The organism is Acinetobacter lactucae (assembly GCF_001605885.1).
Taxonomy (GTDB): Bacteria; Pseudomonadota; Gammaproteobacteria; order Pseudomonadales; family Moraxellaceae; genus Acinetobacter; species Acinetobacter lactucae.
Genome location: NZ_LRPE01000035.1, coordinates 1 through 57671 on the forward strand (window position 1 = coordinate 1; position 57671 = coordinate 57671).

The window sequence follows — 57671 nt, forward strand, 5'->3', positions numbered from 1 at the left end:
TCCCATAGAACGACGTGTACCACGTGGAGGCATCCAAGTTCTATCTGCGTATTGCTCTGGCTTTGGACGCACTTGGTTGTGTACCGCATCGTCGGCTTGATTGCTTTCATTCGGCATTGGGAATGGCAATTTCACCAAAGCCTTTTTCTGTTTTGGCTGTTGCTCAGTCATGATTCATTCTCGAAATTTCGATTGCCAGTTATTATAAATGATTTTTCTCACTTCTTTCCAAAAAAGCTTCAATTGTATAAATCTTGCTTAAGAATATTACTAAACTAAACTTTTTTACATCTGAGCAGGATCACATCCGCAAATTGCTTAATTTTTGCGATAAGATAGGATGCTTTTTATTTTTAATCCCATAAGAGGAATATTGCCGTGGACGTACGTCTTTCTGATCGTGTCAATGCTATCAAACCGTCCCCTACACTTGCTGTAACGAATAAAGCTGCTGAGCTTAAAGCTGCAGGCAAGAACGTGATTGGTTTAGGCGCTGGCGAGCCAGATTTTGATACCCCTCAACACATCAAAGATGCTGCAATTGAAGCGATTAATAATGGTTTCACCAAATATACGGCTGTAGATGGTACTCCTGGGTTAAAAAAAGCAATTATTGCTAAATTTAAGCGTGATAATAATCTTGATTATCAAGCGAATCAGATTTTGGTTTCATGTGGTGGTAAGCAAAGCTTCTTTAACTTGGCGCTTGCTCTATTAAACAAAGGCGATGAAGTGATCATTCCAGCACCTTTCTGGGTAAGCTATCCAGATATGGTCATTATTGCTGAAGGTACTCCAGTCATTGTGAAATGTGGCGAAGACCAACGTTTCAAAATCACTCCTGAACAATTAGAAGCTGCGATTACACCTAATACTCGTTTAGTGGTATTAAACAGCCCATCTAACCCAACAGGCATGATTTATAGCAAAGCTGAATTAGAAGCTTTAGCTGAAGTTTTACGTCGTCACCCACAAGTATTTGTTGCATCTGACGATATGTATGAACCGATTCGTTGGGAAGATGAGTTCTATAACATCGCAACTGTTGCTCCAGATTTATATGACCGCACAATTGTTTTAAACGGTGTGTCTAAAGCATATGCAATGACAGGTTGGCGTATTGGCTATGCGGCCGGTCCAGCAAAAATCATTGGCGCAATGAAAAAGATCCAATCACAGTCAACTTCTAACCCGACTTCTATTTCGCAAGTTGCTGCTGAAGCTGCATTGAATGGTCCACAAGACGTTTTACAACCTATGATTGAAGCGTTTAAACGCCGTCATGACTTAGTTGTAAATGGCTTAAATGATATTAAAGGGATCTCTTGCTTACCTGCTGATGGCGCTTTCTATGCCTATGCAAACATTCGCCCTCTTATTCGTGCAAAAGGCTTAAAGTCTTGCACAGAGTTCTCTGAATGGTTACTAGAAGAAACTGGCGTAGCAGTAGTTCCTGGTGATGCATTTGGTTTAGGCGGCTTTATGCGTATTTCATATGCAACAGCTGATGAAGTACTTGTTGATGCATTAGCACGTATCAAAAAAGCTGCTGACTCAATTGAGGGTGTAGACGCTGCTATCGCTTCAATTGAAGCTGAAAAAGCTGCGAAATAATCTGCATGTTGCATAAAAAGGGTTCTCTTAAGAGAACCCTTTTTTAATTCTATGCTTTGTTAGTTTTAGGAGGCTTTATATAAATAACCAATAGAATTCCAAATAAAACCATAACACTAGATAAAATCACTCGCTCGGTTACAGTCTCATTTACGAATAGGCTCCCCCCTATAATCGCCAAACATGGCACACTTAACTGTACTGTACTGGCAGTCACCCGATCAATATGCTTCAGAATCGCATACCAGAGGACATAAGCCCCACTTGAAGTAACACCACCCGACAAAACCGCTAAAATCCATCCTTGCACGTCAATATATCGATCTTCGGCAAGTAATATATTCGCCAACAAAACCATTGGCACAGCTAGCGTAAAATTTGCCAATGTACTACCAATAGGTTGCGTCATATTGCGACCAGCAATGCTATATCCAGCCCATGCTAAACCAGACATCACCATAATTAGAGCATATCCCCAATCAGGCGCTTGAGCACCGGGTAATAACAAAACACTGATTCCAGCTAAAGCAATACCTAAGCCTATAGCACGGTATATTCCAATCTGCTCACCTTGCGAATAGCCATAAAGCACCATAGTCAGCTGTACAACCCCAAATAATAACAGAGCACCAATACCAGCATCGATTTGAAGGTATGCATATGAAAATGCCAAAATATAAACTGCTAGAAAAAATGCGTTTTTTAAACTCCATTGGACTTTGGCTTGAGACGATTTTGAATATAAAAACAGCCCCAATAAAACAACTGCACCACTTCCCACTCGTACTAAGCTAAAAGTCATTGGGTCAATATGTTCGCCTGCCAGAGCCAAACGGCACAATACAGAATTTGCTGCAAAAGCCACCATTACTAGTGTAATTTTAAAAAGCATTGTCCTTATGCTCCTGTTATTTCTTATAGTGTAAAAGAAGTCTTTCTTATCTATCTAATTCATTATGCAACTCATTTAATTCAATTTTTATAATAAAGGAATTTTATATTAAATTAACAAATTTTGAAGATTCAACTTATCAGTTCAATTTTTAACTATAGAATTGACTCAACTAAAACTTAATAATAGGCTAATATTAAGTTCCATTTTAGAACTTAAAGAATTAAAGGACTCAAAAAATGAAAAATCCGATGGAAATGACTGGCCTTGAATTTTTACAAGCCATGATTGAAGGCCATATTCCACCTGCCAGCATTAGTAAAACGATACCTATGCAACCTACTGAAATTTCAGAAGGATCTGTTACTTTTAAAGCCCAAGCGGATCATAACCATTTGAATCCACTCGGTGGCGTACATGGCGGTTTTGCTGCCACAGTCCTAGATTCGGTAACTGGCTGTGCAGTACATACGATGTTACCTGCGGGTGTAGGTTACGGCACAATCGACCTTAACGTAAAAATGTGCCGTCCCATTCCAAAAAACCATCCTTTAATTGCGACAGGCAAAGTCATTAATTTAAGTAAAAATTTAGGTATTTCCGAAGGAAAGATTATTGATGAGGAAGGTAAACTGTATGCCTATGCAACAGCAACCTGCATGATTATTCGTCCCTAAGGATTAAAGGCAGCCTTAAACCGCTGCCTTTTTTATTGAGTAATTTTCATTATTTGGACGTTCACAAGTTTGTGCAATCACATAAGGTGCCCAAACATTCTTAAGTTGAAGTTCTATAATTCCTTGATGCTCGGCAGACCATGCTAAAACTTTATTTTTACCGAACAGTAACTCCCCTTTCACTTGAAAAATATATAAAGATTTGGAGGAGTTTAATTGGTGCGAGCTTTTTAAAACTTTAAGTGAATTATGCACATTCCATTTAGAGCTAAACCAAAGCTGCAATAAATCGCCTAAATATAAATCCTGCTTTTTGAAAGGATAAGCATTAATCCAAGCACCTTCTACAGGTGTGTAATAAGATTCTGATTGATTTAAGATATTGAGATAATTGTGTTGATAGAAATCAAAATTAGAAAAAATAGAAGCGATCGTAAGCGTGTTCATACTTATCTCCGATTTAGCCATTTTAGTGCTGGCAAGTTGGTTTAAATCCACACTGTTTGGATTTCTCCAAACGCTTGTTCTTTTTTGAATTTAGCAATTGATTTTTTAAAGCGCAAGTAATTTCTTAACCCATCACTCAACTGATCAAATAAAAAGCATACGACACAAAAATGAAGTAAACATGACAAATTAGACTTGACCCTTCTCAAAATCCCCTTATAATCGCATGCAGATTCTCCCATAGCTCAGTCGGTAGAGCGACGGACTGTTAATCCGCAGGTCCCTGGTTCGAGCCCAGGTGGGAGAGCCAAATACTAAAAAGCCCGCAGCATTAAAGCGGGCTTTTTTTGCCATAAATTTATCAATAACTATAAAAAATCCTCTATCTGTTGATAGAGGATTTAATTTTTTCTTAGAGTCTTTGTTAGATTTAACGCTCTAACCTAACTCGAAAGAATATATTTTCTTATCAAATTATTATTCCACTTCAACCACTTTTAAAGGATTAAAAGATTGAGTAGTCGGCATCATTTCAATACGATTAATATTAATGTGTGGAGGTTGTGAAGCAATCCAAGCTACTGTATTTGCAATATCTTCAGGCAAGAGTGGATTCTTTTTATCATATAGACTGTTTACTTTATTCTCATCACCTTTAAAACGTACTAAAGAAAACTCTGTACCACCGCAAAGCCCTGGTTCAATGTTAGTTACGCGCACACCAGTACCAGCCAAATCTGCACGAAGATTTAGACTAAATTGCTCCACAAATGCTTTGGTTGCCCCATACACATTGCCCCCTGGGTACGGGTATGTACCTGCAATAGAGCCCATATTAATAATCAAACCTGATTTTTTCTTTACCATACTTGGCAAAATTAATCGGGTAATCGTAACAAGCCCCTTCACATTGGTATCAATCATCGTGTACCAATCATCTAATTCTGCTTTATCTGCGGATTCCAATCCTAATGCCAATCCAGCATTATTCACCAATAAATCAATTTGACTGATTTGAAATTCGGCTGGTAAATCAAGCAATACTTTATTTATATTTTCTACCGTATCTGTCATATCAAATACTAAGGGATAGAATTTTTCACCGAGCTCTTGTTGTAATTCTTTTAACTTTTCTGCTCGTCTTCCACAACCAATAACGTTATAGCCTAACTCAATCAGTTTTTTTGAAATACTATAACCAAAGCCCGCTGAGGCACCTGTAACTAATGCTAACATTCTTATATCCTTAGAAATAATCAACTATTTTAGCTAAACCGATCTTGAACAGATTTATCTTTATATTTACATAATATTCGTTATTACTTTAAAAAATAAAAGATTTTTTGAAAAATTAATTTTAAAGAATTATATAGTTATAATAAAAAAGTTTATCTAGAGAGATAAACTTTTTTATTTCAATCATCTAAGATTAGACTGGTACGCCACTATGAAAACGGAAAGTATCATCTGGTGTTAAAATCAAATTCTTTTCAACCTCACGAATATGATCAATTCGCTGCTGAATATCCTCTTTAGGAGCTTTCATTTTTGCATTTTTTGCCACATCAAGTGCAAGAGCCAAATAGTCTTCAAAATGACGAGACTCTGACTTAAGCAAGTATCGATAATAACGTCCTAACTCATCATCTACACGCGGAGCAAGTGCATGAAAACGCTCACATGAACGAGCCTCAACAAAAGCACCAATCACCAGTACATCAATTAAAGCTTCAGGTTCATACGTACGAATCTCTTTACGCAACCCACCAGCATAACGTCCGGCACTTAAACCCGTCCACTCTTGACCCCGCTTAGCCATAAGCTCAAGTACTTGTTCGTAGTGAAGCATTTCTTCACGTACAAGCTGAGCAAGCTTTATTTGCAAGTCAGGAAAAAAGCTATAGCGAAACATTAAGTTCATTGCCGTACTAGCAGCTTTCTTTTCACAATTAGCATGATCTTGCATCAAGATATCTAAATTATTGATTGCTTCATCCAACCATGCATTTGGTGTTTGACATCCTAAAAAAGCCACCACAGGTTGCATTAATTCATCGTAATTGATACTCGACATAACCCACTATCCTGCTGCCTGAATCGCTGTTTTCATATCTTTAACAGCTTGAACCAAACCTACAAAAACACTTTCAGCAATAATTGAATGACCAATGTTTAATTCATGAATTTGTGGAATAGCTGCAATTGGCGCAATATTTTTAAGGTTAAGGCCATGACCTGCATTTACAACCAAACCTTTTGAAGCTGCATATTCAACACCTTTGATAATGCGCTCTAACTCGGCTTGTTGATCTTGCTCCGTTTCCGCATCTGCATATGCACCCGTATGCAACTCAATCGTAGGTGCACCACACGCAACTGCTGCATCAATTTGAGCTAAATCAGCATCAATAAATAATGATACGTCGCAACCAATAGCCGCTAAAGTTTGAGTTGCTGCTTTAACTTTTTCAAAGTTACCCACTACATCCAAACCACCTTCAGTTGTTACTTCTTGGCGTCTTTCTGGCACAAAACACACGTGCTGCGGCTGAATTTCTTTCGCAAACTCGACCATTTCATCAGTAACAGCCAACTCTAGGTTCATACGCGTTTTTAATAATGGACGCATGCGACGCACATCGTCATCTTGAATATGGCGACGGTCTTCACGCAAATGCAAAGTAATTCCCTCTGCACCAGCTTGTTCACAAATAAGAGCAGCTTCCACAGGGTCTGGATAAGTAGTACCGCGCGCCTGTCTCAAAGTAGCAACATGGTCTATGTTTACACCAAGCAATGCAGCCATAAATAAATCCTAATTACGATTGAGTTTGAGTATTTTGAATCCACAATTGTCGACTTTTTAGGGGACGATCTCCTAAAAGCGATGTAATCATTTGGCGGTATAGTTTACCTAATAATTGCAATTGTTCGTGAGAAAAATCCTGACCTTGCTCATAATCCAACATAGATAAAATTGCTTTACCTGACAATGAGGAACGACTTGCCTGAACAACGGGCGCAAAACCTTCAGTCACCTGAAATTGATAAAACTGATGAGCTTGTATTGGCTGTTGTTGAGTATCGATTGAGAAATCAATCGCGTAACCAAGCTCAGGAAGTAAAACATGTTCGAACTGGCGTAAAATTTGTCTCAGAAAAAGATCAGGATTTTCGTGAGAAGACAATTGCTGTAATTGAAGCAGTGTTAACTGATATTGTTCAAAAGATTGCGGCATTGCCTCTTCTAAGGGGCAAAGTCTAAGAACAATTTCATTTAAATAAAATCCGGCAAAAAAAGCATCACCAAAAAAGAAAACAGGCTGATTTAATATTTCCAGCTTAGTAAAATTTTTGAGTTCACTTTTACCCGTGGCTTGTAGCCGAATAGGCTGATATTGAGGGGGCGGAGTCTGCCTTAAGATGCCATCGACTCGCCCATATTCCTGAGTAAAAAGATGCACAATATGACTTTTTTCACGGTATTTACGGTGATGAATCATATATCCATGGAGGACTTCATTGCGCATCATAAAAAGAATCTATTCCTCAGATTCTTTTTCTTTTTTATCATCCTCATCATCACCGTCAGGAATAACAGCACCTACAACAGCTGCTGTACCTTTAACTACACCTTTAGTAGTTTTATAGGCGATACCTACTGGTACGGTTACAAGTTTATATACACAACCTTGTAACATCAATGTACATCCAACTATAGCGATTAATGATGTAATTGTTTTCATACCAGCATCCTTATCCTTTAGATATCACTGTATCCTAAGCTTTTTAGAGCACGCTCATCATCAGACCAACCACCCTTCACTTTTACCCAAAGTGTGAGCATAATTTTTTGCTCAAACATTTTTTCCATGTCTTTTCGAGCATCCATACCAATCGTTTTAAGCTTGGTTCCTTTCTCACCAATTACAATGGCTTTTTGACCAGCACGGTCTACAAAAATCGTTGCATCGATATAGGTACAGGCGGGTTTTAAACGACCAGTTTTTTCATTAACAGTCGCTTCTTCCGTTTTGAAAGATTCAATTTGTACTGTTAAATCATAAGGAAGCTCTTCACCCAACTGACGCATGATTTTTTCGCGAATAATTTCACTCGCCAAGAAACGCTCAGAGCGGTCAGTAATCTGATCAAATGAATACAAAGGTGGCTGATAAGGAAGATACTTCTCAATCGTTTCACTCAAATGTTCCAAGTTTGCACCACGTAATGCAGAAACAGGAACAATCTCAGCAAAATTCATAAGTTTGGCACGTTCTTGAATGAGAGGAAGAATCTCTCTTTTATCTTCAAAAGTGTCCGCCTTATTAATGACCAAAATAACCGGCATTTCAGCATTCTTGAGTTTTTCAAGCACTAAATCATCGTTTTGAGTCCACTTATAAGCATCGATAACGAATAAAACTAAATTAACGTCACGTAATGCAGAATGAGCAGCACGGTTCATCATTTTATTAATAGCACGCACTTCTTTTTTATGCATACCTGGGGTATCTACATATACCGCCTGCATTTTTTCGCGTGAATCAATACCAATAATTTTATGACGTGTTGTTTGAGGTTTACGCGAAGTAATAGAAAGTTTTTGACCCAATAAATGGTTCATGAGGGTAGATTTACCCACATTTGGACGTCCCACAATCGCCACAAATCCGCTCTTAAAATCCGAAGGGATTGTTACGCCTTTGGAACTAAAAAATTGATCAATCAGATTATTAGGATCTTGGTTTTCATTTGAATCTGGATTGATTTGATCAGAATGCATCGACATGCAGGTTATTGCTCCAATAACTTTAAAATTTCCGCCGCTGCTGCCTGCTCGGCAAAACGACGACTTGAACCCTCACCATAAATCTTCGGTAAACCATCTACCACACATTCCACTTTAAAGTGCTGATGAGGTGCATCACCCTGAATATCTACAACCTCGTAAACAGGGAGAGGTTTTTTACGTGCTTGTAGATACTCTTGTAAACGTGATTTCGGATCTTTGAGTTGATCCGTAGGTTCTATATGGTCTAAATAGGGTATGTACCATTTTAGCACAATATCTTTAAGTAAGTTGAGATCACCACTATCAAGATAAATTGCACCAATAATCGCTTCTACCGTATCTGCTAATATTGACTCACGATGATGACCACCAGATTTCAACTCACCTGTGCTTAATATTAAACACCGACTAAGTTGCAAATCGGTTGCAATCTTACCTAACGCTTCCTGACGAACTAAAGTCGCACGCATACGTGTGAGACGACCTTCATTTTCATTTGGATAGGCATGATATAGATAATTAGCGATTATCATGCCTAATAATGAATCGCCCAGAAACTCTAAGCGCTCGTAATTGTATTTGTGACTCACCGAACGATGAGTCAAAGCTAACTGTAACAATTCAAGCTGCTTAAATTGATATCCGATTCGACTCAGTAAGCGAGGATCACTTAGTTTGAACTGATGTTTTATCAAAACTCTTCTCAAATGTTAAAACTAAATCAATATTAAATAAGAAAGGTTTTCTTACTTCATATTTCTTTTTGACCGTTAGACCTGACTGATTAAACACTTGAGCGATCTCTTTAAAGTGAAGATCACGAATATTGTTCATTTCGAGTCGCTGATCCATTTGTGTTACAAACTTTTGTGGTGTGATCTCAGAAGAGCTTTCTTGTAAAAGCTCTTCTATCTGATTATTAATCAGCCGATCATCCCAATATGCTGGCCAGACTGCAAGTACAGCTTTTACTGCAACTGCAAATATAACCACCCCAAATAAAATTGCTAAATACGAAGTACCCTGTTGTGCCTTACGCATTTCTTTTTTTCCTAATGGTTGTTTTTAATCTATTTTTCCATTTCGGCTAAAGTTAGGAAGATGTAAGCCCGGTTCTTTATGCATCCACACATAGAATGCTCGTCCTGTTAAGTTTTCTTCAGGCACAAAACCCCAGAAACGACTGTCTGCACTTTGATCGCGGTTATCCCCCATTGCAAAGTAATGTCCTTTTGGTACAGTCACTTCCCAATATAAACCGTCTTGGTTTGTATATTTACCATTTTCAACATAGTTGATAAACGGTGCTTGGCGCGCCACATTTACGCCTTCAAGCTCGCGCATCGTAAAGGTATGCTCACCAATCGTCTCTTTATGATAAATAGACGTTGGCGTATCCATCACATCTTTTTCACGACTGAACTGTGTTAATACTTTCGGTACTTTTTGCCCATTAATAATCAATTGCCCATGGTCATAAACAATATGATCACCAGGTAAACCGATTACACGTTTAATATAACTAATAGTCGGTTGAGGTGGATAACGGAATACAATTACATCACCACGCTTTGGTTCACCAACATCAATAATTTTCTTATTAACGATAGGTAAACGTACACCATAATCAAATTTATTCACCAGAATAAAATCACCAGTTTCTAAAGTTGGCACCATAGAGTCCGATGGAATATTAAATGGTTCATAAAGAAATGAACGGAGCACAAGTACTACAGCTAAAACTGGCCAAAAGTCATAGGCCCATGTAATGACAAAATTTTCGTTCCCGCGCCCTTTATTTGCACGCTGTTTTAATACAAGTTTATCTAACAACCACACTGCAAATAGAATCAGCGTAACTGGAACAAGAATTAAATTAAAATCAAAATCCACATGACCTCACTCGCAGCCTCGCTGCTTGTATTACAGTGGGGAAAAGAAATAACTCCTTTCCCCCACCCTCATTTCTTATCTTTCTACTTTCAATACAGCCAAGAACGCTTCTTGTGGAATTTCAACACTTCCCACTTGTTTCATACGTTTCTTACCTTCTTTTTGTTTAGAAAGTAGTTTTTTCTTACGCGAAACGTCACCACCATAACATTTTGCCAATACGTTTTTACGCATCGCTTTTACGGTAGAACGGGCAATAATTTGCGCACCAATTGCAGCCTGAATGGCAACATCGAACATTTGGCGAGGAATTAAGTCTTTCATTTTCTCAACCAATGCAATACCACGATGGCGTGCATCATTTCGGTGGCAAATCATAGCCAAGGCATCAACCTTTTCGCTATTAATTAACACATCAACCTTAACTAAAGCTGAACTTTCAAAACGTACAAAGTTATAGTCTAACGATGCAAAACCACGAGAGCATGACTTTAATCTGTCAAAGAAGTCCATAACGACTTCAGCCATCGGGATTTCAAAAGTAATAGAAACTTGGTTACCCAAGAATTTCATATCTTTTTGTACACCACGACGTTCGATACATAGCGTCATTACGTTCCCTAAATATTCTTGAGGAACAAGGATATGACATTCAGCAATTGGTTCACGCAAATCTTCTACAGTCGATCCATCCGGCATTTTTGATGGGCTATCGATGTAAATCGTTTCGCCTTTCTTGGTTAATGCTTCATAAATTACGGTAGGCGCAGAACTAATGAGATCAAGATCGTACTCACGCTCTAAACGCTCTTGTACAATTTCCATGTGCAGCATACCTAAGAAGCCACAGCGGAAACCAAAGCCTAAAGCATCTGAACTTTCTGGCTCAAAGAATAAAGCCGAGTCATTGATCTGTAATTTTTGTAATGCTTCACGGAATGGTTCAAAGTCACTCGCATCAATCGGGAAAAGACCAGCATATACTTGCGGTTTAACCTTTTTGAAACCCGGTAAAGTTGCAACATCTGGTGTAGTAGCAAGTGTAATGGTGTCACCTACTGGCGCACCAAAAATATCTTTAATACCCGCAATAACAAAACCTACTTCACCAGCTTCAAGAATATCTGTTTCAGTATGCTTAGGGTTAAATACACCAACAGAAGTGACCGGATGAGTTTGTCCTGTCGATTTAACCAACATTTTGTCGCCCTTGCGGATACGACCTTGTTTAATACGAACAAGAGAAACTACGCCTAAGTAGTTATCAAACCATGAGTCGATAATTAATGCTTGTAAAGGTGCTTCACGATCACCTTCTGGTGCCGGAATAACATCGACCAAACGCTCGAGTACACCTTCAACACCTAAGCCAGTCTTTGCTGAACAAGTTGGTGCATCTGTCGCTTCAATCCCGATAATTTCTTCAATTTCATGAATTACACGCTCAGGTTCAGCCTGTGGTAAATCAATTTTATTTAGAATAGGAAGAACTTCGAGACCTTGCTCAATTGCTGTATAACAGTTTGCAACTGATTGTGCTTCAACGCCTTGTGCAGCATCTACAACCAATAGTGCACCTTCACATGCAGCTAATGAACGAGAAACTTCATATGAGAAGTCAACGTGCCCAGGCGTATCAATAAAGTTCAGTTGATATTCCTGACCATTTGGATGAGTGTAATACAGCGTGACGGAAGCGGCTTTAATGGTAATCCCACGTTCACGCTCAAGCTCCATTGAGTCTAAGACTTGGGCTTGCATTTCACGATCTTGTAGACCGCCACACATCTGAATAAAACGGTCAGCCAATGTAGACTTACCATGGTCAATGTGGGCAATAATCGAGAAATTTCGTATATTTTTGATATCGACGGATTTTTTAGCTTGCGCCATGGGTTACCTTGAGAAAATATAGAGTGCTATGTAGCTTGTTTTAATACACAGCCAAAGCGGTTAAATAAATTGCGTGAGATTATAACAGATTGCCGATATGAAAAAGATATAAATTCTTTCTTTTAAAAAAGCTTTTTAAACTTCTCACCATAACGAACTATTTCTCGTTGAAAAGCCTCTAAATCAGAACAGTTTTAACTCGAACTTACGTAAGCTTGCCGATAAATTATTGCCAGTCTCATTAGCTGTCTCGCCAATCAATTCAAATCCAAGTTTCTGCACGACTTGTTGAGATCTAATGTTCTGCTCAAATATTTCAGCCCAAACATATTTTATTTGTTTTTGGAATAATCTTTCTTGTTTCAAATACTGGATGAGCCCTACAAGAGCCTCTTGCATATATCCCTCACCCCATGCATTAGGATGAAGTTCATAACCAATCACAACTGCAAAATCATCATCACTCTGTTTGACAGTATTCACTCCACATGTTCCCAACATAGTTCCATCTTTTTTAAGACGAATAGCATGCCTAAAACCTAACTGTTGATTCCATTTTTTATGCATTTTTTCAATTAAAGCCTCAGCTTCTTCCAATGAAGTAAAGGCTTTTAAATCATAAAATTCGAGTACGCTTGAATTTGAAAATAACTCAAAGACAAAATTTTTATCGGCTTCTGTAAGGTCACTTAAGATTAATCGATCGGTTTCTATAGAAAATAAATTCTTCAAATTCCGGCCTCTCTTTTTTACTTACTTATCATACGAAAAGGTAAAATCATAAGGGTTTATGCTTGAGTCAAGTGGCTTGTATGCATGGGTAAAAGTTGGCGACATTCGTTTTGGACGCCCTGTAGCAATTTCAATACATGCCCATTTGGTATTTCCAACAAATAATACGGCCTGATCTAATGGACGGAAAAACACATACTGACGGAAAGAATAAAGCGCATTAATATCATCTAACCATGTACGTAACACAATTTGTTCGCCTTCAAACGCAGCTTTACGATATTGCACATGGTGCTCAACCGCGACCATTGCATGTTTTAACTCAAGATACTTAGTTACGCCTACTCCCAAAGTTTCAACATGAGCAGCAGCTACATCCTGCATCCATTGAACATACATCACATTATTTACATGTCCCAACGCATCAATATGATGTGGCTGCACCTGAATATGTAAATCAAAAATACTACTCACAAATGAACACTCTTATTTATTAACTTTAAAACTGAAATTAAGTGTAGGTAGATATCACTAAACGCTCAAGTTAAATAACAAAAACCACCCATTTTAGGGTGGTTTATTAATTTGGTTGAGGGTTATTGAATACGTAAACCAAGCATCGCTCGCTGTCCCTGACGAATAATAGCAACGCGTGCTACGGTATTTTTCGGCAAGTTAGAAACAACTTTTGCAAAATCCTGACTATTTAAAATTTGGCTATTATTGACTTGAGTAATTACATCGCCCGGAATGATATTTGACAAAGATGCCAAACCACCACGGCGAACATCTTGTACAAAAATACCACCTTTCACGTTCAACGCATTTTTTTCCGGTTCAACTAGATCACGAATACTCATGCCTAAAACTGGCCCTTTAGATGCAGCACCTTGTGCACCAGTAGCTGGTGTTTCATCTGGAGCAGTCGTTAAGGTTGCTGAAATATTACGTGTTTTATCATCACGTAACACTTCAAACTGAACGGTTTGATTTGGCTGTACTTTATTTAATGCATACAGTAAATCACTCGTACGAAGTACAGGCGCACCGTTTAGTTTTAAAATCACATCTCCAGCTCTTAACCCTGCTTTTTGTGCAGGTGAGTTCGGAGAAATTTGAGTAATTAAAGCACCTTCAGGTTTTGGTAATTTGTAGGCATCGGCAAGGTTTCGATCAATATCTTGCATCATCACCCCAAGATAAGAGCGTGTGACTTTACCTTTTGTTTTGAGCTGGTCGGCAACATCCATTGCTACATCAATCGGAATAGAGAAAGACAGGCCCATATAGCCGCCAGTACCACTAAATATTCGAGAATTTACGCCGACCACTTCACCATTTTGATTAAATAATGGACCACCAGAGTTACCTGGGTTTAAAGCTACATCAGTTTGAATAAACGGCACCGAAGTTTCACCGCTCATGTTCCGTGATTTTGCACTAACAATACCTGCCGAAGCTGAGTAGTCAAAGCCAAACGGCGAACCAATAGCTAAAACAGGTTCTCCGACACGTAAACGATCAACATTTCCTACTCGTAAAGCTGGATAGTTAGTTCCGTTTACTTTTAACAAAGCAACGTCTGTACGCTCATCACTACCCACTACGGTTGCATCAATTTCACGGCGGTCATTTAGAGTGATGCTGATACGAGAGGCATTTTCAATCACATGGTGGTTTGTGAGTAAGTAACCATCTTTACTAATGAAGAATGCACTTCCGTAAGCTGTCTTTTCTTGTGGACCTTGTTGCTGTGGAATGATCACCTGATTGCCAAAGAAACGTTTTAAAATTTCAGGAACTTGCTGTTGCAACAGTTCATCCTGAGTCATTTTTTTTACGACATTTACACTCACGACTGCTGGACTAACTTGTTCAACAAGATTTGAAAAATCAACAGCAGCATTTGCTTGAACAGCAGCAACTGTAAATACCGCTGCATACATTCCTTGTTGTAAATAGCGAGATTTCATTCGGTGCTCACCCACAATTGGTCTACGAGAATAAGGATAAAACTGTTGTATCACAACGCTTTGAGGTTGTGCGTAACAATATGTTTATTTGTAATACGTCATCACAAGGATTATTTTACGCATTGCAACTTTTTAAGCCAATTGCAATTTTTCTCTGAGTTAGAGCGCTTAAGCTCTTGCCTTTTTAGGTAAAAAGGGGTGTCATTAGCGGACGTTTTAAATTGATGCGAATGGACATGCCTAATTTACAGACAATTCACCACTTTGACGTGATTATTGTGGGCAGCGGCGGCGCTGGTTTAAGTCTGGCTTTATCGTTACCAAATCATTTTAATATTGCAGTTTTAGCCAAAGCTGCTCTAACCGAAGCAAGTACCTTTTATGCTCAAGGTGGCGTTGCTGCTGTTCTTGATGAGACTGACTCTATTCAACAGCACATTAATGACACTATGATTGCAGGCGCTCATTTATGTGAAATGGACGCGGTACAACATACCGTAGAAGGCGGCCGCCCTTCTGTTGATTTTCTTTTAAAACAAGGTGTGCAATTTACCCTCGATGAGGATGAGCAACTTCACTTAACTCGCGAAGGTGGCCACTCACAGCGCCGCATTATCCATTCTGCTGATGCAACAGGCAAAGCCATTTCAACTACTTTGGTTGAGCGTGCCAAAGAACGTAAAAATATTACTATTTTTGAAAACTATATTGCGATTGATTTAATCACTTCGCATAAATTAGGTCATATTGACCAAGCGAATCGTGCTATTGGTTTGTATGCATTAGATGAAAATACTGAAAAGGTTCATACCTTCCTTGCACCATTCACCGCGCTAGCTTGCGGCGGTGCGATGAAAGCTTACCTATATACATCTAATCCAGATATTGCTACAGGTGATGGTATTGCAATGGCTTTCCGTGCAGGTTGCCGTGTAGCCAATATGGAATTTAATCAATTTCATCCAACGTGTCTCTATCACCCTCAAGCACGCTCGTTCTTAATTACCGAAGCTATGCGTGGTGAAGGTGCTTATTTGCGTCTACCTGATGGCGAACGTTTTATGTTGCGTTTTGATGATCGTGCAGAACTGGCTCCTCGCGATATTGTGGCACGTACAATTGACCACGAAATCAAACGTCTCGGTATTCGTCATGTCTGGTTAGACATTACCCATAAATCACCAGAATTTATTAAAGAACACTTCCCTACACTCTATGCAAGATTACTTGAGTTAGGTATCGACATTACCAAAGACATGATTCCTGTGGTTCCGGCAGCTCACTATACATGTGGTGGTGTTGTAGTTGACTCAAATAGCCAGACGGATATTGAAGGTCTATATGCCATTGGTGAAACGTCATATACGGGCTTACATGGTGCAAACCGTATGGCAAGTAACTCATTACTTGAGTGCTTTGTTTACGGTATGAGTGCAGCAAAAGATATCGAAAATAAATTTGATGAAAACTTCAAATTACCTGAAGTACCAACTTGGGATGACTCACAAGTAACCAACCCAGATGAAGATGTTGTGATTTTACAAAACTGGGATGAGTTACGTTCGACCATGTGGAACTACGTTGGTATTGTAAGGACTACGAAACGTTTAGAACGTGCTTTACACCGTATTGAAATGTTAAAGCGCGAAATTACTGAATATTATCAAGATTACCGTGTCAGTAAAAACCTGATCGAGCTGCGTAACCTTGTTTTAGTATCTGAAATGATTGTGCGCTGTGCTATGCAACGTAAAGAATCACGTGGTCTACATTACACTCTCGATTATCCGGAAACTTCGAGTGAGATTCGTAAAACGGTTTTAACTCCTCCAAATTTTGCGGTAGAACAGCCCTTAGTTAATACTGATATTTAAGCTATTCTTCTACTCTACAAAAAAGCACAGCTCTGGCTGTGCTTTTTATTTGGTTTGATATTTATGGTCTAGGTGGGATTGAATAAGTCGCGGTCACATGCGCAACGGGTTCATCCAAACCGACTGAATAAATCCAGACTTCCCCAACAACCAAGCTCTTTCCGACCTTCATGAGTTTACATTCACTACGTAAGTCTTGATCACCCGCGGGTTTTCTTAAAAAATTAATATTAAAGTTGGTCGTCACAGCTAAACCAACAATACCGATCTCACCTAATATCGCAATATATAAAGCAAAATCAGCTAATGTCATCATGGTTGGGCCAGATATGGTGCCACCGGGACGTTGATGTCTTTGATCAACGTGATAATAAACTACTGCTGCTTTGGGTGTGACTGATTCAATCGTGCAATGTTCAAGACTGGGTGGAAATTCCTTTTCAAGAAATGCCACGATTTCTTCTTTTGAACTTTTCATCCTTGTTATTCTTCAATCTATAAATCATATGTAAGATAGCATAAGAAAATAACAGATCTTTTCTATGACGTTTTAAATCAGAATTAACGTCATTTTTAACCACTCCCATTTTTATAAGAGTGGCTCATTCAATTGCTTATCCTAAATATTGCAATGCCTGTTCGAACACCTGATCAGGACTTTGAGTTGCATCTATTCGCTTAATACGTTCTGGTTCAGCTTTCCATAAGGTTTCATAACCTTCACGAACCTTAGTAAAGAAGCTTAACTTTTCTTGCTCAAAACGGTCTAAAGCTCCGCGTTCGCGTGCACGGTTCATACCAAGTTCAATCGGGGCATCTAACCAGAAAGTCACCTCAGGCATGCGTGAAACAAAATTCTGATTTAAAAGCTGCAATTTATCTTGGCTTAAACCGCGACCAGAACATTGATAAGCAAAACTTGCATCAGTAAAACGGTCACTTAATACAATTTTATTAGATTCTAGAGCTGGCAAAATAACCTGTTGTAAATGTTGAGCACGTGCCGCATAAATGAGTAGTAACTCAGTATCATGACTCATATTTTCATCATGATTCACTGCTAAAAGCATTGAACGAATTTGTTCAGCTAGCGGCGTCCCACCCGGCTCTCGAGTTAAAACAACTTGTTTGCCTTGCTCTTCAAAATGCTGATGAATTTTTCGAATGAGTGTAGTTTTACCTACCCCTTCCGTGCCTTCAAAGCTAATAAACATCTCTTTTCCTTATTTCTTCGATCTCAACACGGATAAATAGTCCTGCACCGCTTGATTATGCGCTTGCAAACTTGCCGTAAATTTATGTCCACCGTTACCAGTCGCTACAAAGTAGATGTTGTTTGAGTTATCTGGATGTAACGCTGCTTCTATTGCTTTTTGGCTTGGTAAAGCAATTGGAGTTGGCGGTAAGCCATTAATGGTATAGGTATTATATGGCGTTGGGGTACGCAGGTCTTCTCGGGTAATATTACCTTTATAGTTATTCCCCATACCGTAAATAACAGTTGGATCCGTTTGTAAACGCATACCGAGTTTTAAACGGCGGACAAAAACGCCAGAAACTTGTGTAAGTTCACTGTCTAAACTTGTTTCTTTCTCAACAATAGAAGCCATAATTAATGCTTCATATTTGTCTTTATAAGGTAAATTCGGCGCGCGATTTGCCCAAGCTGTATCTAGAGCTTTTATTTGACGATGATATAAATCGGTAAGAATTTTCTTGTCAGTCTCGCCTTTGGCAAAGAAATAAGTATTCGGCGCGAACAAGCCTTCCGGATGATCGAAAGGAATCCCAAGCGCTTTCATAAGCTGATCATTAGGCAAATCTAATATTGTATTTTTTACGTTTTTATCATTTTTGAGTGCAGTAATAAGCTGCTTAAAAGTTGTACCTTCAATCACCAAAACACGATTCATCTGAGCATTATCAGCGTCAGATAACATCTCTAACACTTGTCTTACGCTCATCCCTTGTTCAATTTCATACACACCAGCTTTCATGCTGTCATGAATCATAAACTTTTGATAAAGCTTCAATATGATAGGAAAGCTAATTTTGTCTTCTTTTGCCAAACGATCAATAAAACCAGAATAAGTTTCCCCAGATGTAATAGATAACATCTGTTTTTTACCATCGATAGGATAAGCCTTAAACAAACTTGACCATAAAATGGCAAACGTAAAGATTAAAACAATAAAAAGGCCAATTAGAACCAATCGCTTAGAAAATTTTGGAGCTTGTTTTTTGTTATTTTTCTTGGCGTTTTTTGCTTTCGCATTGACAGGTGGCTTCGGCATATTAATGAATCTGATTTAAGTTAAGGATATGAAATAAATCTATGCATGCCTGTGTATCTAGCGTTTTCTCGCCTAAATGAGTAACCACTCGCATAGGGTTTAAAGCATTACAAAAGAATAGACTTTGTATTTCAGATACTTCATCTAACTCTATTACACGTACTTCACAGGCAATACCATGGTGCTGCATACGTGCCAGAATTTCTGCCCGCATTACACCGTGGACGCCATTATAGCGAAGTTCAGGAGTAATCCATCTATCATTTAAACGAATAAAACAATTACTACTGACCCCTTCAACAATATAACCTTGTACATCAGTAACTAATGCTTCATTCCACCCGAGTTGATCTGCTTCTTTTTTTAGCAATACTTGTTCAAGGCGGTTTAAAGATTTAAGCCCGACCAAGCTCGGCATGGTTAAACCTAGGGCCTGGTTTAAAACACCACACTGGATAGAGTCAGGTACAAATGGCTCTAAAGCTTTTGGATAAAACCAGATATAAATATCTGCTTCATGATTTGGCAAGCTATAACCACGGTCACCTTGACCACGACTAATCACAATTTTTAAAGTGCCGTTGAGCACAAGATTTTGCTTTTGTAATTGCTGTAAGCTTTGTTCTATGAATTCAAAATTCGCAGTTAAAGACAGTCTTTGACATGCAAGTTTTAGACGTTCCCAATGTCTTTCTTTAAGCTCAATCTGGTTTTGAAAAACACGAATTGTAGTAAAGCATCCATCTCCATAATGAAAGGCTCGATCTAATAAAGGAATAGTCTCAACGGGTTGCCCATTTTTAAAACACCACATGTTTGTTCCATCCTTTGCTAAAAGCCGCACAACAATACAACACCTTTCATTTAAATAATAAATGATTGATTTTAAAAAATTATACCGATTTCGTATCAACTTTTGAAACTTGTTATATATCAAGATTTAAGAATAGTTTATCTCTTCTTAGTATTTCTATTTTTTTCATATTAAATTCGTTTTTTATTATTTTTTTAGGATAAAGACTAGCGCTATTCTGCGTTCATGTTTTGAACATTTCATATTTTTTGAGGACTTATCTCATGCGTTTTTCTCAATTAAAAGTCGGGGTTATCGCTGCACTTCTTTCTGTTTCATCATTTGCAGCCCAAGAATTTTTAAACGTTTCTTACGATCCTACTCGTGAGTTATATACAGATTTCAACAAACAATTCGGTACTTACTGGAAGCAACGTACTGGTCAAGATATTGAGTTTAAACAATCACACGGTGGCTCTGGTAAACAGGCTCGTGCGGTTATCGATGGCTTAAATGCAGATGTGGTGACATTAGCACTTGCAGCAGATATTGATGAAATTGCTGAAAAAGCAAAATTACTTCCAACTAACTGGCAGAAAAAACTGCCACAAAACTCAACGCCATATACATCAACGATTGTGTTTTTAGTGCGTAAAGGCAATCCAAAACAAATTAAGGACTGGGCTGATTTAATCAAACCCGGTGTAGAAATTATTACACCAAACCCAAAAACCTCTGGTGGTGCTCGCTGGAACTACCTTGCTGCTTGGGCTTGGGCAAAACATCAACCAGGCGGCAATGATGCAAAAGCACAAGAGTACGTTCGCCAAATTTATAAACACACTAAAGTTCTAGATTCGGGTGCACGCGGTGCAACGACTACTTTTGCTGAGCGTGGTATTGGTGATGTGTTACTGGCTTGGGAAAATGAAGCTCATTTAGCTATTCGTGAACAGCCGGGCAAATTTGAAATTATTACCCCATCTCTTTCAATCTTAGCTGAACCTCCAGTTGCAATTGTAGAGAAGAATGCAGCTAAAAAAGGCAACTTAACCATTGCTAAAGGTTATCTCAACTACTTGTATTCACCTGCTGGCCAAGAAATTGCAGCGCGTAACTTCTACCGTCCTCGCAATGCAGCTGTACTCAAAAAATACAGCAATGTATTTAAGCCATTGAAGCTTGTAACCATTGATAAAGAATTTGGTGGTTGGACAAAAGTCCAAAAACAACACTTTGATAATGGTGGGGTTTTCGATCAAATCGTGAAAATCAATAGTGCAGAGAAGTAATTCTTTGTACTAAAGATAAGGAGAATAGACATGATTCACACTGTAATTGTTCCGGGTGTAGGTGGTAGTGAACATCAACATTGGCAATCTTGGTTGCAGCGTCAACTCGTGTCTAGTTCTCGTGTTGAGCAAAAAAACTGGGATAGACCTGTACTAAACGAATGGATTGAGCAATTTGTTAAAACAGTTCAAGCAGCTCAAGCTCCTGTTCAAATTGTTGCGCATAGTTTTGGATGCTTAACGAGTGTTGCTGCTTTAGCTGAGTATCCAGAATTAAAAAGCCAAGTTAAGAAACTTATTTTAGTTGCTCCAGCAAATCCAGCACGCTTTGGGGAAGCAGGGTTTGCTCGTCATAGCTTAACTGACTACAAAGCGTATTTTCATCAATTAAAAATTGATGTGCCTGCAACGCTGCTCATTAGTGAAAATGATCCGTGGCTTGGCCTTTTTGATGCTTTACAACTTGCAAAAGCATGGAAGTTAAATCCAATTAATCTTGGTGAAGTGGGTCATATTAATGTTGCCTCAGGTTTTGGGCCATTTCCAGATTTACTGAATTATTTGATTCCAGAAGATTCAATGTGTAGTCACTCATCTATCGACCCGGTAAAAACACATTTCTCTTTGAAATTTGCTTAATACCAATCTTTATACCGCACCGTTTATCTTTATTTATTCGCTTACTGGTTTCAGCAGGCTTTTCTCTTTGAGGAAATATCATGTCGCAGCGATCCCGAGTGCTGCCTGGGTTTGGTCTATCTTTGGGCTTCACCCTCGCCTATGTATCTTTTATTGTGCTTATTCCATTAGCCGCAGTCTTTATCAAATCATTTGGAATCGGATGGGACGGATTATGGGAAATTTTAACGTCTGAGCGTATTTTAAAATCGCTTCAACTTAGCTTTAGTTCAGCTTTAATAGCAGCGTCTATTAATGTTGTGTTTGGCCTACTTTTGGCTTGGTGTCTTGTTCGTTACAACTTCCCAGGAAAACGTCTGGTTGATGCTCTAGTTGACTTACCTTTTGCTCTACCAACCGCAGTTGCAGGTATTGCTCTTACTTCGCTCTATGCACCTACTGGCTGGATCGGTCAATATCTGGAGCCACTCGGTATTCAGGTTGCCTATACACCAATCGGGATTACGTTAGCATTGGTATTTATTGGTATTCCATTTATTGTAAGAACAGTTCAACCAGTACTCAGTGATATCGAAACTGAACTTGAGGAAGCTGCTTCGGCACTCGGCGCAAATCGCTGGCAAACCATTACTAAAATTATTTTACCAATCTTATTACCTGCTCTATTTACAGGTTTTGCTTTGGCATTTGCCCGCGGCGTGGGTGAATATGGTTCTGTTATTTTCATTGCCGGCAATCAACCATTTAAAACAGAAATTGCCCCACTGATGATCATTTCTCGTCTTGAGGAATATGATTATGCAGGTGCAACAACGATTGCTGCTGTGATGTTGGTTCTCTCTTTCATTATTTTATTTGCTATTAATTTACTTCAAGTCTGGGCAAACCGTCGTACGGGGAGAGATATCACATGAACCTACATACCGACAGCAATGCACTTGCCTTAAAGTTGCAATCTCGTGACGCGACACGCGAACCGACTTGGGTACGTTATACCCTCATTACTATTGCACTGATCTTCTTTCTCAGTTGCCTGATGCTGCCACTCATTCTGGTTTTTGTAGAAGCATTTAAACAGGGGCTTGAAGTCTATGTTCAGGCTTTGATTGATCCAGACACGCTATCGGCGGTGAAATTAACATTACTCACCGCAGCAATTGCAGTTCCGATTAACGTGATATTTGGTGTTGGCGCTGCATGGGCTGTTTCTAAGTTCCAGTTTAAAGGCAAAGCTATTTTAACCACCATTATTGATATGCCTTTTTCGGTTTCACCCGTTATTGCAGGTTTAATGATTGTACTGATTTTTGGTGCACAAGGCTGGTTCGGCGGCTGGTTAATGGATCATGACATCAAGATTTTATATGCCGTACCTGCAATCGTTTTGGCCACTATCTTTATTACAGTTCCATTTGTGGCGCGTGAGTTAATTCCACTCATGGAAGCTCAAGGGACTGAAGAAGAGGAAGCAGCGATTGTACTCGGTGCTTCAGGATGGCAAACCTTTTGGAAGGTCACCCTCCCGAACATTAAATGGGGACTAATTTACGGTGTGATTTTGTGTAATGCCCGTGCAATGGGTGAGTTTGGTGCAGTATCAGTGGTTTCTGGCCATATTCGTGGTGAAACCAACACCCTGCCACTTCATGTCGAAATTTTATATAACGAGTACACGTTTAGCGCAGCCTTTGCCGTGTCCTCATTACTTGCTTTTTTAGCTCTTTTAACACTGATTTTAAAAACTTGGTTAGAGCTACATCAAGATAAACCACAACCGCATTCAACTGATTCGTAAGGAATGAAATCATGAGTATTCAAGTTAAAAATATTGAAAAACACTTTGGTGCATTCCATGCGCTTAAAAATATTTCCCTAGACTTTCCAGAAGGTGAACTGGTTGCGCTACTCGGACCATCTGGTTGCGGTAAAACGACGCTACTCCGTATTATTGCAGGTCTAGAATCAGCCGATGGCGGTCAGGTTTTACTTGAAGGTGAAGATGCGACTAATGTACATGTGCGTGAGCGTCAGGTCGGCTTCGTATTTCAGCACTATGCTTTATTCCGTCACATGACCGTATTTGACAATATTGCCTTTGGTTTACGTGTTCGTCCTCGTTCAACTCGTCCTTCAGAAGCTGAAATTAAAAAACGTGTTACTCGTTTACTTGATCTAGTTCAACTGGGCTTTTTAGCAGACCGCTACCCTGCCCAGCTTTCAGGCGGACAACGTCAACGTATTGCTTTAGCACGTGCTTTGGCTGTAGAGCCTCGTGTGTTATTACTGGATGAGCCATTTGGTGCCCTAGATGCCAAAGTCCGCAAAGAATTACGTCGCTGGTTACGCAATTTACATGACGAATTGCATATTACTTCAATTTTTGTGACTCACGATCAGGAAGAAGCGCTTGAGGTTGCAGACCAGATTATTGTCATGAATAAAGGTAATGTTGAGCAGATCGGCTCACCTCGTGAAGTCTACGAAAAACCTGCAACGCCGTTTGTATTTGATTTCTTGGGTCAGGCAAATCGATTTGAAGGTGAAAACACCGGCGGTATTATCCGTATTGGCAATGACCGTATTCAATTACCGACAGCAGTTGAAGCACCTCAAGGAAAAGTGATTGCTTTTGCCCGTCCAGATGAGTTACATATTCACTCGCAACCGCAAGCGAATACCATTGAAGCGACATTTGTACGTGAAATCTGGATTGCCGGAAAAGTAGTGGCCGAATTACAAGACCGTAATGGACGTTTAATTGAAATTGCTCTGAGCAGTGAAGCTGCAAAATTACATGCATTTAAACCAAATCAAACTGTTTGGGTGAGTGCATCACAATTGCACTTGTTTGCAGACCAAGTTGCTTAAGAAATATATTTGGTGAGGAAATATCTTGCGGATTTTTTAGACGCTCCTCACCTCTTTTGAGGAAAAGTGTAAATGAACTTTCAACAATTAAGAATTATCCGAGAAACAGTACGCCAAAACTTTAACTTGACGGAAGCATCGGCTGCACTCTACACGTCTCAATCGGGTGTAAGTAAACACATTAAAGATTTAGAAGATGAATTAGGTGTTCAACTTTTCGTTCGTAAAGGTAAACGCCTTTTAGGTTTAACTGAACCAGGCCAGTCACTTCTTAGCATTGTTGAACGCATGTTAGTAGATGCTGAAAATATTAAGCGACTTGCCGAAGATTTTAATAAGGTTGATGAAGGGACATTAACGATCGCAACTACTCATACTCAAGCGCGTTATGTATTACCTCCGATCGTCAATCAATTTAAGAAATTATTTCCAAAAGTTCACTTGATTTTACAACAAGCTAGTCCTGTCGAAATTTCAGAAATGCTATTACAAGGTGAGGCAGATATTGGAATTGCAACCGAGTCTTTAACGACTGAAGAAAATCTGGCTAGCATTCCTTACTATCAATGGCAGCACAGTATTATTACCCCGCAAAATCATCCTTTAGTACAGGCAGAAAAGATCACTTTAGAACTTTTAGCTGAATATCCGCTTATTACTTATCATGGTGGTTTTACAGGTCGATCTAAAATTGATAAAGCCTTTGATGAAGCCCAACTCGACGCAGATATCGTAATGTCAGCTCTTGATGCCGACGTTATTAAAACCTATGTAGAACTGGGCATGGGTGTCGGTATTGTCAATGACGTAGCTTATGATACAGAACGTGATTATCGCTTAAAGCAAACCAAGACTGATATTTTTGGTGTTAATACGACATGGATTGCAGTCCGCAAAGGCCACTTATTACGCGGTTATGGTTATGAGTTTATTTCGTTATGCTCACCTGATGCAGATATTAAAGCGCTTAAGAAAATCGCTTACCCAGATGAATAAAAATTAAGAAAAAATAAAAGAGCTTTTTAGCTCTTTTATTTTATTAGATGCAAAAAAAACGAGCCGTAGCTCGTTTTTCTTTAGGATATTACCAGTAGAAGTTCACACCAACTTTACCAACTGGTAACCATTTGTATTTATCATCATTACGAATTTCATTTTCTTCCTTATCTACTGCATCTTGAGCAGACGTTGGATTACCATTTACAGGAGCAAGGTTATACTGAGTTAACTGAACTTTTGGATTACCAGTATAGTAAGCACCTACCTCACCAAATACGCCCCAATTTTTGTTAATTTTTGGAGCAAAACCAAAACCTACGTAAGGAGCAATATTATTTTCATAATTCATCTTACCTCTTACACCGCCCTCTTGGCCAGCAACTGCTTGTTGATAGTTCTTACCATCAATTGACAATGTTTCACCGTTACCAATACGTTTAGCTAAGTCATAATCATTATCTAGATAAGCAGCACCTGCAGCTACATATAAGCCTTGAGCCCATGGATTAGAACTAGCACCCCATGGACGAATCTCAGCATTTAAATAGATATTGTTATTATCCATATCTAGGTCATATTTAGTACCATTTACAGAAACATCATCTGTCCAAGAAATGTCACCACCATTATAACCAAGAGCCAAACCTACGTATGGGTTTGCTTGCCATAATAAAGCACCACCGTAACCAGTTGTACCTACCTCAGCACGTGCCCCCACAGGAATTAATTGGTTTTTGTCAAATGCGTAGCTGTCATGAACAACGGCTTCATCTGCCATAGCAGCGCCAGCAGCGAATAAAGCTGTTGTAGTGACTAATACACGTAATGCTTTCATAGTTTTCTCCTCAAAAAGGCTCTGTTTTTAATTTATTCATCTTGTGACTGAAATCATAATAATGACAGCTTAGATTCTTTTTTATACAAAAAATGCTAGATTTCTGTTATTTTTTGATACAAATTGAGTTAAATTTTTATTTTCAAATCATTTTTGTGTAAAAAACACTTGATTATCTAATAAGCTTATTTTGATTTATCTCATTTATATCATCAATTAAACGTAACACGTTTTTTGAAAGATTCTTGTCACAAATTAGTGTAAAATCTTTAAAATTTTTTATGGAAGGAAGATCATGTCTCAGCTTTCTACGATCATTGAGCAAGCATTTGAAGACCGCGCAAATTTTACTGCAGCAGATTGTTCAAGCGAAATTCGCCAAGCTGTTGAAGAAGCAATTGCTGGTTTAGATAACGGTACACTTCGAGTTGCTGAAAAAATCAATGGTGAATGGGTTGTTCATCAATGGTTAAAAAAAGCTGTTTTATTATCATTTAAACTAAATGACAATAAACCAATCGAGTCATGTGATCTTCGCTTCTACGACAAAGTTGAAACTAAATTCTCTGGTTGGACTGAAGAACAATTTAAAGCTGCAGGTGTTCGTGTTGTTCCTCCTGCTGTAGCACGTCGTGGTAGCTTCCAAGCTAAAAACGTGGTGTTAATGCCATCTTATGTCAACATTGGTGCTTATGTAGATGAAGGCACAATGGTTGATACATGGGCAACTGTAGGTTCATGTGCTCAAATCGGCAAAAATGTTCACTTATCTGGTGGTGTAGGTATCGGTGGTGTTTTAGAACCATTACAAGCTAACCCAACCATTATTGAAGACAACTGCTTTATCGGCGCGCGTTCAGAAATCGTTGAAGGCGTTATTGTTGAAGAAGGCTCAGTAATTTCAATGGGCGTTTTCATTGGTCAATCAACTAAAATTTATGACCGCGAAACTGGCGAAATCCATTATGGTCGTGTACCAGCCGGTTCAGTTGTAGTTTCAGGCAGCTTGCCATCTAAATGTGGTACTTACAGCTTATATGCTGCAATTATCGTGAAAAAAGTTGACGCAAAAACACGTGCAAAAACGAGCTTGAACGATTTGTTACGCGCTGACTAATTTGTTATAAATCTCTTGCGGAGCTTTAACGCTCCTCATCTCTACGGTCAACACTGATCGTAGAGATTTTATTTTTTTATATAGTGTGGTATTTCTAGAATGGCTTCCTTACGTTCCTCTGCAATTCCTGTCTCAGACCCTGCGTCCGGTTTACGCATTACCGAGATTTTTTACTCGTTGCAGGGTGAAGCAAACGCCTCTGGCCTACCGACTGTATTTATCCGTCTAACGGGCTGTCCATTACGTTGTAGCTATTGCGATACCACTTATTCTTTTGAAGGTGGTGAACGTTTTTCACTTGAACATATCATTGAAACAGCTACACAATTTCAAACACCTTATATTTGTGTGACTGGTGGTGAACCTCTCGCACAGCCAAACTGTTTGATTTTATTACAACGTTTATGTGAAGCAGGTTTTGATGTTTCTTTAGAAACCAGTGGCGCTCTTGATGTATCAAGAGTGGATCCCCGTGTTTCAAAAGTCCTCGATTTAAAGACTCCAACTTCTGGTGAAGAACATCGTAATCTCATCAGTAATCTTGACCATTTAACACCACATGACCAAATCAAATTTGTGATTTGCAATCGTGAAGACTACGAATGGTCAAAGCAACAAGTTGAAAAATATCAACTGCACACAAAAGTCAGTACCGTTTGGTTCTCCCCTGCCTTTGCAGTTGAAAAAGGTGCTGTAGGCCTGCCACGTCTAGCACGTGATCTGGCACAGTGGATACTTGATGATAAATTACCTGTTCGTTTCCAACTTCAGTTACATAAACTGCTTTGGAACGATGAATCAGGTCGTTAATCACTCAATAAAATAAATTATTCCGAATATGGAGAAAAATATGCGCCCTCGTGCCATTGTTTTACTTTCAGGCGGCTTAGACTCAACCACTTGCCTAGCTTGGGCACAAGCGCGCTATGAATGTATTGCTATTAGTTTTATGTATGGCCAACGCTCAACCACTGAACTTGATGCTGCAAAAGCATTAGCTCAGCGTTCAGGTGTTGAACATCGTGTAATTAATATTGATCTAGCAAATTTAGGTGGATCAGCACTTACAGATCACAACATTGCCGTACCAGAACAGTTACAAGAAGGTATTCCTGTAACTTATGTACCAGCGCGTAACACTATTTTCCTTTCATATGCTTTAGCAGCAGCCGAAGTATTTAATGCTGAAGCAATTGTTATTGGTATCAATGCCGTTGATTATTCAGGATATCCTGACTGTCGTCCTGAATTTATTGATGCTTTTGCCAATATGGCTCGTTTAGCAACTAAAGCTGGCGTAGAAGGAAAACCACTTAAGTTTGAAACACCCCTGTTACATTTATCCAAAGCGAATATCATACGTTTAGGGATTGAACATGGCGTAGACTATAGTCAAACGGTATCTTGCTACCAAGCAGATGCTCAAGGACGTGCGTGTGGTAAATGTGACAGTTGCCGTTTGCGTAAAGAAGGCTTTATCGATGCCGGTGTTACTGACCCAACACGCTATATACCGTAATAAGTAGGTAAAATTTATGAAGTTGTTAAAATCAAATCTTATTCTTTCATCTTTATTCTCAGCAGCTGCACTTATGGCTGGTTCAGCTCAAGCAGCTGAAAACCCAGTTCAAGCGGCATATAAAAGCACTAACGTTAAAGGTGCATTAGTTAATGTTTGTAAAGAACAAACTGCTAAAGGCGGCAAGTTAAGTTCATCTGAAGTTAGCAAATTCTGTAGCTGCCAAGTTGAAGCACAAGGTAAAGTGACTGAAGCACAAAAATGGGAAATCCAAAGCGCAATCAATGCGAAGAAAAGTCCAAGTTCTTTAGGATTTGTACAGCAACAAAACCGTGATCTTAAAGCATGTTTCGGTCCTCAGTTAACAACTAAGCTTGAAAAATTAACTGAAGAAGCTATGAAAGCAGCTCAACAACAAGCTCCTAAAAAATAAGATTTTAATGTTCCAAATTAAGCCTGCATTTATGCAGGCTTTTTTATAGCTCTGTTAAAATGACAACATTTTTGACCAATTCATTTGATGTAAACCATGCTAGAACAATGGAAAACGAATGCTAACCATAAAAGGTCTATTGTCTCATTTAGTGGAGGCAAAGACAGTTCTCTAGCACTCTACCATGCAATGCAGACTGGTGAAGTGATTGGATTAATCGTTATGTTAGAAGAACAAGGCCAACGCTCTCGTTCACATGCTATGCCTCTTGATATTATTCAAGCACAAGCTAAAGCAATCGGCTTACCCGTATTTATGGCTTCATCAAGCTGGAATGACTATGAAGCTAAATTTATTGAGTTACTCACTCAGGCAAAGCAACAAGGAGCCGAGGTACTGGTTACAGGTGATCTTGATATGCCTCAACATGGCTGTTGGCATGATCGAATAACGCAACAAGTGGGACTTCAATTAGGAATGCCTCTTTGGCTACGTCCACATCGTGAAGTTGTTGAGGAATTCATTACTCTTGGATTTCAAAGTGTCATTGTCACTGTGAATCTAAAACTAGGAATGAAGGTCGAAGATTTAGGTAAAACCTTAACTTTAGAATACATCCAAGAACTTGAGAACCGTGGCATTGATCCATGTGGTGAGGGCGGAGAATTTCATACGACCGTAATTGATGGGCCAATTTTTAACAAAGCAATTCCTGTAAGAAAACTCAATATTGTTTATCATGAGGAATATGCTTTTTTACCACTTGAATTAGATCAAATTTAACTTTTAAAGGATAAGAAATGTCTGAGAATATTCAACTGCCAAATCAGGTGTTCCCTACCACAAACGGTGAAGTGAACTTGACCGAAGTCGAAAATGAATGGTTAATCATTTACTTCTATCCTAAAGACTCAACACCAGGGTGCACAACGCAAGCAGTTGGTTTTTCTTGTTTGAAAGATCAATTTGAAGCTTTAGGTGCCCGTATTATCGGTGTTTCACGTGATTCAGTGAAAGCCCATCAAAATTTTACAGAGAAGCAGGCACTTACTATTGATCTGATTAGTGATAAAGAAGAAGTTCTTTGTCATCATTTTGATGTGATTAAAGAAAAGAATATGTATGGAAAAAAAGTCATGGGTATTGAACGTTCTACTTTTATTTTCCATAACAAAGAATTGGTTAAAAGCTACCGTAAAGTTAAAGCAGCTGGGCATGCAGAGCAAGTTCTAGAAGACTTAAAAGCTCTACAAACAGCTTAGTAAATTTAAATATCAAAGAGCGAGCGTAAAGCTCGTTTTTTGTATATGCACAAATTACTTACTCCTTTACTTTGGCGTATGATAAAGACATTAGAATAATTCACGCTAAGGTATTTACATGGGTCTGCTCAAAGTTTGTAATTTACTGTCTAGTGGCCTTGTTATTTCTGCATGCTCTGTTAGTTCATCCAGTATGCCGCCCTCAATGACATCATCTACACCACAAGTTGAAACTCCACCTATAAAAATAAGTTGTCAAGATTTACAAAATCCGGCCTATCAACAAGCTGTACTTAAAATAATTAATCAGATTCGCCAGCAATCACGCCAATGTGGTCGACAATATTTTTCTGCAACCAGACCACTCAGTTGGAGCAATAATTTATATAAAGGTGCACTTTCCCATAGTGAAGATATGGCTACACATAATTTTCTTGGGCATGTTGGCTCCAGTGGCCTAGACTTAAAATCACGCTTAAAACTTTACAATACACTCGGTAAAGCCAATGGTGAAAATGTCGCTAGTGGACAGAAAACATTAGATGAAGTGATGTCTAGATGGCTGTCGAGCCCCTTACATTGTAGTAATCTAATGAACCCCAGATTTACAACTTACGCAATTGCTTGTGCTTCTGATCAATCTGCAAAACAAAAGAGCTATTGGACTCAACAATTTGGTACACGTTAAAAGGAAAAAAGATGCAATCAGGTTCGATCACCCCTATTTTAAGAATTTTTGATGTCGAGTTAGCTCAATCATTTTATCTTGAGTTCTTGGGTTTTCAGCTTGATTGGCAACACCAATTTGAAGACAACTTTCCGCTATATTTACAGATTTCCAAAGACGATTGCGTGATTCATTTATCCGAGCATTTTGGTGATGCAAGTCCACATAGTGCAATCCGTATCTATTGGGAACATATTTATGAGCTGCATAGTGAACTAAGCAAAAAAGACTATAAATTTTCTAAGCCTCAGGTAGAAAAAACAGATTGGGAGACACTTGAGCTTAGTATCACCGATCCTTTTTCAAACCGAATTATCTTTTGGGCAGATGCTTAATCGTTCAGTCCGCTAAAATTTGATAATGGAATACTTTCGATATGATTCTCCATTGATCATCTTCAAACACAAATGTAAGTGCATCATAAAAATATTTAGGATGGATAACGCATTCAACGTGTACTAACGCTAATCGTTCATTAATCAAATTGATTGAACTGATTTTATCCTGTCTTGTTTGTCGCATTGAAGCTGGAGGAATCCGACTCGCAACAATCGGAAAATATTCAGCCATACTAAGTCGTAGTACAGGTTGCTCGGTTACATTGATATATATAGCATCAGGATGAAAAACATTATTTAGAAGTTTCACATCACAAAAATACAAACCATCGAAATATTGCTCTAATTGTTTCTGAATCTCAGTAATAGGATTATTTTGCATTTTTAAGTACTCAAACTTTGTCTTTTTCGTATCGCAGAAACAGTTTCACCTGCAACACCCCAGTTATCAGTTTCAACTTCATTAATGACTACAAATGTAGTTGCAGGATCTTTATCAAGCACACGAACCACAAGCTGAGTTAATTTAAGTTGGTTTTATCATCTATAAGATATTTGCGCTGAAGTTCAGCATAAATTTCAGTATTTTTAAATTCATCCAAAAATCGAATCGTCCCTACAGGGAAAAATTCTGTTTGGATCTCACCGCGATAATAAGCTTCACGCATTGGCGTTGCCGAAATAGAATCTTTTAAACTATCAAGTTCAACCATAATCCATTCAGGAAATAGTCGTAGATAATATGAAGATTCATCTTTAAAATGCCCAATTAAACCAACTTTTGAGTTCGGTTCAATTACGCTATTCACTAAAGATTTGACTTGTTTTACCCATTTTTTGTCATTATAAACATCAACCACATGTACAAATTTAATACGCTTTTGTTCTTCGAGAGAGAAATTAGATAAAATCATTTGCTCTCGTTCAATTGCAAGAAATGGATTTTTAATATTACGTTCCATTTGAGCAGAGCCTAGCGCCAAAACCACATAATGGCTTTGCTGTAAGGCAATTTCAATTGTCTGCATATGAGCCAAATGAAATGGTTGAAAACGCCCTATAAAAACGAGATAGTCAAATTTATACATAATTAAATTTTCACTTTTTATGAACTCACCAGTTAACCGCATTACAAAAAATATGCGCCATAATGAGAACCTAAAAATTAACAACGTGGTTTAAAGCAAGGATAGTACGATGACACTTAGCTGTATTCAACAACCTCATCAACATTTACACGCAAATTTAGAAGGTGGCGTACTCACCTTAGCCATAAATCGTCCAGAAGCAAAAAATGCACTGTATGGCGAACTTTACTTATGGATTGCCAAAGCACTTGATGAAGCTGACCAAAATAAAGATGTACGAATAGTCGTTCTACGTGGTGCCGAACATGACTTTACCGCGGGTAATGACATGAAAGATTTTATGGGTTTTGTACAAAATCCTAATGCTGGTCCGGCAGGTCAAGTTCCTCCTTTTGTACTCCTTAAATCTGCTGCCAGATTATCAAAGCCGCTTATTGTTGCAGTAAAAGGTGTAGCGATTGGTATTGGTGTTACGATTTTATTACAGGCTGATTTAGTCTTTGCTGACAACACTGCCCTTTTCCAAATTCCATTTGTTAGTCTTGGTCTTTCTCCTGAAGGTGGTGCAAGCCAACTATTGGTTAAACAAGCCGGCTATCACAAAGCAGCTGAACTTCTATTTACTGCGAAAAAATTTAATGCAGAAACCGCAGTACAAGCAGGTTTAGTGAATGAAGTGGTTGAAGATGCTTATGCAACCGCTCAGGCAACCGCTCAACATTTAGCAGCTTTACCGCTTGCATCGTTAAAGCAAACAAAGGCATTGATGAAACATGATTTAGATCAAATTATTGAATGTATTGATCATGAAGCTGAAATCTTTATGCAACGCGTTCAATCACCAGAAATGCTGGAGGCTGTACAGGCATTTATGCAGAAATGTAAGCCAGATTTCTCTCAGTTTAATTAAAAATCAATTTCTATGATTTGAATAAACTCAAAGGCAGGCTCTTCGTAAGGATGGCTTGCCTTTAATGCTGTTGCTACAGCCTTTGCATTTTCTTCAGTTACAATGGTTTCAACTCGCCACTCATCCACTTGTTCAAGCTCACCCAGCTCGCCAATATAAGGATCTGCGCCTTTGACTGGTTTAAATTGCCCTATTCCTTTCACTTGCCATGCGCAGTGTTCATAATTACCGATACCACCCGCACCAGCAGAAAAAATAGCTTGTTTAGTCGACTCAAGATGTGAATCAGGCACGTAATAAATCAGCTTTAACATGGTAGAATGACTCAAAACTAGTGAAATTGCTTTAAATCATACCGTCAAAAAAGCTTCTAAATCAAAGTCAGCTCATCATTACCAAATAATTTGCTCCAATAAAGAGGATCTGAATGGCAAGCGCCAAGCCAAATAAGCGCCAGCCCTTATCTTTGGTATACATTGTTCTTATGTGATACTTATTTTTCATCATTTTGATCTCCGATTTTTATCGTTGTTACAGAGAAAGCAAAAATTGATCCAATTTTAAACAAACTATAAAATGTTAAATAGCCGAATGTCTATAGGCTTATAATTTTTCTAAACTGCTTAAAAGAGCTACACTCATTTATATAGCTCTTATTCTTAACAAAATTTTAAAATTCAGCGTACTAGCCGCATCTTTATAATTTTAAGCAGTCGATTTCTTTAAATATCTGTTCTCATATATTGTCATCATAAATGCTAAACCACATAAAATGACAAAGCCACCAGTCATTGGAATTAATGTGCCGTTATATAATTGCCCAATAATAGATGCAAGAATAAGCGACAAAACAGACGAAGCTGCACCAATAATAGCCGATGCCATACCAGCAACATGCCCCATCGGTTCCATTGCAATCGCGTTTAGATTACCAAATAGTGTTCCAAATAATAAGAACAGAATGCATGCATAAAGCATAAACATCCAGAATGATACAGCCACACCTAAAAGTTGAATTCCTAAGAAAACCAAAGAAATTAGGCACAAACCTAGAAAACCATAAATACAAATTGGACGCATACCAAACTTCATCACAATTTTAGAATTTGTAAATGAAGCGATTCCCATTACACCTGCAAGAACAGCAAAATAAGCACTAAATTCTTGTCCCGTTTTACCAAACTGCTGCATAAAAATTTGTTGAGAGGTTCCCAAATAACCAATAAAACCACCAAAGCAAAAGCCCGCACATAGTAAATAGCTCATGGTGGTTTTATTACTCACCACTTCTTTAAAACCTTCCCTAAATGCTTGTAGACGCATAGGTAAACGATTTTCAGGAAGTAGAGTCTCTTCTAAACGTAAAGCAACCCAGGCTCCAATCACTGTGGCGTAGACCATATATAAAACAAAAATTTCACGCCAACCAAAGAAATGAATAATGAGCTGTCCCAAACTTGGTGCAATTGCTGGGGCAACCATAAATACCATCATGATTAAAGACATGATGCGAGCCATTTGAGCTCCGCTGTATTTATCTCTAACAATTGAAATAGTAGCAACATAGGGCCCTGAAACACCAATACCTTGAATAAAGCGCCCAACTAAAAACCACTCAAAACTTTGTGTAGTAAAACACAACAAACTTCCTAAAAAGTAGATGATTATCCCAGCAAATAAAATACGCTTACGACCAATCGCATCGGATAGAGGTCCAGCAATGAGTTGCCCAATTGTCATACCAGAGAAAATACCAATGATGACCCATTGCGTCTGATTATTATTATTTAAGTCAAAAACTCGTCCGATTTCGCCCAAAGCAGGTAGGACGGCATCTATTGAAAAAGAAACAATCGACATGAGCAATGCCATGAGCAATGCAAATTCACGGAAATGGATTTTTGATTTCATTCTTCTTCTCTACTATTTATTCTATTTAAATTGTACAACATACAAATAAGCCACCTGACGGTGGCTTATTTCAGTCTTTATATTAACCAATAAACTTACGTGCGTTACGGAACATACGTAACCATGCACCATCTTCAGTCCACTCTTCTGGACTCCAAGAGTGTTGAATTGCACGGAAAGTACGCTCTGGGTGCGGCATCATAATCGTTGCACGACCATCTTTAGAAGTTACACCTGTAATCGCTTCTGGCGAACCATTTGGGTTCAATGGGTAATGTTGAGTCGGGTTACCGTGGCTGTCAACATAACGCAATGCAACTTGGTTAGCTGCATTCAAGCCTGCAATATCAGCTTCACTCGCAACTGCACGACCTTCACCGTGTGCTACAGCAATCGGTAAAATCGAACCTTCCATGCCATTAAGCAATACAGAAACAGATTTTTCAACACGAACGTTTACACTACGAGCTTCAAAAACTTCTGACATATTGCGGTGGAAACGCGGCCAGTGGTCAGCACCCGGAATAAGCGGTGCTAATTGTGACAACATTTGGCAACCATTACAGATACCTAAGCTGAATGTATCTTCACGATGGAAGAACTGTTCAAACTGATCACGTAATTTCGCATTGAACAATACTGATTTTGCCCAGCCACCGCCAGCACCCATTACGTCACCGTAAGAGAAACCACCACAAGTCACTAGACCTTCAAAATCACTTAGGCTAACACGACCAGCTAGTAAATCACTCATGTGCACGTCAACAGTATTGAAACCAACCTTATCAAAGGCTGCTGCCATTTCAATATGACCGTTTACACCTTGCTCACGCAAGATCGCCATATTAGGACGGCGTGTGTTAATGAACGGTGCTTCGATAGGTTCATTCAAATCAAATGTTGGTTTAGCAATTAAACCTTGATGTGATTTATCCGCGATTAAAGCAAACTCTTGATCAGCAGTTTCTACGTTATCACGTAGACGTTGGATCTGATGAGATACCTCAGACCAAGCTTGTTGCAATTCTGCACGATCTAAAGTCAAACCATTTACAGATAATTGATCTGTGTTATTTACACGACCAACTACAGCAATTGCATCTTTCAAGCTAGATGCAGCAACTTCTGCTTGTAAAGCGTCCCAATCAGTTGCCTTAATTTGAAGAACTGCACCAATTTCTTCAGCAAATAAACTTGCTGGAGTTTGGTCTTCTAATGCAACACCTAAACGTGCAGCAAACATCATTTCAGCAACAGTTGCGAGTAAGCCACCATCACCGATGTCATGGTAAGCTTGAATCAAGCCACGGTTGTTCCAATCTTGAATTAAAGCAAAGAACGCTTTGAAATCATCAAAACTATCAACATCTGGAGTGATTGAACCGATTGCTTTATATACTTGAGCAAGAATCGAACCACCTAAACGGAACTGGCCTTTAGATAAATCAATACGTACAAGTACTGAATCTTCTAAATTCTTAAGTTCAGGTGTTAAAGTCTTACGAACATCAGCTACTGGAGCAAATGCGGTAATTACACCAGTCATTGGAGACGTTACAGCTTTATCTTCACCGTTGTCATTCCAAGTGGTACGCATTGAAAGTGAGTCTTTACCTACAGGAATCGCAATTCCTAAAGCTGGACACATTTCCATACCAATCGCTTTCACACCTTCGAACAATGCTTGGTCTTCACCTTTTTGACCAGCAGCAGCCATCCAGTTTGCAGAAAGTTTGATATCGCTAATTTGTTCAATGTTTGCACATGCAATATTGGTAATTGCTTCAGCAACTGCCAAACGAGCAGATGCTGCTGGATTTAACAATGCAACTGGTGGACGTTCACCCATCGCCATTGCTTCACCAGTGAAGCCTTGTAAGCTTGTAGTCGTTACTGCTGCATCTGCAACAGGAATCTGCCAACGACCAACCATTTGGTCACGCGCAACCATACCAGTAATTGAACGGTCACCAATGGTGATTAAGAATGACTTAGATGCAACTGTTGGATTTTTCAATACGCGGAAAATCGCATCTTTCAAATCAACTTTTGAAGCGTCAAACTCGTTACCTTTACGCTCAATTGTTTCATAAGAACGTTGCATACGCGGTGTACCACCAAGCATCACTTGCATTGGGATATCAACTGCGTTGTTTTGGAACAATGGATCTTCAACAGTTAGATGACGTGCTTCTGTTGCTTCACCTAACACGGCAAATGGACAACGTTCGCGAGCACAGATTGATTCGAACTGTTCTAAAGACTCTGGACGAATTGCAAGAACATAACGCTCTTGTGCTTCATTTGACCAGATTTCCATTGGGCTCATGCCCGGTTCTAATGAAGGAATCTTACGAAGGTTAAGAACTGCACCTAACTCATGATCGTTCACAAGTTCAGGCATAGCATTTGATAAACCACCCGCACCAACGTCATGTACAGAAACGATTGGGTTAAAGTCTTCTAAACGCCAGCAAGTATCAATTACTTCTTGGCAACGGCGTTCCATTTCTGGATTTTCACGTTGTACAGAAGCGAAATCAAGGCTTTCACCCATTGTACCGCTGTCTACAGAAGATGCTGCACCACCGCCAAGACCGATTAACATTGCAGGGCCACCCAATACAATGAGTAAATCACCTGGTTGAATCGCATCTTTTTCTACGTGGTCGGGGCGAATGTTACCGTAACCACCAGCGATCATGATTGGCTTATGGAAGCCCTTCACTTCACCATTTACATTCTGTTCAAAAGTACGGAAATAACCATTTAATGCAGGACGGCCAAATTCATTATTAAATGCCGCGCCACCTAATGGACCTTCAATCATGATTTGTAATGGCGATGCCATACGTGAAGGTTTACCGTAGTTTTCTTCCCAAGGTTGTTCAAAACCAGGAATATTTAAGTTAGAAACTGTAAAGCCCGTTAAACCAGCTTTTGGTTTACCACCACGACCAGTTGCACCTTCATCACGGATTTCACCGCCTGAACCAGTAGCAGCACCAGCAAATGGAGAAATTGCTGTTGGGTGGTTGTGAGTTTCAACCTTCATTAAAATATGAGCAGCTTGGCTTTTATATTTATAAACAAAGTGACCGTTTTCATCCGCTTTTGGATAAAAACGCATCGTGTCATAACCCACAATTACTGAAGCATTATCTTTATATGCTGATAACACATCAGTTGGTGATTCTTTATAAGTGTTTTTAATCATCTGGAACAATGATAATGGTTGTTTTTCACCATCAATTGTCCATTCAGAACCGAAGATTTTATGACGACAGTGTTCAGAGTTTGCCTGTGCAAACATCATCAATTCGATATCATTTGGATTACGACCGAGCTTACCGAATGCTTCAGTTAAGTAATCAATTTCTTGTTCAGATAATGCAAAACCGAACTCATTGTTCGCTTTAACCAAAGCTTCTTTGCCTTGACCTAAGATATCAATTGAATTTAATGGTTTTGGAGCTGTTTCTGAAAATAATGCTTTTGCATCATCAATTTGAGCAAAAACTGTTTCTGTCATACGGTCATGAAGTACTTGTTTAACTTCATTAGTAATTTCTGAAACACCTGTTAATGTAAATAAAAGACCGCGTTCTAAGCGGTGAACTGGTGTATTACAGTTTTTGAAAATATCAGTTGCTTTAGAAGACCAAGGTGAAATAGTACCCACACGTGGTGTTACTAAAATCTGAATCTCATCACTTGCAGGTTGACGAAGTTCAAAAGACTCACCGTCATTTAATAATTGCAAAGCAGATTGATGTTGCTGCTCGTTGAGCGCTTGATCAAACAAATAGACCCATTGGCTGTCAAAAGATTGAACAGAACTAATTGACGATAAACGTGTTAATAGTTGAGCTTTCTTAAAAGAAGAATGTGCTGCTGCACCGGCCACGATAAACATGTTGATTTTGGCTCCACGGGCAGGTCTTGTGAACCTTACCGCAATGTGACTTTAGAGAGAGCGCATATTCTACTGCGTCTTGCTAAAATCAGCTAGATGTAGAATCAGTATTCTGTAACCTAATTCTGCAAGAAGTGATTTGTTTTTTGTTCAAAATCATTTTTTTAGTCATTCTCGCTAAAAATAAATTGTTTCATGTTTATTCAATAACATAATAAAACCTGAACTAAGACAAACTATGTCGCACCAAGCTAGTGCTTTTAAGTTTTTTTTGGCATGATCAAGCTTTATAGTTTTGAATAATGATAAATGGAACAAATGCGTTGGTTAGAGCTGCTTTCCGCAGTTCGTTTAGGTAGCAAAAAAAGTAGTACAGAACTGGCTCGTAGCCCATTCCATAAAGATTATGATCGCATTATATTTTCTCAAAGTTTTCGTCAGTTAAACCGTAAGACGCAAGTTCACCCACTCGCACAACACGATGGTATTCATACCCGTTTAACCCACTCACTTGAAGTTTCCTGTATTGGCCGCTCAATGGGTATGCTTGCCGCAGAAAAAATTAAAAATGAATTACCCGTCTGGATTTCCCCTGCCGATGTCGGTGCAATTATTCAAGCAGCCTGCCTTGCACACGATATTGGTAACCCGCCTTTCGGTCACGCAGGTGAATATGCGATTCGCGAATGGTTCGATGATGCATCACATGATGATTTTTTAAAAAAACTAAGTCCCGAAGAAGAAGCCGATGTTCGCCAATTTGAAGGTAATGCTCAAGGATTACGTTTATTAAGCCGCATTGATTATCATCCAGATGATGGAGGTATGCGTTTAACTTATGCAACTTTAGGCGCTTATTTAAAGTATCCGTGGCTTTCAAAAACAATTGCTTCACAAGGTGATCGACCTTCACATCAGAGAGCAAAGTTTGGTTGTTATCAATCTGAAAAAGAAATTTTAAAACAGATCGCTGAACAGCTTGGGCTGATTCAACTCGGTGAATATCATTATTGCCGCCATCCGCTCACCTATTTACTAGAAGCCGCTGATGACATTTGTTATGCCCTCATTGATTTAGAAGATGGCATTGTCTTAAATATGTTGACTTACCAAGAAGTTGAACCCATTTTCTTAAATCTTATTGCTGACTATGGCCAACCTGAAGAGTTATCGCATCCAAGTAGTACATGGCAACAAAAAATCTCAGCATTACGTGGTCGAGTCATGAAACGTCTTGTTGATGAAGTGACTACGGCTTTTGCCAAACATCATTATGAAATCATTACAGGTCAACTTAAAGGCAACCTTTTGCAATATTGTTCACCCGATATTGCAAAAGGTATCGAAACTGCCAAGAATCTGGCACGTGACAAAATTTTTGAGCACCCACAAAAATCTGGTTTAGAAATTATTGCCCATCAAAGTTTACAAACGATTTTGGATGCATTTGTACCACTTACAACGCCGCATAAATCTTTAAGCTTTAAAGAACAACGTTTAATGTCTATCCTTAACCTATATGGTGCTAACTTTAGCAATAATCACTACAGCAATATCATGCAAGTACTCGATATTATTAGTAAGTTCTCAGATCATCAGGCTTATAGCTTGGCGCAAGAGTTGCAAGGTAATAAAATTGGCTTGTTTTAAGCTGGCTTGATATAGAAAGAAATAAAACCAGTGTCGTTTTCAATTCATTTTAGAACGACCAGATTTACAGTTATGAATAAGTGAAATTACGCTATGATCGGATGTTTAATTGGCGAAGTGTTTGCCCTAGAAGCCCCTACCGTTTTACTGAATGTAAATGGTGTGGGTTATGAAATTGATACGCCACTTTCAACATTTTGCCAATTACAAAAAGGCCAAAAAGTTACGTTATGGACGCATTTGGTTGTCCGTGAAGATGCACAACAGCTCTATGGTTTTAGTGATGCTCAAGAAAAAACTATTTTCCGTACCTTATTAAAAGTAAACGGTGTTGGTCCCAAAATGGCATTGGGTATTTTATCGACGCTAAGTGTTGCGTTATTGGTTCACACTATTGAACATGATGATATTAATACGCTGGTCAAAGTTCCGGGTGTTGGCAAAAAAACAGCTGAACGTTTAATGATTGAACTTCGTGATCGCTTTAAAACATTAGCTCAAGGCACTTCAACTGCAGCGACTATGCCTCAAATTCAATTTGCTGCAAACTCTCCTGTCGCAGAGGCAGAAGCTGCGTTGCAATCTTTAGGTTATAAGCCACTTGAAGCACAAAAAGCTGTAGCTGCGGTTAAAGCCGATTACACAGAATCAGCCGATATTATTCGTGCTGCTCTTAAATCCATGATGAAGTAAAACACTTATGCAAGACCGTCTAATCAGTGGAACAGAAAAACCAGAAGATCATTTTGATCGGGCTATTCGACCAACTTCTCTTGCCGACTATATTGGGCAACCAGTCGTACGCGAGCAAATGGAAATTTTCATTGGCGCTGCTCGTGGTCGTGGTGAAGCTCTCGACCACACACTGATTTTTGGTCCGCCGGGTTTGGGTAAAACTACTCTTGCTAATATTATTGCCCGTGAAATGGGTGGCAATCTTAAATCGACATCAGGACCTGTATTAGAGCGTGCGGGCGATTTAGCGGCAATGCTCACCAATCTTGAAGAAGGCGATGTTTTATTTATTGATGAAATTCATCGTCTTTCACCAGTGATTGAAGAAATTCTGTATCCAGCGATGGAAGATTACCAACTCGATATCATGATTGGTGAAGGCCCTGCTGCTCGTTCAATTAAACTCGATTTACCCCCTTTTACACTTGTTGCAGCGACTACACGTGCGGGCTTGTTGACCTCACCATTACGTGACCGTTTTGGTATTGTGCAACGTCTTGAGTTTTACTCTGTAGAAGACTTAACTCACATTGTGTCACGCTCTGCAAACCTCATGGATGTACCCATTACAGTTGAAGGCGCAGAAGAAGTAGCACGTCGATCGCGCGGAACCCCTCGTATCGCCAACCGTTTATTACGACGTGTTCGTGACTATGCACAAGTGAAAGGCACAGGCGAAGTGACCCATGAAATGGCACAGCGTGCGCTTGATATGCTCAATGTTGATAAAGCTGGCCTAGATACCCTAGACCGACGTTATTTGAGCATGTTACTAGAGCGTTTTGATGGTGGCCCTGCTGGAGTTGAAGCTCTTGCAGCAGCGATGGCTGAAGATAGCGGCACACTTGAAGATGTGATTGAACCTTACTTAATTCAACAAGGTTATGTCATGCGTACTGCACGAGGTCGAATCGCAACCAACCAATCTTATTTACAGTTTGGAATGACGCCACCTGAGCCTAAAAACTAACCAAAGGAAGAGAATTTTCTCTTCCTTTTTTAATTCAATCGCGCTATCTAATTAAAATAATAATTTTCTTATCAATAAATTAGCCATTCTATACCTTTTAAGTCTTTCTTTATACCTTATTGATTTTTTAATATTTTTAAAAACTGAATTATAAGAAATCAAGATAGTAAATCTTATGAACAATAATATTTTTAGGATAAGGATATGTATAAAAAAACCGCTTTATTTTTGCCACTCGTTCTAATGAGCCAGCTAAGCCTAGCAGATTGGGTAAAAGATGCAGCACAACAAAATGAAAATCAGGTTATTCAATTAAGACAACATATTCATGAACATCCTGAACTAGGCAATATGGAATTTAAAACATCTGCACTGATTCAAAAAGAATTGAAGTCTTATGGCATTCAGGTCAAAACAGGTTATGCAAAAACAGGCGTAATAGGTATTTTAAAAGGCAATAAACCTGGCCCTATCATTGCACTTAGAGCCGATATGGATGCACTACCTATGGAAGAAAAAAGTGGTGTTCCCTTTGCGAGTAAACAAAAAGCAATTTATCAAGGTAAAGAAACTTACGTCATGCATGCTTGTGGGCATGATGCACACACTGCAATGCTATTAGGTGCAGCAAAAATTCTAGCAGCCAATAAAGATAAAATATCGGGTACCGTCGTCTTTGTTTTCCAACCTGCTGAAGAAGGTGGAGCAGATATAGATAACTTCACACAAGGTGATCAAATCGGTTCAAGAAAAATGATTGCAGATGGTGCCTTTAAAGACTATAAACCAGAAGCTATATTTGGAATGCATGTCATAGCAGGCATGAAAAGTGGGCACCTTTATTACAAGGATGGTGCTATTTTAAATAGTGCAGACCACTTACGCATTCAGGTCAACGGCAAGCAGGTGCATGGTTCGACGCCGTGGTTAGGCAGAGATCCGATTTATGCATCGGCACAAATAATTAATAATTTACAGAGTCTTATTAGCCGCAGGACCGATCTAACTAAAGGCATGGGTGTAGTTAGTATTGGCAATATTCAAGGCGGTACGGCAGGCAATGTGATTCCTGAACAGGTCAATATGATCGGGACTATTCGCTCTAACAACGAACAGATACGGGCAAATATCTTAAAAAGCTTACCAGCCATGATAGAGCATAACGCTCAAGCCAATGACGTAACTGCTAAAGTTGAAATTGCGCCTTATGCTCCAGTAACTATGAATGACAAGGCGCTTACTCAATTTATTCAACCTACGTTAGCCAAAGTTGTTGGAGATTCAAAATTGCATGTTTTGGACCATAATGAGAGCGCAAGTGAAGATTTTGCTTATTATGGAAAATTAATGCCTTCATTCTTTGTTTTCTTAGGTGCAACACCAGAAAATCAAGACTTGAGCCAAGCTGCACCTAATCATAATCCTTACTTTATTGTAGATAATAAGGCCTTAAAAACAGGAACCGAACTACATGTAAGATTCGTATTAGATTATCCGAATATATCAAAACAAGTTCAAAACGCATGGAAGCCCTCTTAACTTAAAACCATGCTAGCCATAGAGTTCGCCGCTTTGTGATTAGAAATACAGCAGTCGCAATTGAAAGGTTGTGCCATAGGACTTAGTATGCAATCTGCTAAACTGCCCCGTATTTAAAAGTATAGATATGGCTTTTGAGTAGAGCTAATGTTTTATTCAAAGCCATATTTTAAATATAAAGCTCTATAGTGAACTAAAACGGAATACTCTCATGGCGAATCATTTTGAATTCAACATTCGTGTTTATATTGAAGATACGGACGCAGGTGGTATTGTTTACCATGCCAACCATATTCGCTATATGGAACGTACCCGTACCGAATGGCTCCGCGCTGCTGGCGTTGATCATTACTGGCACCAAAAAGACTACAACTTCGTCGTATATAAAATTGACGTAAAATATATGCGTCCTATTTTAATGGATGATTTAATTACTGTTACAGCACGTGTAGTTTCATGTAAAGCTGCGTCATTTGTGTTGCAACAAAATATTTATCGTGGTGAAATCTTGCTTGCTTCTGGTGAGGTTGAGTTGGCATGTTTAAGTAAAGACTTAATGCCTCGTCGTCTTCCAGAAGAAATACGTGATCTTATTCGTAAAGAATTGGAACAAGACTAAAAAAACAACCGGCATATGTAACCTATGGCAACAAACATTGAATCAACCCTGCATATTTCTGACCTTATTTTACAAGCAAGTCCAGTCGTTCAGTTGGTCATGCTAATTTTATTGTTAGCATCGATCTTTAGTTGGTATCTGATTGCCAAGTTACATATGAGTTATAAAAAAGCACATCAAGACGATGAACATTTCCAAAAAATGTTCTGGTCTGGTGCTGAACTCAATACGCTATACAACAACGCTCAACTCAACTCAAAGCGCTCAGGTCTTGAAGATATTTTTTATCAAGGTTTGAGCGAATTTTTTAAACTCAAAAAACGTCAGGCTCCTGTTTCACAAACAATTGAAGGCACTGAACGTATTTTGCGTGTAGGTTTAAGTCGTGATCAGAGCCATTTAGAATATGGTTTAGGGACTTTAGCAAGTATTGGTTCTGTAGCACCTTACATCGGTCTATTCGGCACCGTTTGGGGTATTATGAATGCCTTTATCGGTTTGGCTGCCGTTGATCAAGTAACTCTTGCAACTGTTGCACCAGGTATTGCCGAAGCCCTTATTGCAACCGCAATTGGTTTATTTGCTGCAATTCCTGCCGTATTGGCTTTTAACCACTTCACTGCTAAAAGTGAAAGTGTTTATTCTGATCGTGCTTTGTTTGCTGAAGAGATGATTGCATTGTTGCAACGTCAATCTGTGGGTTCATCACAGGAAGATGCATAATGGCAATTCAGCGTTCAGGGCGCTTTGAGCGCATAAAAAAACCATTAAAAAGTGATATGAACGTCGTACCTTATATTGACGTTATGCTCGTGCTTTTGGTTATTTTTATGGTCACTGCTCCTATGATTACCAGTGGTATCAAGGTTGATTTACCTCAAGCAAATAACCATCCAATCGAATCAAAAGATATGCCAGCCATGGTAACCATTGGCAAAGATGGCAATATTTATCTTCAATATGAAGATTACAAAGATAATGAACCATTATCTCGTGAAAAACTCGAAGCAGTTTTAAGCGATGCTCAAAAACAAGCTGAACAAGAAAACAAACAACTCACAGTTTTAGTCAATGGTGATAAGTCTCGTCCTTATGGAGAAGTCGTATCATTGATGGCGAGTTTACAAGAAGCAGGTTTAACTCAAGTTGGCCTTCTGACAGAGCCTTTAAAATAAGCTATGAACAAAAATCAAAAGCCGCCCTTTAAACAAAATGCGATTGCATTGAGCTTTACACTCGGAGTTCATGCAATTGCCATTGTTGGCTTGCTTTTTTTAGGCTTGAGTAAACCACCTGAACAGCCAAAAAAGCTAACAACTATTTTAGTTAAGCCAGAAGATTTACCCCCTCCTTTAGCCAAAGAAATTGAACAAGAGACTACAGCTACGAATGAAGCAAAAGAGGTATTATCCCCTATTGTGGATGAAACACTACCTCAAAATCTTCCAGTTGTACCTCCTCCTCCAACAGCTCAACAACTTGCTGCTCAAAAGCAAAAGGCCGAACAGGCCCAGCAAGCCAAGTTAGCTGAACAAAAGCGTAAAGCTGAAGAAGCTGCAAAAGCGAAGCAAGCAGCAGAACAGCAACGCGTAGAGGAAATACAAAAACAGCAGGCTGAAGCTAAAGCAAAATCAGAAGCCGAACAAAAGCGTAAGGCCGAACAAACGGCAAAAGCTCAAGCAGATGCTAAAGCTAAGCAAGAGCAAAGTGAAGCTAGTAAAGCTGCTGAAGACGCTAAACGTAAAGCTGAGGCTGATGCAAAATTAAAACGTGAAGCTCAAAAGGCCGAAAATGCTAAGCTTCAAGCACAACAAGAAGCTAAGCGAAAAGCCGAAGCTGATGCTAAAGCTAAACAGCAAAAAACTGCCGATGACGCTAAACGCAAAGCTGAAGCAGATGCTAAAGCCAAGCAGCAAAAAGCTGCCGATGACACTAAACGCAAAGCTGAAGCTGCTGCTAAAGCTAAACAGCAAAAAGCTAATGACGATGCTAAACGTAAAGCTGAAGCCGATGCGAAAGCTAAGCAACAAAAAGCTGCTGACGATGCTAAACGTAAAGCTGAAGCCGATGCGAAAGCTAAGCAACAAAAAGCTGCTGACGATGCTAAACGTAAAGCTGAAGCCGATGCCAAAGCAAAACAGCAAAAAGCTGCTGACGATGCTAAACGCAAAGCTGAGGCTGATGCTAAAGCCAAGCAAAAAGCTGCTGACGATGCTAAGCGTAAAGCTGAAGCGGAGGCCGAAGCAAAAGCTGCATCTGCTCAAAAAGCACAAGAAGAAGCAGCTCAAAAGAAAGCTGAAGCTAAAAAAGTTGCTTCTTCAGCTAGACGAGATTTTGAACAAAAAATTCGACGCTCTTGGGATGTTCCAACTGGTAGTAGCGGTAAAACAGTTGGTGTACGTTTTACCCTCTCCGATTCGGGAAGCGTTAACTCTATTGTGATCACGCGTTCAAGCGGTGATGATGCCTTAGACGCAAGTATTAAAGCTGCAATTCAAGCCGCAGCACCATATCCTATGCCATCAGATCCAGATGCAAGGCGTGAAGCAAGAAGTGTTAGCTCTACATTTAGAGCGCAATAATTTTGAAAGAGTTACATGCTTTAAATAGTTTAAGGCATGTAACTATGCTACAAAATCAACAGTCACAAAAATACCTGATATGACTTTAAACTTATGAATACGAGCCGCAAACACCTGCTATCTTTAGCACTGATCACTGCCTTAAGCCCTATTGCTTCCACCACTGCTTTTGCCCAGTTATATCTGGAAATTGCCAAAGCACCAGATCAGGCACCCAAAATTGCTATTGTCCCGTTTACCAATGACAATGGGCTCTATCCTATTGTTGAAACAGACTTAAACCGTTCTGGGCGCTTTACAAGTTCATCTAAAAATTTGCCTGCCAATGCTGCAATCAATCAGATTCAAGCTTCTGACTGGCAAACTGCTGGTATTCCATATGTAGTTACTGGACAAATTAAACAAACAGCGACAGGTTTTGAAGTTCACTACCAACTTTATGATGTACAAAAGCAACAATACATTTTAAATGAGCTTTTAAATGTACCTGCTTCACGCATACGTCAAGCTGGTCATATGGTAAGTGATGCTATTTATCAAGCGCTTACTGGTATTCCAGGTGACTTTAGCGGCCGTATTGCTTATGTATTAAGAAACCCTGCAACACCTGCGGAGCGTTATACCCTACAAATTGCAGATACGGATGGTGAACAACCAAAGACTGTTTTATCATCCCGTGATCCAATTCTTTCTCCGGCATGGACACCCGATGCCAAAAAAATTGCTTATGTTTCTTTTGAAACTAAACGTCCAGCAATTTATTTACAAGATTTATCAACTGGAACACGTGAAGTACTTACCAGTTTTAGAGGCCTAAACGGCGCGCCAAGTTTCTCACCAGATGGCCAATCAATGCTGTTTACAGCATCGATGAATGGTAACCCTGAAATCTATCAAATGGATTTATCAACACGCCAAGTCAAACGCATGACAAATGACTCGGCAATTGATACCGAAGCACGTTATACACCAGATGGAAAATCTTTTATTTTCACTTCTGACCGTGGTGGCTCAGCCCAAATTTATCGTTATAACTTTGCTGATGGCTCAGTAAAGCGTTTGACATTTAAAGGCTCATTTAATGCACGCGGAACTTTAAGTGCAGATGGCAAAAAGATTGCACTTGTTCATCGCCCAAGTGGCAGTAGTTATAAAGTTGCAATTCAAGACATTAATACTGGCATCACCAATATTCTTACCCCAACCAGTTTAGATGAATCACCAAGTTTCTCACCAAATGGGCAAATGGTGGTCTACGCAACTCGTGAAGGCAACCGTGGCTTGTTGTCTATTATGTCTACTGATGGACGTTTCCGTATGAATTTACCAAGCGAACAAGGTGAAGTACGTGAACCAGCCTGGGCACCAAAATAACTTTTAATTCCATTGACGGAGATGATCATGAAATCAATCAAATATTTAGCTCTACCCTTTCTTAGCGTAGCACTCGTAATGACAGGCTGTGCTAGCCGTAAACCTGCAGCGACGACCACGACTGGTACAAATCCAAGCACGGTAAACACTTCTGGTTTAAGTGAAGATGCTGCATTAAATGCTCAAAATTTGGCAGGTGCTTCATCTAAAGGTGTAACTGAAGCAAATAAAGCGGCTTTGGCTAAACGCGTTGTTCACTTTGATTATGACAGCAGCGATTTATCTACTGAAGACTACCAAACACTTCAAGCTCACGCTCAGTTCCTTATCGCAAATGCAAATTCCAAAGTCGCATTAACAGGCCATACAGATGAACGTGGTACACGTGAATACAATATGGCTTTAGGTGAGCGTCGTGCTAAAGCTGTACAAAGCTATTTAATTACCAATGGCGTAAACCCGCAGCAACTTGAAGCTGTAAGTTATGGTAAAGAAGCTCCTGTTAATGCAGGACATGATGAATCAGCGTGGAAAGAAAACCGCCGTGTTGAAATTAATTACGAAGCAGTCCCTCCTTTATTAAAATAAGGGATATGCATAAAAAAACGCTCATAATAATATGAGCGTTTTTTTATTACTTAGAAGATTTCTTTTCTTCTTCAGTATGTTGCATGGACTCAATCAGATCATGCTTATTAAAGTCTTTATATTCAGGTTTTGCCTCGTAGTCTTTCCAAGCTTCCTGAACATTTTCTTTCGAAATTTCATCTAGATTGATTGGTTCACCTGCCGTGGGGGTCGCATCAAACTTCTTCGTTGTCATTTCGATTCTCCTACAAATATACAGTCCTTTGTGATGCAATCAACATACCATTTTAATTGGGAGCTTGTAAGCATAAATCCAACACAAATAAAGTAAGATAATTTTTATTTTGTGACATTCTCATCTAGAATATGCCACGTATTTATCTGACTCATTTTGATGCTTGAAGCACAGGAGCTTTTTTTATGTCCAACCTCACTTTGTCCCAATTTTTACAACAACAAAAAGGGAATCTAACACCTGAGTTGGCTCAAGTCATCGATACTATTGCCACTACTTGTAAAACGATCGATCAAGCCTTACAAAAAGGTGCACTCGCTGGTATTTTAGGTAGTGCTGGCAATGAAAATGTTCAAGGTGAAACACAAAAAAAACTAGATGTAATTTCTAATGACTACTTAATTGATGCTTTAAAAGTGCATCAACATGTGGGTGGTCTCGCTTCTGAAGAGCTTGATGATTTCACCCCTGCACAAGAAAATGGTGAATATCTGGTTTTATTTGATCCATTAGATGGCTCAAGCAATATCGATATCAACATGTGTGTAGGCACAATTTTCTCTATCCTTCCTGCAAAAAATGCAGTAACACAAGCAGAAGATTTCATGCAAGCTGGTACACAACAAGTTGCTGCGGGTTATGTACTTTATGGTCCATCAACTATGATGGCTTTAACAGTTGGAAATGGCGTAGCATTCTTTACTTTAGACCCAGAAACTCAAACTTTCTTACTCACAACTGACAATGTTCAAGTTGCAGCAGATACTCAAGAGTTTGCAATTAACGCATCGAACCAACGTCATTGGGAAAATCCTGTAAAACAATATATTGATGAATTACTTGCAGGCAAAACCTCTGTTCGCGGAAAAGATTTCAATATGCGCTGGGTCGCATGTATGGTGGGTGATATTCACCGTATTTTATGTCGTAGTGGTATTTTCCTTTATCCATATGACTTAAAAGATCCGAAAAAAGCAGGTCGTTTACGCTTAATGTATGAAGCAAATCCAATGAGTATGCTCATTGAACAAGCTGGTGGTGCATCAACTACAGGCCGTGTTCGTATTTTAGATATTGAACCAACCGAGCTTCACCAACGTGTTCCTGTCATCATTGGTTCTAAAAATGAAGTTGAACGCGTAACAAGCTACCACTAATAATTTTAATTACTTAGGGCATCATAGTATGATGGTGCCCTTTTGTTGGATATTTTCTTATGGCGGTTATTTTTTTAGAATCAAAAGACAATGCAAAGATTAAACATTTGCGTGGATTAATCGAACTCAGTAACGCCCGAAAAAAGCACCAACAAACCGTTCTTGAAGGCACTCATCTTTGTTTAGCTTGGTTACAACAGCAAAAGAAGATTTTTTCTTTATTTACGACTGAACAGGCATTAGAACACGAAGATTTAAAAAAAATAATTGAACTGCATCAAGGTCATATCTTTGTTATTAGCGAAGTTTTATACAGAGATTTGAGTACATTAGGTACGAGTTTACCTTGTTTAGCTATTATTGACCTGCCTAAAACTGCATCTACTATCGACTATAAGGTAGATACCTTAATTCTTGAAAATATTCAGGATCCAGGTAACGTAGGTACTTTACTACGTTCAGCAGCAGCAGCAAATATTAAACAAATCATTTGCACACAAGGCTCTGCATCCCTTTGGTCACCACGAGTTTTAAGAGCGGGTATGGGCGCTCATTTTAGCTTACATTGTTTTGAAAACTTCCAGCTGACAGATATCCTTCCAAAATTCCAAATTCCAGTTTTTGTTACAAGCTCTCATCGCTCAACGAGTCTTTATTCAAAAGACCTTTCAAAGCCGTGTGTCTGGATTTTAGGAAACGAAGGTCAAGGCGCTAGTGATTACGCATTAGATCACGCACAATCAGTGACTATTCCCCAACCGGGTGGACAAGAGTCATTAAATGTGGCAATTGCAGGATCTATTTGTTTTTTTGAGATGGTCCGCCAACGCCAATAAAACGTTAATTTATTTTACATCTCACATATTTGTGAAAAAAATCAATTACACTAGTAAAAAATAACCGATTGTTGTCAACCTCCCACCTCTTTTCAACGTTATATAAGAGATATATTGAAGATAAGGTGGGTATGTCCAATGACAGGATTTTCCATCTCCATGGATTTAGCACCGAAAAAGTCTCGATCGGAAACATCTAGTGCTCATGCCAGCACGGCTGAGCAACGCCTGAAAGTTTTCATGCAAGATGTTACTGGTCGTGCTTTGGTGATGATGGAGAGTGCTACCCAAGGTCAACAAGGTATTGCGATGGATTTGGTTCAAGAAGCATTTATTGCTTTACACAAATCTTATGCCGATAAAAGTACTGAGGAATGGTATCCCCTGTTTTATACTATTTTGAATAACAAACTTCAGGATTGGCGCCGCAAAGAATCTCGTAGAGCAAACCCATTTTCATTCTTCAAAAAAGTTAGTCTGGATAATGACGACGACGAAATTATCGATGTAGTTGATGAAAAAGCTATTAATCCTGCAGATTTTCTAGATCAAGCGGTAACGATAGAGGAAATTCGGGAAGCGATTGAAAAACTACCTGTTCGTCAACAACAGGCATTTATGTTACGTGCGTGGGAAGGGTTTGACACCCATACAACAGCTCAGATCATGAACTGTACCGAAGGTAGTGTGAAAACCCATTATCACCGAGCAATTCAGGGACTTAGAGAATACTTGGCACATTTAAATCCCTCGGGAGGTTCTGATGAATCATGATGATTTCACTAAAAAGGTGACCTCCAAACTTGATAGTTTGGCAGATCATCATAAAAATAAAACAGTGGTCATGAATCATGTGCTTGACCATATTCAACAAAAACCAGCCTCTTATTATAGTGTCTGGAAAATGACTGGTTTCGCACTTGCTGCAGCAATTACAGGTTTTGTAATTCTGCCAAATTCAGTCGAAATTGTGGATAAGCCACAAAATCAAGTGATCGTAAATCCTAAATTATCTCCACAAATGGTGGAAGATTTAGAGATGTTAATGGTGTTGGGTGAGGATAAAGTACAACATGGCAGCTAAAAAATTAGCGCTTATCCTGTGTTCATTAAGTTTCTTGCAGACAAGTTTTGCAGGTTTTGAACGCTTTTGGATTTTTTCTAAAGATGCCAATGCACAAGTGGATGACACATGGGATGCTCTTTCTGAAGAAGAGCAACGTGCAGTCATTAAACGTTACCAGAGTTTAAAAGAGTTACCAGCAAATCAGAGTAATAACTTACAGCAACGCATGGACTGGTTTACTCAACTTCCTGAAGCTGAAAAACAAAAAATGCGTGAAGCTTGGCAAAAGATGAGTACACAAGAACGTAAAGACTTACGTGAGCGTATGCTTAAAGCGAATGGTGAAGAAAGAACAGCTATTCGTGAAGAATATATGAACAAGTATTTAGAACACTAAGTTATTGTTGAGTTATCAAATAGGTGAAATCTAATCACTTAATTATTTTGATTTCATTTCTTATAAAAAGCCTCCGATTGGAGGCTTTTTTATTCTTTGAGTTTATTTACGATAACGTCTATAAGCTAGTAAACCTAGTAAGGATGCCAAAGATAAAATTCCGAGGCTACCACCTCCGCCCCCACCACGTGTATCGTCTGTAGTAGTAGCAGTACTTACAAGGTTAATTGTGCCAGCTTTAGGTGAGATTTTCCCATCAGCGTCATAAACATTATAACTTAACGAATCATTAAAAGTATTAAATACACTATTTGCCTGAATATAGATATTTCCACCATAACAAATCTTATCCTTATCATCTTTCGGACATGGTCCTTCACGATCAGCCTTAACCACTTTAAAAATACCATCTTTCGATGTTTTGCTCGGTAAATAAATTGGCAACTCAACACCATCTTCATTTACCCAAAATTGTGATTTTGGCTTTAAAAGTGTATTTACAGGCCCATCACCATCATCATTCGCATATTTAAGCAAATTCAATGGAATAGTTTCATTTGCAAGATATTTAAATGTAATTGTTCCATCGCCAGAAACTGGTTCAATATTATTAAAACGAGCTTTTATCAGACCGCTTGAGCTTAATTTATTATCAGCTGTTGTAATTGTATATTTGCAATAAGCATAGGTACCAGCTTGAGTCACGATATCGTCTTTGCGATAAAAAACAATTTGTTGTAAAGTACTATTCCACTCACAGAATACCTTGTCTTTGTCAGATAAATCTTTAACTTGTTGAGCATCATATTTATCATCAAGCGCTCCAATACCTAATGGCTCGGTTGTAATACGATAGTCAGTTGTGTTGAAGAATTTCAGCACATGATTAGCATCTTCAGCCGGTAAAGGTAAATCGTAGTTCTTTAAATCAAGATAAATCGCTCGATATTTGAGATTTGCCTTAGTGGTATCAATTAGATTCTTAAACTCAGCTAAACGTACTTTATAATAAGTAATAAAGTTAGAAGGTGTCTTAGGGTCTTTAATATAATTATCAAATAAATCATAATTTTGTTGATAAGTATCAATTAAAGTTGTTAATGAAATATTACTAACATCCTCTAAGTCACCTGAAGTGAGTTTCATTAACTCAACGGAACCAATATCACAGCTATTGCGACTTCCCGATTGGTAATATGATGTACCGTCTGTCAGACGGTTTAAACCACGTTGGTCAATTGTGGCACAGCTTCCTTTACTATCTTGATCAACATCAATTAAATCTATATTAGAAGAAATATTTTTTGGATAATAAATAGGTAGGAACCCAGTATAAGCTGTTGCTGGTTCTACTAAAGGACTTAGTAGATTACTAAATGATTGTGTACTGATATCAACATTGGTCTGTCCATCAGGTAAAGATTCTTTAGGAACGTCACATTTTGCTGTCGCCGATTTCCAATCAAGCGCATTGAAACTCAGCGTTAAACCTACATTCTTTTCCTCTGCTACCGCACCTAAAAGATATTTACAGGCATAACTTCCAGTATTATAAGCGAGTACGTTAAAACTTAACTTTTTTGCGCCTAGTTTGTCGTAGAGGAAAATACTATTCGCGCTGTTTTCAACAACTGTATTATTTAAGAGTACTAAACTACTACTTGAACTTAAAATACTTGATGAATTGGCTGGATTATTAGTATCACCAGTAAACTTGATAATACTGCCATTAGTACTATTTGCTATATTTTTTGCAATAGTATTAACAGATAACGTCGCAGTAGGTTTCCCACAAAACTCAAATGTACTTGTTGAAGCTGTATTTCCATTATTCACAATACTATTTGATGTGAGAGTAATAGTACGGGGTGCATAGACAGTGTCACTAAAACATCCCATTGATAAAACACTGCCTTGTGTTGCGTTATTGCCTTTCAGTAAAGAATGATTTACTGACAAAGTAATATTAGGTGAAGCTAAATAAATTGCTCCGCCGCTTGTTGCCCGAGATGATAGAATCTGGCTATTTTGCAAAGCAATATCAGCACCAGCATAAATCGCTCCCCCCTGACCAGTTGTGAGGCCATTTTCAAGAATTACATTATTTAAGCTTAAGGGCTGTTTATAAGTAGTCGTATTGAAAATACGTGATTTACCTTGAGCATTAATACGTGTTTGTAAGTCAAGCTGTGCGGGATAATCATTGGTTAATACGCTTTTTTTCTGCCAATCTACGGGATCAGCTCCAAAAATAGCAATATTTGCATTTGGTACTAATTCCTTGGTTAAAGTATAAGTTCCAGATTGAAGCTGAATAGATTTTTGTGTAGTTTCACGTGTATCAATAACCGTGCATCCACCATACGATTTACGCAACTCAGCTGTCTTTATTGCTTCACGCAATGAGCAGGCATTCGTATTGTCACCATCTTCATCATCAAAAGTTGTAACATCAATTCTTCCAGTCGTTGTATCTGCAAATAATGGCATTGCAGCAATCACAGCTAATGCTAAAAAAGCCTTTTTATAATTTTTCATAGCCTTCATCATCCTTGATTATGACTTTAAACGTCTTAAAGCAATTAAGCCAAATAGACCTAAAACTAAACCACCACCTACACTTCCCCCGCCACCCGTGCTTACGGATTTATCTTCAATACCTGATGGCGGATCTTGCACAATTTGAACTGGAATTGTTAAATAAACATCCGCAGCATCATTAAAACGTGTGGTAGTAGTAACAACCAAGAGATTAAATACATCTGCTCCATGCCAGTTTCCATTTGGAACATAAGTTAAGTTACCCTGAGCATCGATAGATAAAGTTCCTTTAGATGGTGTACTTGTTTGAACAATCTTCATACAGCCTGACTGCCAAACCTTACCATCTGTTCTTTTTCCAAACATTTTTTCACATGTTTGTGGAGAAACTAACTCACCATCACCTACCACATCGGCAATATTAAATTTGGCAATTTCGCCATATTTAATGTCTTGACCATGTGTACTAATATCATCGCGGTTGGTAATTAATTCAATCGCCCCTAAATCACATAACTCATCATAACCACTTCGATTCTTTCCACGTTGATCTTGCTTTTCACAACTCGCCAAACCGACAGAAGTTCCATCACTATATAAACGACCTTTGTTAATTAACAAAGATTGTGAAAGACTAGTATATTTATCTAAAACACGAGGTTTAAAGAATCCTAAAAAACTATCACTTGGTGTTGAATATGGACATAGCAATCCATCTGCTGGTGGTACATCACAAGTTCCTTCATCTGCATTTCCAGCAATTAGTTTTTCGCTTGCAGGATATATAATATTTGGTAACTCTGCTGAAGCATTACGGTTACATTCCGTTGTTACTAAATTACTTTGCACAATCGTTTTATCTGTTGCAGATGCCTTACAGTTTGTTGTATTACCTATTAAAATACTGTTAGAGACTGAAGCATTACCCTGTGGAGCATCAAAAAATAAACCTCCCACGTTTTTTATCATCGTAATATTATTTACAACCATTCCATCACGGACATTGGCAATAAAACTACCCTTATTATGAAAAATCGTACTATTACTCAAACCAATAATACGAGAGGTTAAGTACCCCCCTGTACTTTCATCTGCAAATTTAGTTTCAGCATGAAATAGTCCACCATTTGCTGCGGTCACTTCATTATCACGCACTACAGAGCGACTAATATAATAAAGTGGCATATCACTATATAAAACGCCTCCCTGACTTGCTTTATTATTCTGCATTAGGCTATTAATAATAGTTACCGAACCCGCTGTTTTTGTAGTATTTGATAAATTACCAGCGTTATAAATGGCTCCCCCGTTTGTTGCATAACCGTCCATTAAACGCGAATTTTGAATCACCAATTGTTCATGATTATAAATTAATCCACCGTTACCTTGAGGTATTACACTCTTTGAGCCAGCACCTTTTAAATTGACATCAACAAACAAAACTGTAAAAGAAGCTTTTTCAACACTATCATCATCTATACGGAATAGTTGATCCGTACCTATCATTTTAATCGTTGCATTATGAGAGTTGGGTGCTCCTTCCTCAACAAGAGTAGAATCATTTTTTGCGGTACTAATAGCTACAGGAACAGTAATTACTATACTTTTATTTAAAGTATATTCTTTATCACGCTGCAAAATAATATTTGAT

64 protein-coding genes, 1 tRNA gene and 1 pseudogene (1 of these 66 running past the window's edge) are annotated in these 57671 nt (G+C 38.8%); 34 read left to right on the plus strand and 32 right to left on the minus strand.

From position 1 onward, the window contains the following. Positions 1-171 (minus strand): hypothetical protein (locus AWW73_RS18700; protein ID WP_081409612.1); only part of this gene is annotated, 171 nt, incomplete at its 3' end. A 207-nt stretch (positions 172-378) separates the two neighbouring features. Here AWW73_RS18700 and AWW73_RS12340 point away from each other — a divergent pair. Next, a complete protein-coding gene (locus tag AWW73_RS12340; protein WP_002118408.1) occupies positions 379-1614 on the plus strand; it encodes a pyridoxal phosphate-dependent aminotransferase in 1236 nt (411 codons plus the stop codon). Positions 1615-1663: 49 nt separating this feature from the next. Here AWW73_RS12340 and AWW73_RS12345 read toward each other — a convergent pair whose 3' ends face one another. Further along, on the minus strand, positions 1664-2506 hold the full coding sequence (locus tag AWW73_RS12345) for a DMT family transporter (protein ID WP_062849801.1): 843 nt from the start codon (positions 2504-2506) through the stop codon (positions 1664-1666). Positions 2507-2745: 239 nt separating this feature from the next. On the opposite strand from AWW73_RS12345, the gene AWW73_RS12350 reads away from it, so the two are divergent. Next, positions 2746-3183: a PaaI family thioesterase gene (locus AWW73_RS12350; RefSeq protein ID WP_016146110.1), complete on the plus strand. Its 438-nt coding sequence runs from the start codon at positions 2746-2748 to the stop codon at positions 3181-3183. Positions 3184-3198: 15 nt separating this feature from the next. Here the strand turns inward: AWW73_RS12350 and AWW73_RS12355 are convergent, their stop codons facing one another. Together AWW73_RS12355 and AWW73_RS18705 are read right to left on the minus strand one after the other, a co-directional pair. Next, on the minus strand, positions 3199-3630 hold the full coding sequence (locus AWW73_RS12355) for a hypothetical protein (protein WP_062849802.1): 432 nt from the start codon (positions 3628-3630) through the stop codon (positions 3199-3201). A 41-nt stretch (positions 3631-3671) separates the two neighbouring features. Beyond that, the gene (locus AWW73_RS18705; RefSeq protein ID WP_079748485.1) at positions 3672-3818 is read right to left on the minus strand and encodes a hypothetical protein; all 147 of its coding nucleotides are present in this window, start codon (positions 3816-3818) and stop codon (positions 3672-3674) included. Positions 3819-3864: 46 nt separating this feature from the next. On the opposite strand from AWW73_RS18705, the gene AWW73_RS12360 reads away from it, so the two are divergent. Continuing rightward, positions 3865-3940: transfer RNA gene (locus tag AWW73_RS12360), tRNA-Asn, on the plus strand. 167 nt (positions 3941-4107) lie between these two features. On the opposite strand, the gene AWW73_RS12365 is transcribed toward AWW73_RS12360, so the two are convergent. From AWW73_RS12365 to AWW73_RS12425, 13 genes are all read right to left on the minus strand, one after another. Beyond that, positions 4108-4866: an SDR family NAD(P)-dependent oxidoreductase gene (locus AWW73_RS12365; protein WP_062849803.1), complete on the minus strand. Its 759-nt coding sequence runs from the start codon at positions 4864-4866 to the stop codon at positions 4108-4110. Between the two features lie 193 nt (positions 4867-5059). Next, positions 5060-5704: a MiaE family protein gene (locus AWW73_RS12370; protein WP_062849804.1), complete on the minus strand. Its 645-nt coding sequence runs from the start codon at positions 5702-5704 to the stop codon at positions 5060-5062. Between the two features lie 6 nt (positions 5705-5710). Continuing rightward, positions 5711-6436, minus strand: coding sequence for a pyridoxine 5'-phosphate synthase (pdxJ, locus tag AWW73_RS12375; protein WP_017386244.1), 726 nt, complete (start codon positions 6434-6436; stop codon positions 5711-5713). Positions 6437-6449: 13 nt separating this feature from the next. After that, entirely contained in the window at positions 6450-7163 is a 714-nt protein-coding gene (gene recO, locus AWW73_RS12380) for a DNA repair protein RecO (protein ID WP_016146115.1), read from the minus strand. Between the two features lie 9 nt (positions 7164-7172). Beyond that, the gene (locus tag AWW73_RS12385) at positions 7173-7376 is read right to left on the minus strand and encodes an NF038104 family lipoprotein (protein WP_005067833.1); all 204 of its coding nucleotides are present in this window, start codon (positions 7374-7376) and stop codon (positions 7173-7175) included. A 17-nt stretch (positions 7377-7393) separates the two neighbouring features. Next, entirely contained in the window at positions 7394-8416 is a 1023-nt protein-coding gene (gene era / locus AWW73_RS12390) for a GTPase Era (RefSeq protein WP_014207367.1), read from the minus strand. An 11-nt stretch (positions 8417-8427) separates the two neighbouring features. After that, a complete protein-coding gene (rnc, locus tag AWW73_RS12395; protein WP_005067830.1) occupies positions 8428-9120 on the minus strand; it encodes a ribonuclease III in 693 nt (230 codons plus the stop codon). Beyond that, positions 9092-9466, minus strand: a complete 375-nt coding sequence (locus AWW73_RS12400; RefSeq protein WP_032055219.1) for a DUF4845 domain-containing protein — start codon at positions 9464-9466, stop codon at positions 9092-9094. Before AWW73_RS12400 ends, rnc begins: the two co-directional genes overlap by 29 nt. Before the next feature lie 24 nt (positions 9467-9490). Next, positions 9491-10318 (minus strand): signal peptidase I, encoded by an 828-nt coding sequence (gene lepB, locus AWW73_RS12405; RefSeq protein WP_062849805.1) that lies wholly within the window; start codon positions 10316-10318, stop codon positions 9491-9493. Positions 10319-10393: 75 nt separating this feature from the next. Further along, on the minus strand, positions 10394-12211 hold the full coding sequence (gene lepA / locus AWW73_RS12410) for a translation elongation factor 4 (protein ID WP_016146118.1): 1818 nt from the start codon (positions 12209-12211) through the stop codon (positions 10394-10396). Between the two features lie 183 nt (positions 12212-12394). Beyond that, the gene (locus AWW73_RS12415; RefSeq protein WP_062849806.1) at positions 12395-12943 is read right to left on the minus strand and encodes a GNAT family N-acetyltransferase; all 549 of its coding nucleotides are present in this window, start codon (positions 12941-12943) and stop codon (positions 12395-12397) included. Positions 12944-12964: 21 nt separating this feature from the next. Continuing rightward, complete coding sequence (locus AWW73_RS12420; RefSeq protein ID WP_062849807.1) at positions 12965-13417, minus strand: acyl-CoA thioesterase; 453 nt, start codon at positions 13415-13417, stop codon at positions 12965-12967. Between the two features lie 122 nt (positions 13418-13539). Continuing rightward, on the minus strand, positions 13540-14916 hold the full coding sequence (locus tag AWW73_RS12425) for a Do family serine endopeptidase (RefSeq protein ID WP_057106501.1): 1377 nt from the start codon (positions 14914-14916) through the stop codon (positions 13540-13542). A 230-nt stretch (positions 14917-15146) separates the two neighbouring features. Between AWW73_RS12425 and nadB the strand changes: the two genes are divergently transcribed. Then, positions 15147-16790 carry an L-aspartate oxidase gene (nadB, locus tag AWW73_RS12430; RefSeq protein ID WP_016802641.1) on the plus strand — a complete coding sequence of 548 codons (1644 nt, stop codon included), beginning with the start codon at positions 15147-15149 and terminating at the stop codon, positions 16788-16790. Positions 16791-16851: 61 nt separating this feature from the next. Here the strand turns inward: nadB and AWW73_RS12435 are convergent, their stop codons facing one another. The 4 genes from AWW73_RS12435 to pabC all read right to left on the minus strand — a co-directional run bounded on the left by AWW73_RS12435 (position 16852) and on the right by pabC (position 19898). Further along, positions 16852-17268 carry a PaaI family thioesterase gene (locus AWW73_RS12435; RefSeq protein WP_009393656.1) on the minus strand — a complete coding sequence of 139 codons (417 nt, stop codon included), beginning with the start codon at positions 17266-17268 and terminating at the stop codon, positions 16852-16854. Between the two features lie 136 nt (positions 17269-17404). Next, positions 17405-18004 (minus strand): dTMP kinase, encoded by a 600-nt coding sequence (gene tmk / locus AWW73_RS12440; protein WP_057106502.1) that lies wholly within the window; start codon positions 18002-18004, stop codon positions 17405-17407. 9 nt (positions 18005-18013) lie between these two features. After that, positions 18014-19084 (minus strand): endolytic transglycosylase MltG, encoded by a 1071-nt coding sequence (gene mltG / locus AWW73_RS12445; protein WP_062849808.1) that lies wholly within the window; start codon positions 19082-19084, stop codon positions 18014-18016. A gap of 1 nt (position 19085) precedes the next feature. Continuing rightward, positions 19086-19898 (minus strand): aminodeoxychorismate lyase, encoded by an 813-nt coding sequence (gene pabC / locus AWW73_RS12450; RefSeq protein WP_062849809.1) that lies wholly within the window; start codon positions 19896-19898, stop codon positions 19086-19088. A gap of 263 nt (positions 19899-20161) precedes the next feature. On the opposite strand from pabC, the gene AWW73_RS12455 reads away from it, so the two are divergent. From AWW73_RS12455 to AWW73_RS12480, 6 genes are all read left to right on the plus strand, one after another. Next, positions 20162-21169 (plus strand): sulfate ABC transporter substrate-binding protein, encoded by a 1008-nt coding sequence (locus AWW73_RS12455; protein ID WP_001212602.1) that lies wholly within the window; start codon positions 20162-20164, stop codon positions 21167-21169. 30 nt (positions 21170-21199) lie between these two features. Beyond that, positions 21200-21808, plus strand: coding sequence for an RBBP9/YdeN family alpha/beta hydrolase (locus AWW73_RS12460; protein ID WP_016146126.1), 609 nt, complete (start codon positions 21200-21202; stop codon positions 21806-21808). 80 nt (positions 21809-21888) lie between these two features. Continuing rightward, positions 21889-22722 carry a sulfate ABC transporter permease subunit CysT gene (gene cysT, locus AWW73_RS12465; RefSeq protein WP_016146127.1) on the plus strand — a complete coding sequence of 278 codons (834 nt, stop codon included), beginning with the start codon at positions 21889-21891 and terminating at the stop codon, positions 22720-22722. Continuing rightward, on the plus strand, positions 22719-23603 hold the full coding sequence (gene cysW / locus AWW73_RS12470; protein WP_062849810.1) for a sulfate ABC transporter permease subunit CysW: 885 nt from the start codon (positions 22719-22721) through the stop codon (positions 23601-23603). The genes cysT and cysW overlap by 4 nt, the downstream gene beginning before the upstream one ends. Before the next feature lie 11 nt (positions 23604-23614). Continuing rightward, complete coding sequence (locus AWW73_RS12475) at positions 23615-24676, plus strand: sulfate/molybdate ABC transporter ATP-binding protein (protein WP_057106509.1); 1062 nt, start codon at positions 23615-23617, stop codon at positions 24674-24676. Positions 24677-24748: 72 nt separating this feature from the next. Continuing rightward, on the plus strand, positions 24749-25672 hold the full coding sequence (locus AWW73_RS12480; protein WP_062849811.1) for a CysB family HTH-type transcriptional regulator: 924 nt from the start codon (positions 24749-24751) through the stop codon (positions 25670-25672). Between the two features lie 88 nt (positions 25673-25760). Here AWW73_RS12480 and carO read toward each other — a convergent pair whose 3' ends face one another. Further along, positions 25761-26510 (minus strand): ornithine uptake porin CarO type 1, encoded by a 750-nt coding sequence (gene carO, locus AWW73_RS12485; RefSeq protein WP_016146131.1) that lies wholly within the window; start codon positions 26508-26510, stop codon positions 25761-25763. 295 nt (positions 26511-26805) lie between these two features. Here carO and dapD point away from each other — a divergent pair, with 295 nt between their 5' ends. From dapD to AWW73_RS12525, 8 genes are all read left to right on the plus strand, one after another. Further along, positions 26806-27627 (plus strand): 2,3,4,5-tetrahydropyridine-2,6-dicarboxylate N-succinyltransferase, encoded by an 822-nt coding sequence (gene dapD, locus AWW73_RS12490; protein ID WP_004699931.1) that lies wholly within the window; start codon positions 26806-26808, stop codon positions 27625-27627. 99 nt (positions 27628-27726) lie between these two features. Continuing rightward, positions 27727-28437: a 7-carboxy-7-deazaguanine synthase QueE gene (queE, locus tag AWW73_RS12495; RefSeq protein WP_062849812.1), complete on the plus strand. Its 711-nt coding sequence runs from the start codon at positions 27727-27729 to the stop codon at positions 28435-28437. Positions 28438-28477: 40 nt separating this feature from the next. Continuing rightward, positions 28478-29146 (plus strand): 7-cyano-7-deazaguanine synthase QueC, encoded by a 669-nt coding sequence (gene queC, locus AWW73_RS12500; RefSeq protein WP_016146134.1) that lies wholly within the window; start codon positions 28478-28480, stop codon positions 29144-29146. 16 nt (positions 29147-29162) lie between these two features. Continuing rightward, positions 29163-29579: a hypothetical protein gene (locus AWW73_RS12505; protein WP_057106513.1), complete on the plus strand. Its 417-nt coding sequence runs from the start codon at positions 29163-29165 to the stop codon at positions 29577-29579. Positions 29580-29675: 96 nt separating this feature from the next. Further along, entirely contained in the window at positions 29676-30362 is a 687-nt protein-coding gene (locus AWW73_RS12510; protein WP_061875449.1) for a Dph6-related ATP pyrophosphatase, read from the plus strand. Positions 30363-30379: 17 nt separating this feature from the next. Next, positions 30380-30841, plus strand: coding sequence for a peroxiredoxin (locus AWW73_RS12515; protein WP_061875448.1), 462 nt, complete (start codon positions 30380-30382; stop codon positions 30839-30841). Between the two features lie 118 nt (positions 30842-30959). Further along, positions 30960-31529: a CAP domain-containing protein gene (locus tag AWW73_RS12520; RefSeq protein ID WP_031949063.1), complete on the plus strand. Its 570-nt coding sequence runs from the start codon at positions 30960-30962 to the stop codon at positions 31527-31529. Between the two features lie 11 nt (positions 31530-31540). After that, positions 31541-31903 (plus strand): glyoxalase superfamily protein, encoded by a 363-nt coding sequence (locus AWW73_RS12525; RefSeq protein WP_002118499.1) that lies wholly within the window; start codon positions 31541-31543, stop codon positions 31901-31903. 4 nt (positions 31904-31907) lie between these two features. Here the strand turns inward: AWW73_RS12525 and AWW73_RS12530 are convergent, their stop codons facing one another. The 3 genes and pseudogenes from AWW73_RS12530 to AWW73_RS12540 form a co-directional block, all read right to left on the minus strand. Then, positions 31908-32288 (minus strand): nuclear transport factor 2 family protein, encoded by a 381-nt coding sequence (locus tag AWW73_RS12530; protein WP_061875446.1) that lies wholly within the window; start codon positions 32286-32288, stop codon positions 31908-31910. Positions 32289-32290: 2 nt separating this feature from the next. Beyond that, positions 32291-32428 (minus strand): annotated as a pseudogene (locus tag AWW73_RS12535) (tautomerase family protein); the annotation flags it as partial. Then, on the minus strand, positions 32428-32994 hold the full coding sequence (locus AWW73_RS12540) for a nicotinate-nicotinamide nucleotide adenylyltransferase (RefSeq protein ID WP_081409616.1): 567 nt from the start codon (positions 32992-32994) through the stop codon (positions 32428-32430). The gene AWW73_RS12540 and the pseudogene AWW73_RS12535, both read right to left, overlap by 1 nt. Positions 32995-33103: 109 nt before the next feature. Between AWW73_RS12540 and AWW73_RS12545 the strand changes: the two genes are divergently transcribed. Next, positions 33104-33904 carry an enoyl-CoA hydratase-related protein gene (locus AWW73_RS12545; protein WP_062849813.1) on the plus strand — a complete coding sequence of 267 codons (801 nt, stop codon included), beginning with the start codon at positions 33104-33106 and terminating at the stop codon, positions 33902-33904. Here AWW73_RS12545 and AWW73_RS12550 read toward each other — a convergent pair. The 4 genes from AWW73_RS12550 to purL all read right to left on the minus strand — a co-directional run bounded on the left by AWW73_RS12550 (position 33901) and on the right by purL (position 39731). Next, positions 33901-34218, minus strand: a complete 318-nt coding sequence (locus tag AWW73_RS12550) for a YqfO family protein (RefSeq protein WP_031949067.1) — start codon at positions 34216-34218, stop codon at positions 33901-33903. The genes AWW73_RS12545 and AWW73_RS12550 overlap by 4 nt on opposite strands. Before the next feature lie 67 nt (positions 34219-34285). Then, entirely contained in the window at positions 34286-34411 is a 126-nt protein-coding gene (locus AWW73_RS19280) for a KGW motif small protein (RefSeq protein WP_002118600.1), read from the minus strand. A gap of 198 nt (positions 34412-34609) precedes the next feature. Then, on the minus strand, positions 34610-35815 hold the full coding sequence (locus tag AWW73_RS12555; protein ID WP_062849814.1) for a multidrug effflux MFS transporter: 1206 nt from the start codon (positions 35813-35815) through the stop codon (positions 34610-34612). 82 nt (positions 35816-35897) lie between these two features. Then, entirely contained in the window at positions 35898-39731 is a 3834-nt protein-coding gene (purL, locus tag AWW73_RS12560) for a phosphoribosylformylglycinamidine synthase (protein WP_062849815.1), read from the minus strand. Positions 39732-40040: 309 nt separating this feature from the next. On the opposite strand from purL, the gene AWW73_RS12565 reads away from it, so the two are divergent. The 10 genes from AWW73_RS12565 to pal all read left to right on the plus strand — a co-directional run bounded on the left by AWW73_RS12565 (position 40041) and on the right by pal (position 49788). Then, a complete protein-coding gene (locus AWW73_RS12565; protein WP_061875443.1) occupies positions 40041-41381 on the plus strand; it encodes a deoxyguanosinetriphosphate triphosphohydrolase in 1341 nt (446 codons plus the stop codon). Positions 41382-41474: 93 nt separating this feature from the next. Then, a complete protein-coding gene (gene ruvA / locus AWW73_RS12570) occupies positions 41475-42074 on the plus strand; it encodes a Holliday junction branch migration protein RuvA (protein ID WP_062849816.1) in 600 nt (199 codons plus the stop codon). Between the two features lie 7 nt (positions 42075-42081). Next, complete coding sequence (gene ruvB, locus AWW73_RS12575; RefSeq protein ID WP_002052424.1) at positions 42082-43086, plus strand: Holliday junction branch migration DNA helicase RuvB; 1005 nt, start codon at positions 42082-42084, stop codon at positions 43084-43086. 204 nt (positions 43087-43290) lie between these two features. Then, a complete protein-coding gene (locus AWW73_RS12580; RefSeq protein ID WP_062849817.1) occupies positions 43291-44625 on the plus strand; it encodes a M20 family metallopeptidase in 1335 nt (444 codons plus the stop codon). 211 nt (positions 44626-44836) lie between these two features. Further along, entirely contained in the window at positions 44837-45244 is a 408-nt protein-coding gene (ybgC, locus tag AWW73_RS12585; RefSeq protein ID WP_001273591.1) for a tol-pal system-associated acyl-CoA thioesterase, read from the plus strand. 24 nt (positions 45245-45268) lie between these two features. Next, positions 45269-45967 (plus strand): protein TolQ, encoded by a 699-nt coding sequence (tolQ, locus tag AWW73_RS12590; protein WP_016140259.1) that lies wholly within the window; start codon positions 45269-45271, stop codon positions 45965-45967. Beyond that, a complete protein-coding gene (gene tolR, locus AWW73_RS12595; protein WP_016146149.1) occupies positions 45967-46419 on the plus strand; it encodes a protein TolR in 453 nt (150 codons plus the stop codon). The genes tolQ and tolR overlap by 1 nt, the downstream gene beginning before the upstream one ends. A 3-nt stretch (positions 46420-46422) precedes the next feature. Further along, positions 46423-47826, plus strand: coding sequence for a cell envelope integrity protein TolA (gene tolA / locus AWW73_RS12600; RefSeq protein WP_062849818.1), 1404 nt, complete (start codon positions 46423-46425; stop codon positions 47824-47826). A 93-nt stretch (positions 47827-47919) separates the two neighbouring features. Then, a complete protein-coding gene (tolB, locus tag AWW73_RS12605; protein WP_016146152.1) occupies positions 47920-49200 on the plus strand; it encodes a Tol-Pal system beta propeller repeat protein TolB in 1281 nt (426 codons plus the stop codon). Positions 49201-49227: 27 nt separating this feature from the next. Next, a complete protein-coding gene (gene pal, locus AWW73_RS12610; protein ID WP_002118513.1) occupies positions 49228-49788 on the plus strand; it encodes a peptidoglycan-associated lipoprotein Pal in 561 nt (186 codons plus the stop codon). Positions 49789-49834: 46 nt separating this feature from the next. On the opposite strand, the gene AWW73_RS12615 is transcribed toward pal, so the two are convergent. Further along, the gene (locus AWW73_RS12615; protein WP_016146153.1) at positions 49835-50023 is read right to left on the minus strand and encodes an NF038105 family protein; all 189 of its coding nucleotides are present in this window, start codon (positions 50021-50023) and stop codon (positions 49835-49837) included. Positions 50024-50208: 185 nt separating this feature from the next. Between AWW73_RS12615 and AWW73_RS12620 the strand changes: the two genes are divergently transcribed. The 5 genes from AWW73_RS12620 to AWW73_RS12640 all read left to right on the plus strand — a co-directional run bounded on the left by AWW73_RS12620 (position 50209) and on the right by AWW73_RS12640 (position 53479). Further along, a complete protein-coding gene (locus AWW73_RS12620; protein WP_062849819.1) occupies positions 50209-51180 on the plus strand; it encodes a class 1 fructose-bisphosphatase in 972 nt (323 codons plus the stop codon). A gap of 59 nt (positions 51181-51239) precedes the next feature. Beyond that, positions 51240-52016, plus strand: coding sequence for a TrmH family RNA methyltransferase (locus AWW73_RS12625; protein ID WP_016140253.1), 777 nt, complete (start codon positions 51240-51242; stop codon positions 52014-52016). A 159-nt stretch (positions 52017-52175) separates the two neighbouring features. Further along, the gene (locus AWW73_RS12630; RefSeq protein ID WP_062849820.1) at positions 52176-52790 is read left to right on the plus strand and encodes an RNA polymerase sigma factor; all 615 of its coding nucleotides are present in this window, start codon (positions 52176-52178) and stop codon (positions 52788-52790) included. Then, entirely contained in the window at positions 52780-53100 is a 321-nt protein-coding gene (locus AWW73_RS12635) for a hypothetical protein (RefSeq protein ID WP_002118556.1), read from the plus strand. Before AWW73_RS12630 ends, AWW73_RS12635 begins: the two co-directional genes overlap by 11 nt. After that, positions 53090-53479, plus strand: coding sequence for a DUF3106 domain-containing protein (locus tag AWW73_RS12640; protein WP_016140251.1), 390 nt, complete (start codon positions 53090-53092; stop codon positions 53477-53479). The genes AWW73_RS12635 and AWW73_RS12640 overlap by 11 nt, the downstream gene beginning before the upstream one ends. A 102-nt stretch (positions 53480-53581) precedes the next feature. On the opposite strand, the gene AWW73_RS12645 is transcribed toward AWW73_RS12640, so the two are convergent. Then, positions 53582-56017 carry a CSLREA domain-containing protein gene (locus tag AWW73_RS12645; RefSeq protein WP_062849821.1) on the minus strand — a complete coding sequence of 812 codons (2436 nt, stop codon included), beginning with the start codon at positions 56015-56017 and terminating at the stop codon, positions 53582-53584. Between the two features lie 18 nt (positions 56018-56035). Then, positions 56036-57671, minus strand: the 3' portion of a protein-coding gene (gene rbtA, locus AWW73_RS12650) for a rhombotarget A (protein ID WP_081409614.1). Its footprint extends 224 nt past the window's final position; 1636 of the gene's 1860 nt are visible here — the last part of the coding sequence; its start codon lies off the right edge, out of view; the stop codon is at positions 56036-56038.

What these genes read in the sequence shown, in the direction of transcription:
- AWW73_RS12385 (WP_005067833.1), bottom strand. Translation starts at nt 7,376, where the DNA reads ATGAAAACAATTACATCATTAATCGCTATAGTTGGATGTACATTGATG.
- queE (WP_062849812.1), top strand. Translation starts at nt 27,727, where the DNA reads ATGGCTTCCTTACGTTCCTCTGCAATTCCTGTCTCAGACCCTGCGTCC.
- tolA (WP_062849818.1), top strand. Translation starts at nt 46,423, where the DNA reads ATGAACAAAAATCAAAAGCCGCCCTTTAAACAAAATGCGATTGCATTG.
- AWW73_RS12425 (WP_057106501.1), bottom strand. Translation starts at nt 14,916, where the DNA reads ATGAAATCTCGCTATTTACAACAAGGAATGTATGCAGCGGTATTTACA.
- AWW73_RS12565 (WP_061875443.1), top strand. Translation starts at nt 40,041, where the DNA reads ATGGAACAAATGCGTTGGTTAGAGCTGCTTTCCGCAGTTCGTTTAGGT.
- AWW73_RS12525 (WP_002118499.1), top strand. Translation starts at nt 31,541, where the DNA reads ATGCAATCAGGTTCGATCACCCCTATTTTAAGAATTTTTGATGTCGAG.
- AWW73_RS12365 (WP_062849803.1), bottom strand. Translation starts at nt 4,866, where the DNA reads ATGTTAGCATTAGTTACAGGTGCCTCAGCGGGCTTTGGTTATAGTATT.
- AWW73_RS12345 (WP_062849801.1), bottom strand. Translation starts at nt 2,506, where the DNA reads ATGCTTTTTAAAATTACACTAGTAATGGTGGCTTTTGCAGCAAATTCT.
- carO (WP_016146131.1), bottom strand. Translation starts at nt 26,510, where the DNA reads ATGAAAGCATTACGTGTATTAGTCACTACAACAGCTTTATTCGCTGCT.
- AWW73_RS12510 (WP_061875449.1), top strand. Translation starts at nt 29,676, where the DNA reads ATGCTAGAACAATGGAAAACGAATGCTAACCATAAAAGGTCTATTGTC.
- pdxJ (WP_017386244.1), bottom strand. Translation starts at nt 6,436, where the DNA reads ATGGCTGCATTGCTTGGTGTAAACATAGACCATGTTGCTACTTTGAGA.
- nadB (WP_016802641.1), top strand. Translation starts at nt 15,147, where the DNA reads ATGGACATGCCTAATTTACAGACAATTCACCACTTTGACGTGATTATT.
- AWW73_RS12350 (WP_016146110.1), top strand. Translation starts at nt 2,746, where the DNA reads ATGAAAAATCCGATGGAAATGACTGGCCTTGAATTTTTACAAGCCATG.
- lepA (WP_016146118.1), bottom strand. Translation starts at nt 12,211, where the DNA reads ATGGCGCAAGCTAAAAAATCCGTCGATATCAAAAATATACGAAATTTC.
- tolR (WP_016146149.1), top strand. Translation starts at nt 45,967, where the DNA reads ATGGCAATTCAGCGTTCAGGGCGCTTTGAGCGCATAAAAAAACCATTA.
- AWW73_RS12645 (WP_062849821.1), bottom strand. Translation starts at nt 56,017, where the DNA reads ATGAAAAATTATAAAAAGGCTTTTTTAGCATTAGCTGTGATTGCTGCA.
- AWW73_RS12640 (WP_016140251.1), top strand. Translation starts at nt 53,090, where the DNA reads ATGGCAGCTAAAAAATTAGCGCTTATCCTGTGTTCATTAAGTTTCTTG.
- AWW73_RS12630 (WP_062849820.1), top strand. Translation starts at nt 52,176, where the DNA reads ATGGATTTAGCACCGAAAAAGTCTCGATCGGAAACATCTAGTGCTCAT.
- AWW73_RS12435 (WP_009393656.1), bottom strand. Translation starts at nt 17,268, where the DNA reads ATGAAAAGTTCAAAAGAAGAAATCGTGGCATTTCTTGAAAAGGAATTT.
- purL (WP_062849815.1), bottom strand. Translation starts at nt 39,731, where the DNA reads ATGTTTATCGTGGCCGGTGCAGCAGCACATTCTTCTTTTAAGAAAGCT.
- cysT (WP_016146127.1), top strand. Translation starts at nt 21,889, where the DNA reads ATGTCGCAGCGATCCCGAGTGCTGCCTGGGTTTGGTCTATCTTTGGGC.
- AWW73_RS12475 (WP_057106509.1), top strand. Translation starts at nt 23,615, where the DNA reads ATGAGTATTCAAGTTAAAAATATTGAAAAACACTTTGGTGCATTCCAT.
- AWW73_RS12540 (WP_081409616.1), bottom strand. Translation starts at nt 32,994, where the DNA reads ATGTATAAATTTGACTATCTCGTTTTTATAGGGCGTTTTCAACCATTT.
- AWW73_RS12355 (WP_062849802.1), bottom strand. Translation starts at nt 3,630, where the DNA reads ATGAACACGCTTACGATCGCTTCTATTTTTTCTAATTTTGATTTCTAT.
- queC (WP_016146134.1), top strand. Translation starts at nt 28,478, where the DNA reads ATGCGCCCTCGTGCCATTGTTTTACTTTCAGGCGGCTTAGACTCAACC.
- AWW73_RS12550 (WP_031949067.1), bottom strand. Translation starts at nt 34,218, where the DNA reads ATGTTAAAGCTGATTTATTACGTGCCTGATTCACATCTTGAGTCGACT.
- AWW73_RS12620 (WP_062849819.1), top strand. Translation starts at nt 50,209, where the DNA reads ATGTCCAACCTCACTTTGTCCCAATTTTTACAACAACAAAAAGGGAAT.
- ruvB (WP_002052424.1), top strand. Translation starts at nt 42,082, where the DNA reads ATGCAAGACCGTCTAATCAGTGGAACAGAAAAACCAGAAGATCATTTT.
- tmk (WP_057106502.1), bottom strand. Translation starts at nt 18,004, where the DNA reads ATGTTTATTAGCTTTGAAGGCACGGAAGGGGTAGGTAAAACTACACTC.
- pal (WP_002118513.1), top strand. Translation starts at nt 49,228, where the DNA reads ATGAAATCAATCAAATATTTAGCTCTACCCTTTCTTAGCGTAGCACTC.
- AWW73_RS12580 (WP_062849817.1), top strand. Translation starts at nt 43,291, where the DNA reads ATGTATAAAAAAACCGCTTTATTTTTGCCACTCGTTCTAATGAGCCAG.
- tolB (WP_016146152.1), top strand. Translation starts at nt 47,920, where the DNA reads ATGAATACGAGCCGCAAACACCTGCTATCTTTAGCACTGATCACTGCC.
- AWW73_RS12370 (WP_062849804.1), bottom strand. Translation starts at nt 5,704, where the DNA reads ATGTCGAGTATCAATTACGATGAATTAATGCAACCTGTGGTGGCTTTT.
- AWW73_RS12615 (WP_016146153.1), bottom strand. Translation starts at nt 50,023, where the DNA reads ATGACAACGAAGAAGTTTGATGCGACCCCCACGGCAGGTGAACCAATC.
- recO (WP_016146115.1), bottom strand. Translation starts at nt 7,163, where the DNA reads ATGATGCGCAATGAAGTCCTCCATGGATATATGATTCATCACCGTAAA.
- AWW73_RS12400 (WP_032055219.1), bottom strand. Translation starts at nt 9,466, where the DNA reads ATGCGTAAGGCACAACAGGGTACTTCGTATTTAGCAATTTTATTTGGG.
- AWW73_RS19280 (WP_002118600.1), bottom strand. Translation starts at nt 34,411, where the DNA reads ATGATGAAAAATAAGTATCACATAAGAACAATGTATACCAAAGATAAG.
- AWW73_RS12455 (WP_001212602.1), top strand. Translation starts at nt 20,162, where the DNA reads ATGCGTTTTTCTCAATTAAAAGTCGGGGTTATCGCTGCACTTCTTTCT.
- ruvA (WP_062849816.1), top strand. Translation starts at nt 41,475, where the DNA reads ATGATCGGATGTTTAATTGGCGAAGTGTTTGCCCTAGAAGCCCCTACC.
- cysW (WP_062849810.1), top strand. Translation starts at nt 22,719, where the DNA reads ATGAACCTACATACCGACAGCAATGCACTTGCCTTAAAGTTGCAATCT.
- AWW73_RS12460 (WP_016146126.1), top strand. Translation starts at nt 21,200, where the DNA reads ATGATTCACACTGTAATTGTTCCGGGTGTAGGTGGTAGTGAACATCAA.
- pabC (WP_062849809.1), bottom strand. Translation starts at nt 19,898, where the DNA reads ATGTGGTGTTTTAAAAATGGGCAACCCGTTGAGACTATTCCTTTATTA.
- AWW73_RS12625 (WP_016140253.1), top strand. Translation starts at nt 51,240, where the DNA reads ATGGCGGTTATTTTTTTAGAATCAAAAGACAATGCAAAGATTAAACAT.
- era (WP_014207367.1), bottom strand. Translation starts at nt 8,416, where the DNA reads ATGCATTCTGATCAAATCAATCCAGATTCAAATGAAAACCAAGATCCT.
- AWW73_RS12530 (WP_061875446.1), bottom strand. Translation starts at nt 32,288, where the DNA reads ATGCAAAATAATCCTATTACTGAGATTCAGAAACAATTAGAGCAATAT.
- dapD (WP_004699931.1), top strand. Translation starts at nt 26,806, where the DNA reads ATGTCTCAGCTTTCTACGATCATTGAGCAAGCATTTGAAGACCGCGCA.
- AWW73_RS12505 (WP_057106513.1), top strand. Translation starts at nt 29,163, where the DNA reads ATGAAGTTGTTAAAATCAAATCTTATTCTTTCATCTTTATTCTCAGCA.
- AWW73_RS12555 (WP_062849814.1), bottom strand. Translation starts at nt 35,815, where the DNA reads ATGAAATCAAAAATCCATTTCCGTGAATTTGCATTGCTCATGGCATTG.
- AWW73_RS12545 (WP_062849813.1), top strand. Translation starts at nt 33,104, where the DNA reads ATGACACTTAGCTGTATTCAACAACCTCATCAACATTTACACGCAAAT.
- AWW73_RS12515 (WP_061875448.1), top strand. Translation starts at nt 30,380, where the DNA reads ATGTCTGAGAATATTCAACTGCCAAATCAGGTGTTCCCTACCACAAAC.
- ybgC (WP_001273591.1), top strand. Translation starts at nt 44,837, where the DNA reads ATGGCGAATCATTTTGAATTCAACATTCGTGTTTATATTGAAGATACG.
- AWW73_RS12635 (WP_002118556.1), top strand. Translation starts at nt 52,780, where the DNA reads ATGAATCATGATGATTTCACTAAAAAGGTGACCTCCAAACTTGATAGT.
- AWW73_RS12520 (WP_031949063.1), top strand. Translation starts at nt 30,960, where the DNA reads ATGGGTCTGCTCAAAGTTTGTAATTTACTGTCTAGTGGCCTTGTTATT.
- tolQ (WP_016140259.1), top strand. Translation starts at nt 45,269, where the DNA reads ATGGCAACAAACATTGAATCAACCCTGCATATTTCTGACCTTATTTTA.
- AWW73_RS12480 (WP_062849811.1), top strand. Translation starts at nt 24,749, where the DNA reads ATGAACTTTCAACAATTAAGAATTATCCGAGAAACAGTACGCCAAAAC.
- mltG (WP_062849808.1), bottom strand. Translation starts at nt 19,084, where the DNA reads ATGCCGAAGCCACCTGTCAATGCGAAAGCAAAAAACGCCAAGAAAAAT.